The sequence below is a fragment of the Burkholderia territorii genome (genome assembly GCF_902833055.1).
GTDB lineage: Bacteria > Pseudomonadota > Gammaproteobacteria > Burkholderiales > Burkholderiaceae > Burkholderia > Burkholderia territorii.
The window spans coordinates 227,391-285,061 of sequence record NZ_CADFEJ010000005.1 but is presented as its reverse complement, the minus strand read 5'-3'; the positions used below and the strand labels follow the sequence as shown (position 1 = coordinate 285,061).

General features: G+C 66.9%; 42 protein-coding genes, 2 pseudogenes and 2 riboswitches (2 of these 46 cut by a window edge). Of the genes and pseudogenes, 32 read left to right on the top strand and 12 right to left on the bottom strand.

Annotated elements, in window-relative coordinates:
* Together HW466_RS13275 and HW466_RS13270 are read right to left on the bottom strand one after the other, a co-directional pair.
* Positions 1-512, bottom strand: partial view of an efflux transporter outer membrane subunit gene (locus tag HW466_RS13275; protein WP_174905579.1) — the start only. The gene continues 913 nt to the left of window position 1, outside the view; the window shows 512 of its 1,425 coding nt (coding positions 1-512); it begins with the start codon at positions 510-512; its stop codon lies off the left edge, out of view.
* Complete coding sequence (locus tag HW466_RS13270) at positions 509-1,537, bottom strand: HlyD family secretion protein (RefSeq protein WP_244138228.1); 1,029 nt, start codon at positions 1,535-1,537, stop codon at positions 509-511. Before HW466_RS13270 ends, HW466_RS13275 begins: the two co-directional genes overlap by 4 nt.
* Positions 1,538-1,620: 83 nt before the next feature.
* On the opposite strand from HW466_RS13270, the gene HW466_RS13265 reads away from it, so the two are divergent.
* On the top strand, positions 1,621-3,201 hold the full coding sequence (locus tag HW466_RS13265) for an MFS transporter (RefSeq protein WP_060129528.1): 1,581 nt from the start codon (positions 1,621-1,623) through the stop codon (positions 3,199-3,201).
* 125 nt (positions 3,202-3,326) lie between these two features.
* Here the strand turns inward: HW466_RS13265 and HW466_RS13260 are convergent, their stop codons facing one another.
* A complete protein-coding gene (locus tag HW466_RS13260) occupies positions 3,327-4,148 on the bottom strand; it encodes an alpha/beta fold hydrolase (protein ID WP_174905577.1) in 822 nt (273 codons plus the stop codon).
* A 571-nt stretch (positions 4,149-4,719) separates the two neighbouring features.
* On the opposite strand from HW466_RS13260, the gene HW466_RS13255 reads away from it, so the two are divergent.
* Positions 4,720-5,145: a DUF3331 domain-containing protein gene (locus HW466_RS13255; protein WP_060347722.1), complete on the top strand. Its 426-nt coding sequence runs from the start codon at positions 4,720-4,722 to the stop codon at positions 5,143-5,145.
* 20 nt (positions 5,146-5,165) lie between these two features.
* Here the strand turns inward: HW466_RS13255 and HW466_RS13250 are convergent, their stop codons facing one another.
* Positions 5,166-5,807 (bottom strand): HD domain-containing protein, encoded by a 642-nt coding sequence (locus tag HW466_RS13250; protein WP_151006115.1) that lies wholly within the window; start codon positions 5,805-5,807, stop codon positions 5,166-5,168.
* A 169-nt stretch (positions 5,808-5,976) separates the two neighbouring features.
* Here HW466_RS13250 and HW466_RS13245 point away from each other — a divergent pair, with 169 nt between their 5' ends.
* The 3 genes from HW466_RS13245 to HW466_RS13235 all read left to right on the top strand — a co-directional run bounded on the left by HW466_RS13245 (position 5,977) and on the right by HW466_RS13235 (position 9,741).
* A complete protein-coding gene (locus HW466_RS13245; RefSeq protein ID WP_151006116.1) occupies positions 5,977-6,213 on the top strand; it encodes a hypothetical protein in 237 nt (78 codons plus the stop codon).
* 91 nt (positions 6,214-6,304) lie between these two features.
* Positions 6,305-8,098 carry an ATP-binding protein gene (locus tag HW466_RS13240; protein WP_059507948.1) on the top strand — a complete coding sequence of 598 codons (1,794 nt, stop codon included), beginning with the start codon at positions 6,305-6,307 and terminating at the stop codon, positions 8,096-8,098.
* A gap of 179 nt (positions 8,099-8,277) precedes the next feature.
* Positions 8,278-9,741: a mechanosensitive ion channel family protein gene (locus HW466_RS13235; protein ID WP_151006001.1), complete on the top strand. Its 1,464-nt coding sequence runs from the start codon at positions 8,278-8,280 to the stop codon at positions 9,739-9,741.
* 28 nt (positions 9,742-9,769) lie between these two features.
* Here HW466_RS13235 and HW466_RS13230 read toward each other — a convergent pair whose 3' ends face one another.
* Together HW466_RS13230 and HW466_RS13225 are read right to left on the bottom strand one after the other, a co-directional pair.
* Positions 9,770-10,678 carry a LysR family transcriptional regulator gene (locus HW466_RS13230; protein ID WP_059948905.1) on the bottom strand — a complete coding sequence of 303 codons (909 nt, stop codon included), beginning with the start codon at positions 10,676-10,678 and terminating at the stop codon, positions 9,770-9,772.
* A 123-nt stretch (positions 10,679-10,801) separates the two neighbouring features.
* The gene (locus HW466_RS13225; RefSeq protein ID WP_151006000.1) at positions 10,802-11,083 is read right to left on the bottom strand and encodes a XapX domain-containing protein; all 282 of its coding nucleotides are present in this window, start codon (positions 11,081-11,083) and stop codon (positions 10,802-10,804) included.
* 309 nt (positions 11,084-11,392) lie between these two features.
* On the opposite strand from HW466_RS13225, the gene HW466_RS13220 reads away from it, so the two are divergent.
* The 5 genes and pseudogenes from HW466_RS13220 to HW466_RS13200 form a co-directional block, all read left to right on the top strand.
* Positions 11,393-12,079 carry a hydrolase gene (locus HW466_RS13220; RefSeq protein ID WP_059507951.1) on the top strand — a complete coding sequence of 229 codons (687 nt, stop codon included), beginning with the start codon at positions 11,393-11,395 and terminating at the stop codon, positions 12,077-12,079.
* Positions 12,080-12,249: 170 nt separating this feature from the next.
* Positions 12,250-12,417 carry a DUF1427 family protein gene (locus tag HW466_RS13215; RefSeq protein WP_059507952.1) on the top strand — a complete coding sequence of 56 codons (168 nt, stop codon included), beginning with the start codon at positions 12,250-12,252 and terminating at the stop codon, positions 12,415-12,417.
* An 18-nt stretch (positions 12,418-12,435) separates the two neighbouring features.
* Positions 12,436-14,325, top strand: a complete 1,890-nt coding sequence (locus HW466_RS13210) for an amidohydrolase (protein ID WP_174905576.1) — start codon at positions 12,436-12,438, stop codon at positions 14,323-14,325.
* Between the two features lies 1 nt (position 14,326).
* A complete protein-coding gene (locus tag HW466_RS13205) occupies positions 14,327-14,773 on the top strand; it encodes a DoxX family protein (RefSeq protein WP_151006684.1) in 447 nt (148 codons plus the stop codon).
* A 188-nt stretch (positions 14,774-14,961) separates the two neighbouring features.
* Positions 14,962-15,198, top strand: a pseudogene (locus tag HW466_RS13200) (LysR family transcriptional regulator); the annotation flags it as partial.
* Between the two features lie 151 nt (positions 15,199-15,349).
* On the opposite strand, the gene HW466_RS13195 reads toward HW466_RS13200, so the two are convergent.
* Together HW466_RS13195 and HW466_RS13190 are read right to left on the bottom strand one after the other, a co-directional pair.
* A complete protein-coding gene (locus HW466_RS13195; protein WP_060345938.1) occupies positions 15,350-16,390 on the bottom strand; it encodes an ABC transporter substrate-binding protein in 1,041 nt (346 codons plus the stop codon).
* A 136-nt stretch (positions 16,391-16,526) separates the two neighbouring features.
* Positions 16,527-16,648, bottom strand: a riboswitch (guanidine-I (ykkC/yxkD leader).
* 69 nt (positions 16,649-16,717) lie between these two features.
* Positions 16,718-16,921, bottom strand: a complete 204-nt coding sequence (locus HW466_RS13190) for a hypothetical protein (protein ID WP_059449287.1) — start codon at positions 16,919-16,921, stop codon at positions 16,718-16,720.
* A gap of 158 nt (positions 16,922-17,079) precedes the next feature.
* A riboswitch (guanidine-I (ykkC/yxkD leader) is annotated at positions 17,080-17,213 on the top strand.
* Positions 17,214-17,270: 57 nt separating this feature from the next.
* Between HW466_RS13190 and HW466_RS13185 the strand changes: the two genes are divergently transcribed.
* From HW466_RS13185 to HW466_RS13160, 6 genes are all read left to right on the top strand, one after another.
* Positions 17,271-18,032, top strand: a complete 762-nt coding sequence (locus HW466_RS13185; protein ID WP_151006508.1) for an urea amidolyase associated protein UAAP1 — start codon at positions 17,271-17,273, stop codon at positions 18,030-18,032.
* An 11-nt stretch (positions 18,033-18,043) separates the two neighbouring features.
* A complete protein-coding gene (locus HW466_RS13180) occupies positions 18,044-18,700 on the top strand; it encodes an urea amidolyase associated protein UAAP2 (RefSeq protein ID WP_151006507.1) in 657 nt (218 codons plus the stop codon).
* Between the two features lie 37 nt (positions 18,701-18,737).
* Positions 18,738-22,328 (top strand): urea carboxylase, encoded by a 3,591-nt coding sequence (gene uca / locus HW466_RS13175; protein WP_174905575.1) that lies wholly within the window; start codon positions 18,738-18,740, stop codon positions 22,326-22,328.
* Positions 22,325-24,220, top strand: coding sequence for an allophanate hydrolase (atzF, locus tag HW466_RS13170; RefSeq protein ID WP_174905574.1), 1,896 nt, complete (start codon positions 22,325-22,327; stop codon positions 24,218-24,220). Before uca ends, atzF begins: the two co-directional genes overlap by 4 nt.
* Positions 24,221-24,284: 64 nt before the next feature.
* Positions 24,285-25,259 carry an ABC transporter permease gene (locus tag HW466_RS13165; protein WP_059449282.1) on the top strand — a complete coding sequence of 325 codons (975 nt, stop codon included), beginning with the start codon at positions 24,285-24,287 and terminating at the stop codon, positions 25,257-25,259.
* A 45-nt stretch (positions 25,260-25,304) separates the two neighbouring features.
* Positions 25,305-26,213, top strand: coding sequence for an ABC transporter ATP-binding protein (locus HW466_RS13160; protein ID WP_060345933.1), 909 nt, complete (start codon positions 25,305-25,307; stop codon positions 26,211-26,213).
* Positions 26,214-26,239: 26 nt separating this feature from the next.
* Here the strand turns inward: HW466_RS13160 and HW466_RS31895 are convergent.
* Positions 26,240-26,395 (bottom strand): annotated as a pseudogene (locus HW466_RS31895) (GntR family transcriptional regulator); the annotation flags it as partial.
* Positions 26,396-26,745: 350 nt separating this feature from the next.
* Here HW466_RS31895 and HW466_RS13150 point away from each other — a divergent pair.
* The 8 genes from HW466_RS13150 (at position 26,746) to HW466_RS13115 (ending at position 34,983) form a co-directional block, all read left to right on the top strand.
* Positions 26,746-27,606 carry a transporter substrate-binding domain-containing protein gene (locus HW466_RS13150; RefSeq protein ID WP_059544830.1) on the top strand — a complete coding sequence of 287 codons (861 nt, stop codon included), beginning with the start codon at positions 26,746-26,748 and terminating at the stop codon, positions 27,604-27,606.
* A 108-nt stretch (positions 27,607-27,714) separates the two neighbouring features.
* The gene (locus HW466_RS13145; RefSeq protein WP_151004993.1) at positions 27,715-28,437 is read left to right on the top strand and encodes an ABC transporter permease; all 723 of its coding nucleotides are present in this window, start codon (positions 27,715-27,717) and stop codon (positions 28,435-28,437) included.
* Between the two features lie 12 nt (positions 28,438-28,449).
* Entirely contained in the window at positions 28,450-29,196 is a 747-nt protein-coding gene (locus tag HW466_RS13140) for an ABC transporter permease (protein WP_151004991.1), read from the top strand.
* A 35-nt stretch (positions 29,197-29,231) separates the two neighbouring features.
* Positions 29,232-30,023, top strand: coding sequence for an ABC transporter ATP-binding protein (locus HW466_RS13135; protein WP_059449277.1), 792 nt, complete (start codon positions 29,232-29,234; stop codon positions 30,021-30,023).
* A 7-nt stretch (positions 30,024-30,030) separates the two neighbouring features.
* Complete coding sequence (locus HW466_RS13130; protein WP_151004989.1) at positions 30,031-31,524, top strand: HAL/PAL/TAL family ammonia-lyase; 1,494 nt, start codon at positions 30,031-30,033, stop codon at positions 31,522-31,524.
* A gap of 49 nt (positions 31,525-31,573) precedes the next feature.
* A complete protein-coding gene (hutC, locus tag HW466_RS13125; RefSeq protein WP_059449275.1) occupies positions 31,574-32,329 on the top strand; it encodes a histidine utilization repressor in 756 nt (251 codons plus the stop codon).
* Between the two features lie 441 nt (positions 32,330-32,770).
* Positions 32,771-33,490, top strand: coding sequence for a response regulator transcription factor (locus HW466_RS13120; RefSeq protein WP_059449274.1), 720 nt, complete (start codon positions 32,771-32,773; stop codon positions 33,488-33,490).
* Complete coding sequence (locus tag HW466_RS13115) at positions 33,490-34,983, top strand: sensor histidine kinase (RefSeq protein WP_151004987.1); 1,494 nt, start codon at positions 33,490-33,492, stop codon at positions 34,981-34,983. The genes HW466_RS13120 and HW466_RS13115 overlap by 1 nt, the downstream gene beginning before the upstream one ends.
* A gap of 36 nt (positions 34,984-35,019) precedes the next feature.
* Here HW466_RS13115 and HW466_RS13110 read toward each other — a convergent pair whose 3' ends face one another.
* Positions 35,020-36,120 carry an AraC family transcriptional regulator gene (locus tag HW466_RS13110; RefSeq protein ID WP_060345929.1) on the bottom strand — a complete coding sequence of 367 codons (1,101 nt, stop codon included), beginning with the start codon at positions 36,118-36,120 and terminating at the stop codon, positions 35,020-35,022.
* 320 nt (positions 36,121-36,440) lie between these two features.
* Between HW466_RS13110 and HW466_RS13105 the strand changes: the two genes are divergently transcribed.
* The gene (locus tag HW466_RS13105; protein ID WP_059952832.1) at positions 36,441-38,075 is read left to right on the top strand and encodes an AMP-binding protein; all 1,635 of its coding nucleotides are present in this window, start codon (positions 36,441-36,443) and stop codon (positions 38,073-38,075) included.
* Positions 38,075-39,244, top strand: a complete 1,170-nt coding sequence (locus tag HW466_RS13100) for an AraC family transcriptional regulator (RefSeq protein ID WP_151006572.1) — start codon at positions 38,075-38,077, stop codon at positions 39,242-39,244. The genes HW466_RS13105 and HW466_RS13100 overlap by 1 nt, the downstream gene beginning before the upstream one ends.
* A 359-nt stretch (positions 39,245-39,603) precedes the next feature.
* Here HW466_RS13100 and pntB read toward each other — a convergent pair whose 3' ends face one another.
* Together pntB and HW466_RS13090 are read right to left on the bottom strand one after the other, a co-directional pair.
* Positions 39,604-41,019, bottom strand: a complete 1,416-nt coding sequence (gene pntB, locus HW466_RS13095) for a Re/Si-specific NAD(P)(+) transhydrogenase subunit beta (protein WP_059449268.1) — start codon at positions 41,017-41,019, stop codon at positions 39,604-39,606.
* 13 nt (positions 41,020-41,032) lie between these two features.
* The gene (locus HW466_RS13090; RefSeq protein ID WP_151003452.1) at positions 41,033-42,634 is read right to left on the bottom strand and encodes a Re/Si-specific NAD(P)(+) transhydrogenase subunit alpha; all 1,602 of its coding nucleotides are present in this window, start codon (positions 42,632-42,634) and stop codon (positions 41,033-41,035) included.
* A gap of 846 nt (positions 42,635-43,480) precedes the next feature.
* On the opposite strand from HW466_RS13090, the gene HW466_RS13085 reads away from it, so the two are divergent.
* The 6 genes from HW466_RS13085 to HW466_RS13060 all read left to right on the top strand — a co-directional run.
* A complete protein-coding gene (locus tag HW466_RS13085) occupies positions 43,481-45,271 on the top strand; it encodes an acyl-CoA dehydrogenase (protein ID WP_151003450.1) in 1,791 nt (596 codons plus the stop codon).
* A gap of 79 nt (positions 45,272-45,350) precedes the next feature.
* The gene (locus tag HW466_RS13080; RefSeq protein WP_420908221.1) at positions 45,351-46,979 is read left to right on the top strand and encodes an electron transfer flavoprotein-ubiquinone oxidoreductase; all 1,629 of its coding nucleotides are present in this window, start codon (positions 45,351-45,353) and stop codon (positions 46,977-46,979) included.
* Between the two features lie 43 nt (positions 46,980-47,022).
* A complete protein-coding gene (gene bktB / locus HW466_RS13075) occupies positions 47,023-48,216 on the top strand; it encodes a beta-ketothiolase BktB (protein WP_059505319.1) in 1,194 nt (397 codons plus the stop codon).
* A 38-nt stretch (positions 48,217-48,254) separates the two neighbouring features.
* Positions 48,255-49,106: a 3-hydroxybutyryl-CoA dehydrogenase gene (locus tag HW466_RS13070; protein ID WP_059869097.1), complete on the top strand. Its 852-nt coding sequence runs from the start codon at positions 48,255-48,257 to the stop codon at positions 49,104-49,106.
* 517 nt (positions 49,107-49,623) lie between these two features.
* Positions 49,624-57,387: a two-partner secretion domain-containing protein gene (locus tag HW466_RS13065; protein ID WP_239005996.1), complete on the top strand. Its 7,764-nt coding sequence runs from the start codon at positions 49,624-49,626 to the stop codon at positions 57,385-57,387.
* A protein-coding gene (locus HW466_RS13060; RefSeq protein ID WP_060135684.1) for a hypothetical protein crosses the window boundary here: on the top strand, positions 57,384-57,671 show its 5' portion. 276 nt of this gene lie beyond the right edge of the window; the window shows 288 of its 564 coding nt (coding positions 1-288); its start codon is at positions 57,384-57,386; the stop codon falls past the right edge of the window. Before HW466_RS13065 ends, HW466_RS13060 begins: the two co-directional genes overlap by 4 nt.

Below are 57,671 nucleotides of genomic sequence, written 5' to 3'. Positions count from 1 at the left end.
GCCGCGACCTCGGTCGCGACGCGCAGGCGTACCGCCGCGCGATCGGCGTCGGCCTGCAGCACGTTCTGCCGGCCGATCTCGGCGTCGCCGCGCAGGCGCCCCCACAGATCCACTTCATAGCTCGCGCTGAGCGGCACCGACCAGTTGTGCATCGTGCGTTTCGGTAACGCGTTGTCGACCGTGCCCGACACGCGCGAGCGGCTGAACGACGGCGCGACGCCGACCGTGGGCGCCAGCGCGGCTTCGCGCACGCCGAGCAGTGCCTGTGCCTGATCGACGCGCGCGGCGGCGGCGCGGATGTCGGGATTGCCGGCGAGCGCGGCATCGACGAGCGAGACGAGCGGCGGCGCGCCGAACCATGCGGGCCACTCGGCGAGCGAGGCGTCGGCTTCACGCACCGCATCCGCATGGCGAAACCGGTCGGCTCCGACCGCGACGGGCGCGATCGGCCGAGGCGCGATCGTGCATGCGCTCAGCAGGCCGGCGGCGAACAGGGCGGCGATGCGGATCATGGCCGCGAGCGCTCGCGCTGCAGCGCGACGACGACCGACAGCCCGGGCCGGATGCGCGGCTCGGTCGACGCGGGACCGTCGAGCAGGATCTTGACGGGCACCCGCTGCGTGACCTTCGTGAAGTTGCCGGTCGCATTGTCGGGCGGCAACAGCGCAAACTGCCCGCCGGTCGCCGGCGACAAGCTGTCGACGTGTCCGCTGAAGGTCCGGTCCGGCAGCGCGTCGAAACGCAATTGCACGACGTCGCCGGTGCGCACGTGCCGCAACTGCGTCTCGCGGAAATTCGCGACCACCCACGGGTGCGGTTCGACGAGCGTCAGCAGCGCCTGGCCCGGCGCGACGTGCTCGCCGGTCTCGACGGTTTTCTTGCCGACATAGCCGTCCGACGGCGCGACGACGGTCGTGTATTGCAATTGAAGCTCCGCGTCGCGCAGCTCGGCGTCGTTCTGGTTCGACACGGCGGCGGCCGCCTGCCATGCGGCCTGCGCGCCGCGCTGCTGCGCGTCGGCCGCTTCGACGCGCGCGCGGGCGGAGATGCGCGCCGCGTTGGCGGCATCGAATTCCTGCTGCGACAACCCGCGCGGCGTTTCGCGGGTCAGCTCGCGTGCCCGCGCATAATCGAGTTCGGCTTTCTCGGCGTCCGCGTGTGCCGACACACGCGCCGCTTCGGCCTGTTCGACCAGCGCCTTCGCGCGGCTCGCGTCGGCGTGTGCCTGCGCGACGCGCGCCCGCTGCAGCGCGACGCGCACGTCGAAGTCGCGCGGGTCGAGCAGTACGAGCGGCTCACCCGCGCGCACGAACCGGTTGTCGTCCACCAGCACGCGCTCGACGGTGCCGGCCACGCGCGGGGAGATCACGTGCAGGTGGCCCGTCACGTATGCGTCATCGGTGCCGCGCTCGTGCACATCGAATTCGTAGACGAGCAGCGCGACGAGCAGCAGCGCGCACCCGGCGATCAGGACGATCGGCCACTTGCGCGAGCGCGCGGCGGGCGGGGACGGTGTGTCCGGCGGGTTCGGGGTCACGGTCGGGATACTCCATCGAACAGACGGTTTTTCTCGCATCGCGCTATGCTTGCGCGAGCCTCAATTGCGGGAGCCGCTCGACGATGAACACCACGTTCGCCCCCGGTGGCGCGACACCGGGGCCGGCCCTCGCGCCGGCCGCCGACATACCGACGTTTCGCTCGATCGCCGCGATCGCATCCGTGCTGCTCGGCGCGATCATCGCGACGCTGACCTCGCGCATCACGTCGCTCGGGCTCGCCGACGTGCGTGGCGCGCTCGGCGTCGGGATCGACGAGGGCGCGTGGATCAACACGGCGTTCACCGCATCGCAGATGTTCGTCGGCCCGCTCGCGATCGCGGCGGCCTTCGTGTTCGGCACGCGGCGCGTGCTGCTGGCCGGCGCCTCGGTGTTTCTCGTCGTCGAAAGCGTGCTGCCGCTGTGCACGAACTTCGGCACGTTCATCGTGTTCCAGAGCCTCGCCGGCTTCGCGTCCGGCGTGTTCGTGCCGCTCACCGTCGGCTTCGTCGTGCGCACGTTGCCGCCGCGGCTCATTCCGTTCGGCATCGCCGCATATGCGATGAATCTCGAGATGTCGCTGAACCTGTCGGCGACGCTCGAAGGCTGGTACAGCGAACATCTGAGCTGGCGCTGGCTGTTCTGGCAGAACGCGCTGCTGACGGTGCCGTTCATCGTCTGCCTGCTGCTGTCGCTGTCGAACGAGCCGATCAAACGCTTCGCGTCCGGCATCGACACGCGCGGCATGCTGCTCGGCGCCGGCGGCTTCACGTGCCTGTGCATCGCGCTCGATCAGGGCGAACGGCTGTTCTGGTTCCAGTCGCCGTTGATCGTCGCGCTGCTGTGCATCGGGATCCTGATGGTTGCCGCATTCCTGATCCACGAGCTCACGTCGCGGCGCGCCGGGCTCGATCTCGGCTACCTCGCGCGGCCCAACGTCGCATGGCTGATCGTGCTCGTCGGCCTCGTGCGCTTCACCGTGCTCAACACGAGCTTCATCCCGTCGGTGTTTCTCGCGAGCACTTACGGGCTGCGCCCGCTGCAGATCGGCGATACGCTGCGCTGGATCGCGATTCCGCAACTGCTGTTCGCGCCGTGCGTCGCATGGCTGTTGCAGCGTGTCGATCCGCGCCGGTTGATCGTGGCCGGCTTCCTGACGGTGGCGGTTGCGTTCGCGCTCGGCGCGCGTCTCACGTCCGCCTGGGCCGAACCCGACTTCATCCCGTCGCAGCTGCTCCAGGCGCTGGGGCAGACGATGGCGCTCACGTCGGTCATCTTCTTCTTCGGCAAGCACGTGACGGCCGAGCATGCATTGACGTTCGGCGCCGTCGTGCAGACGACGCGCCTGCTGAGCGGGCAGCTCGGCACGACGTCGATCGCGGTGATCCAGCGCATCATGGAAGCTACCCATTCGAATCTCGTCGGTCTGCATGTCACGCTGTCGGATCCGCAAACGCTCGACCGCCTGCGGGCCGGCGCGGCGTCGCTCGTATCGCACGGCGCGACCTTCGCGACCGGCGAGCACGCGGCCTATGCGCTGCTCGACCGGGCGGTGCGCGTCCAGGCGACCACGCTCGCGCTGGCCGACAATTTCCGGGTCGCGATGGCGGTCGCGGTTGCGGGGGTGATGATCGGCATGCTGCTCAGGCCGGTGCGCGCGCCGTGAAAAGCCGGCCGCGTGCAGCGACGATCTTAGCGATCGCGCCCGCCGCAACGAAATGGCGCCGGCCTGAAAAATCCTGAATCTTCCTGAAGGGCGCGCCGGCGCAACGGCCCGGCGCGCCGCGGCGCTTACGCTTTCAGGAACGCGAGCAGTTCGGCATTGATCTGGTCGGCGTTGACAACGCACATCCCGTGCGAGCCGCCCGGAATCACCTTCAGCTGCGCGTGCTTCACGATTTTCGCGGACAAGCGCGCGGAATCGTCGATCGGCACGATCTGGTCGTCGTCGCCGTGCAGGATCAGCGTCGGGACGTCGATCTTCTTCAGGTCCTCGGTGTAGTCGACCTCGGAGAATTCCTTGACGCACAGATACTGGCCGTACACGCCGCCCATCATGCCCTGCGCCCAGAACGCGTCGATCGTGCCTTGCGACGTCTTCGCGTTCGGGCGATTGAAGCCGAAGAACGGCACGGCGAGATCCTTGTAGAACTGCGAACGGTTCTCGGCGACGTTCTTGCGGATGCCGTCGAATACGTCCATCGGCAGGCCGCCCGGATTGGACGCCGACTTCACCATCTGCGGCGGCACAGCGCCGATCAGCACGGCTTTCGCCACGCGCTTCGTGCCGTGGCGGCCGATGTAGTGCGCGACTTCGCCGCCGCCGGTGGAATGGCCGACGAGCGTGGCTTCACGCAGGTCCAGTGCATTCATCAGCGCCGCGAGATCGTCCGCATACGTGTCCATGTCGTTGCCTTGCGACGGCTGGCTCGAACGGCCGTGGCCGCGCCGGTCGTGCGCGATCACGCGGAAGCCGTGCTGCACGAGGAACAGCATCTGCGCATCCCACGCATCGGCGCACAGCGGCCAGCCGTGCGAGAACACGACCGGGCGGCCGCTGCCCCAGTCCTTGAAGTAAATCTGCGTACCGTCTTTCGTGGTGATCGTGTTCATCGCATGGGCTCCTTGATGTGTGGAAGCGGCGTGTTTGGGCGCGGCGGCGGCAGCGGCGGCCGGCAGCGTGGCGGCTGCCACGGCGGTCGCGCCGGCCAGCAACATGTCTCGGCGACGCACCGAGGGAACGGCGTCGATGTCTGCGGGACGCATGGGGAACTCCTTGAACGTGCGGTGGAACGGTGCCGCGGCTGGTTGGTTGGATTCGGATCTGCCCGCATGCGGCAATCGTGCCGGCAGCCGGCATGCGTTCACGTTCCGAGCCCGCGAGCGCGCAATGGAGCGAACGAATGCGCGGAGGAGCCTATCGCGCGGCCGCACGATCTGTACTGAAATCGCGCTGAATTGTCATGAAACCCGGGCTGCGGCGCGTGTCGCGCGACACAGGCAGGCGCCGGTCAGAAGAATTAAGCCCGGCATCAAGACTCTTTAGCGATGGCCCGCTATCTTCAACGTCAGGTCATCGCGTCGCGGGTCCGTGCCGGGTCGCGACGGCGAATGACGATCGACGATCGCGATGCGTCCGGGTGCGGTACGACCGGCCTGTCGCCACTTGCCTGGATACGCCGCCATGAATGCCTTCAATCGCTGGGAACACGTGATGACGCTGCTCGACCCGTCGCCCGCGGCGGTGCATGGAGCGTTGTCGCTGCTTCGCGACTCCGACGCCGCCCGCCGCCGCCATCGCGACGAGGCGCCGCCCGCTTCGAGCGGCGACGCGCGCCGCCGGTGTGCGATCGTCGCGGTCGAGCGACAGACCGATTCGTCGGTGTTGATATCGTGGAGCGACCCGACACGCTGCCGTTACGACGAGCAGCGCTGGATCAGCGCCAAGTCGCGCGCCCTCGGGCGCTGCGCGCTGACTGGCACGACGGTTCGTCCCGGCGACGCGATCTACAAGCCGCAATGGCGCGGCGCCAAGCGGCCCGCGAACTATCGGGAGGTGATCCTCGCGTCCGAGCTGGATCGGTTCATCGTCAGGCTGTCCCATGCATGATCGCGGCCGGCCGCTCGTGCTCAGTCCGCCCATGTCGACCCGAGCACCAGGCCGCAGAAATTCGTCCGACGATAGTCCGGATCGCATCGTTCGAGCACGTCGGCGCATACGTTGCCGAACGCCGTCTCGGGACGATGCGCGGTGCCGGCGGCGAGTGCCTCGAGGAACAGTTCCTTGAAACACGGGCCGCGCGGCCACGCGTTCACGATCTCGTCACGTTCGGTGCGGCTCACCTCGTCGAAATGCAGCGCGAAGAGATCCGTCTCGATGCCGGCGCCGAGCAGCGCGGTCAGCGGCGTCATGTAAGCGTGAATGCCGAAGCACGTGTGCAGCGCGATCGCGCGCCAGACTTCGTCCGCCGCTTGCGCGCCGATACCGTATCCGCCGAGGAATGCGCGGGCGACGTTCGCGCCGTCGATTTCATGGCGCCCGCGCGAGTGGCGGTGGCCTTCGGTCAATCCGATGTCGTGGAACAGCGCGGCGACATACAGGAGTTCGGCATCGAACGCGACGCCGCGGCGCCTGCCGATCACCGATGCAAAGGCGAACACGCGCATCGCATGCCGGAACAGGAGTTCAGGCTCGCCGGCCCGCGCGATCGCGGCTGCTTCCCGCGCGATCGCGCTGTCGGGAATCCGGATGCCGGCGATACGGTGGCCCATCGTTGTCCTCCTCGCCGCGCGACGGCGGTCGCTTGATGCCCATCGTCGCGCGCCGCGCGGCTGAATGTCTTGAGAGCGGCCTGAATCGTTCTGAACGGAAAAATCGACCGCCCGCCGCTCCGGAATCGGTTCCGTCGAAATGGCACGAGTCATTTTTCCCGAAATGCATATGCAATTCATTCAATTCGTCGCGGCAAATAATCGGGTTTCCAAAGCCGGCCGCGAATGGCGCGGTTTTATCGCACGAAACGAGTTCATTGATGAATCACAGTTTCGCGTGTTGACGATGCATCGAACGCGGCCCCGCGCGGCGCCGAGCCGGAATGAAAGCGAATGCCGGCCGGCCGCTCCGGTTCGTGGTTTTCATCGATTCAAAAAATTTGTTCATTGGGTTCTGATAATTTGAATCTTTACGCGACGCGAATGCCGTAGCATTGCCATGGCCGCGGTGTCATTTCTGACAGGGCATCGCCGAATGGAAACGATTAAAAATTCACATGATCCGGATTGGAACGCTTCACGTCTTTCTAGACAGACGTGAAATTCGCTCGAACGGCAAACTGCTGAGAATCGGCAGTCGTGCATTCGAAATTCTCGAACTCCTGATTCGGGCGAACGGCGCATTGGTGTCGAAGGACGAGATCATGCAGCGCGTGTGGCCGCACACGATCGTCGAGGAAAACAACCTTCAGGTGCATATCGCCGCGCTGCGCAAGGCGCTGGCCAACGACAGGAACCTGATCGTCACCGTGCCGGGGCGCGGCTACCGGCTGGTGGGCGGACAAACGGAGCGCGCGGCGCCGGTGCGTCCCGCGACGTCGCGGCTCGTGCAGGCGCCGACGGACCTCATCGGCCGGGAACAGACGGTTGCCGAGGTCCTGGCCGCGCTCGACGCCGCGCGCGTCGTGACGCTGGTCGGCGCGGGCGGCATCGGCAAGACGCGGGTGGCGCTCGAAGCGGCCATGCGTGCAGAAGCGAGCTTTCCGGATGGCGCAGCGTTCGTGTCGCTTGCCACGGTCGCGTGTCCGCAGTTCGTGCCCGACGCGCTGGCCAACGCGTTCGAGCTCGTTCAGCCGGCAGGATCGCTGACGCTCGAAGCGGTGCTCGCCAGCGTCGCACATCGGCGGATGTTGCTGGTGCTCGACAATTGCGAACATCTGCTCGACGCCGCCGCGCAGATCGCGACCGCGCTGACCGACGCGGATGCCGGCCTTCGCGTGCTCGCGACGAGCCGCGAGGCACTGCGCATCCAGGGCGAGCGCCTGTGTCCGGTCCCGCCGCTCGAGGTGCCCGGGGAAGGCGCGGATGAGCGCGAGATCGTCGGCGCGAGCGCGGTGCAACTGTTCTCGGCGCGCGCCCGCGCCGCCGATCCGCGCTTTCCGCTCGACGCGCGCAGCCTGTCGCTGATGGCGTCGGTCTGCCGGCGCCTGGACGGCCTGCCGCTCGCGATCGAACTGGCCGCCGCGCGTGCGGCCGTGCTCGGCATCGACGTGCTCGCCTCGCATCTCGACGATCATTTCCGGTTGCTGACCGGCGGTTTTCGCACGGCGTTGCCGCGTCATCAGACGCTGCAGGCGATGTATGACTGGAGCTACCGCCTGCTCGGCGACGCGGAACGTCTGCTGTTGCGCTGGCTCGGCGTGTTCCGCGACGGCTTCTCGATCGACGCCGTGCGGGAAGTCGTCGGCTCGAAGGGGCTGGCCGGCGCGGACCTGCTCGACACGATTGCCGGCCTCGTGTCGAAATCGTTGCTGAGTCTGGAGAGCGCACACGGCGCGCCGCGCTACCGGCTGCTGACGACGACGCGCGCGTATGCGCTTCAGCAGCTCGAAAACAACGGCGAATGCGCGGCCGCGGCGCGCGCGCATGCGAATTACTTCCATACGCTGTTCAGGCTGGCGCCCGGCGACGCCGACGGGCAGCTCGCCGAATCGCGGCTCGACGTGATCCGGCGCGAGCTCGGCAATCTGCGCGCGGCGCTCGACTGGGCGTTTTCGCCGAACGGCGATGCGCAGGTCGGCATCGCGCTGGCGGCGGTCGCGGTGCCGTGCCTGTTCGACCTGTCGCTCGTGGACGAATGTCGCGAACGGGCGCGCGTGGCGCTCGACGCGATGCGCGATGTCGACGACACGCCGGAGCGCGCCGACGCGCGCGTGCGGCTGCTGGCCGCGTATGCGGCCGCGCTCGCCCATACGTCGGGACCGACGCAGGTCGCGCACGACGCATGGTCGGCGGTGCACGCGCTCGGGTTCGAGGCGGGCGACGCCGAACTGCCGCCGCGCGACGCGTAGCGCCGTGTGCCGTGTACCGACGGCGCGTTCAGAACGTTTCAGACCGAATACAGGACCTGGCCGGCCGGCGCGTCTACATTGCATGCGCGGGGACGATCCGCTTATCGCTGTCGCGACGCCACTGATTGCCGGCGCAGGGTCCCCGCCCGTCGCGAAGCGCGCCTTCAGCCAATTTCAGCATGCCGAACCTGTCAGCCACGGTCGCTTACGGTGCGCCGATCGTTCTCGCCGACCTCGTCGCGTGGCGGCTGCTCGGCCATGGCCGTTCGAAGACGAAAGCGGCCTGGCGTTGCGCGTCGTTCGCCGCGTTGACCTATGCATTGTTCTCGACCGGCGTGAGCCCGCTCGCGGTGCCGCCGTCGCCCGACCGGTTCGACCGGCTCGCGATCCAGGCGATCGCCGTCGCGTGGTGGCTGCAGGGCGCGCTGGTATTCAGTCTGATGCTCGATCATCTGCTGCTGCCGCGTGCGTGGCGCAACCAGCGGCTGTTTCACGACATCGCCGCGGCCGCGGTTTTCGGTGCGGCGGCCGTTGCGGCACTGGGCTACGTCCTCGGGCTGCCGCTGAGCGGCGTGGTCGCGACGTCGGGCGCCGTGGCGGTCATCCTCGGCCTCGCGCTCCAGAACACGCTGAACGACGTGTTCTCCGGCCTGGTCCTGAATACGACACAGCCGTTTCGTCTCGGCGACACGGTGTCGATCGGCGAGCTCGAAGGCCGGATCGTCGAGAGCAACTGGCGCGCGACCAAGATGATCAACGGGCTCGGCAACCTCGTCGTCGTGCCGAACAGCGCGGCGGCCAAGGCGACGATCGTCAACCTCAGCGAACCCGTGAGCGTGCACGGTGTGACGCTGACGATCGAGATCGATCCCGGCGTGCGGCCCGCCGTGGTCGTCGATGCGCTCGACCGCGCCGCCGCCAGTTCGCTCGACGTGCTGGCGAGCCCCGCGCCGGTCTCGGTCGTCAAGGCGTTCAGGACCAACTCGATCGAATACGAGCTCGTCTGTTACGTCGACGCGCTGCAGAAGAAGGTCGAGGTCCGCAACCGCCTCTACGATCTCGCGCATCGGCATCTGGCCGCCGCCGATGTCGCGTTGCGCCCGCTCGCCGGGACCGTCGCGGCGCATCGTCCGGTTTCGCGGGGGCAGTGCCTGCTGCGGGCGGTCGATCTGTTCAGGCAACTCGATGACGCCGATCTGGCGGTGCTGGCCGATGCGCTGGCGTCACGCGTGTTCCACAAGGGCGAGGTGATCTACGCGTCGAATGCCGATGGGCGGCTGTTGACCATCATCGGCAGCGGCGTCGCGTCGGTGTTCGTGCCGGGCGCGGCCGGCGACATCGAAGTCCGGCGCATGGCGCCCGGCGACGCGATCGGCCAGTCCGTCGTGCTCGCCGGTACGCAGCTTCATGCGAGCGTCTACGCGGTGACCGCCGTGACGGCCTATCAATTGAGCAGCCGCGACCTGTCGCCGCTGATCGCGAAGAAGCCCGAGCTGGGGCGGCTGATGTGCGAATCGCTGACCGAGCACATCGCGACCGAGGAACGGATGATGATCCCGCCCGCCGCGAAGGCGCATGCGTCATTCAACCTGTTCGAGTGGCTCGAGAAGGAGATGAAGCGCCTGCACGCTTCGTTCGGTTGACGCGGCGCCGGGGGGCGCGACCGTGATGTCAGGCAAGCGCGGTGAACCTGTCGACGAGATCGGGGCGGTCGAGTTGCTCGACCCACCAGTGCAGCGCGCGTCCGGCTTCGTCGCCGCGCCACGCGATATAGCAATGGGTCGTGTCGCGCATGCCGGTCACCTGGCGCGCGACGAGCCTGCCTTGCGCGATCGCGCGTGCCGCGATGCAATCCGGGAGCGTGCCCACCGCGAGCCCTTCGCATTGCGCGGCCAGTTTCGCGGCGAGCGTCGGCACGGCGAGATAAGGCTGCCCGGCGTCGACCGCGACCGAGCGCGGTTGCAACTCGCGGGAGGTGTCGGAGATCACGGCGCCGCGATATTCGACGACCGACGCCATCGACAGCGGTTCGGGCAATGCCGCGAGCGGGTGGGTGGGCGCGACCGCGAACACGTGTTTCAGCGTGCCGATCGGCCGCGTCACGATGTCGGGCAGCTCCGGCGGCTCTCCCGCCGCGCCGACGACCAGATCGGCGCGGCGCGAAATCAACGCATCCCAGGTGCCGCCCAGCACTTCGGTGGACAGGCGCAGCCGCGTGTCCATCTCGAGATCGTAGAACGCATGCACATATGGCCACATCGCGTCGAACGGCAGGATTTCGTCGACGCAGATGCGGACCTCGGTTTCCCAGCCTTGCTGCGCGCGCTGCGCCTTGCGTTCGAGCTGCTCGGCGGCATGCAGCAGCCGGCGGCCTTCCTCGACGACGACACGACCCGCGTGCGTGAGCTTCGCCCGGCGGCCGCTGCGGTCGAACAACGCGACGTCGAGGTCGCTTTCGAGCTTTTGTACGAGGTAAGTCAGTGCGGACGGTACGCGGTGCAGCAACTCCGCGGCTTCGGCGAACGTACCGGTGCGGTCGATCGCATCCAGTGCTTCGAGCGCTTCGAAGGACAGCTTCATGGCGAATTCCACGGGGGAAGGGGCATCGGGCTGTCATGTTAGCGTCAAGCGGTGCCGAATCCAATACGCTCGGCGCGATTCGCCGCCCGATGCGTAGGGCGGCGCCCGGTCAACGCTTGCCGGTCACGTCGGCGTCGACTCGCGGCGTTTTGTAGCAGCGTCGGACACGTGGGCGCCGGGCAGCGCACCGAACATGTGTTGGCTGCACTTCGCTTCGTGCCACGCGGTGCCGAGCCGGATCCCGCCGATCATCCGCCGTGCGACGGGAAGGATCTGTTCGCCGGCGAGAATGCCGAGCAGTCCGACCAGCGCGACGGTCGGCGGTGCGGGCGACTGAACGCCGATCAGCGCGTAGACGATGCCGGCGAGAATGCCGGCGAACAGCGAGGCAATGTACGGTTTCATGGAATATGAATGGAATGACGACCGGGTAAACAATATGGATAACTACCGATATGGCGTCGATCCGAAAGTATCGATTCAGCGTATCAGGTCTGCACGTTCGCCACGAGTCCGTTCAATGAAATTCAGATCTTTTAAGCATGAATTTTGAGGGCCGTGATAATCAGAACGATTAATTGGCGTGATCGCGGGTTTGCGTATTGAATGATGCGGGCCGGCTGTCGAACCTCCCGACACAGCGCATCGAATGCCTCCCGGATGGGTCGGCGAGGCAAGCCTCAATTTTTATCCGCGTCAAAGGACATCACCGCCATGAGCAACCCGAAGCTTGAAGTACTCACTCCGCACAACAGCCAGCTGATCTTCATCGACCAGCAGCCGCAAATGGCGTTCGGCGTGCAGTCGATCGACCGCCAGACGCTGAAGAACAACGTCGTCGGGCTCGCGAAGGCCGCGAAGGTCTTCAACATCCCGACCACGATCACCACGGTCGAAAGCGAGAGCTTCTCCGGCTTCACCTATCCGGAACTGCTCGACGTGTTCCCGAACCAGAAGACGCTCGAACGCACGTCGATGAACTCGTGGGACGACCAGAAGGTGCGCGACGCGCTGGCCGCGAACGGCCGCAAGAAGGTGGTCGTATCGGGCCTGTGGACGGAAGTCTGCAATACGACGTTCGCGCTCTGCGCGATGCTCGAAGGCGGCTACGAGATCTACATGGTCGCCGACGCATCGGGCGGCACGACCCAGGCCGCGCACGACTTCGCGATGCAGCGCATGGTGCAGGCAGGCGTGGTGCCGGTCACGTGGCAGCAAGTGCTGCTCGAATGGCAGCGCGACTGGGCGCACCGCGAGACCTACGACGCCGTGATGGCGATCGCCAAGGAGCATTCGGGCGCGTACGGGATGGGCGTGGACTACGCGTACACGATGGTCCACAAGGCCGCGCAGCGTACCGCGACGCCGCACGAGTCGATCCCGGCCGTGCCGGCGAAGTAAGCACGGACAGTCGATGACTGTCGCTGCCGAAGCGGCGCGTTCGATCCGGACGCGCCGCTTCGGCGATGCGTCGACGCGGACGGCGAGCCGTGAGCGATTCACGATGCCGTCCGCGACGCGTTTGCCAGGACACAGGGCCTGCATTTCAACTTGTCCGGGAGATTGATCGTATGGAACCTTATCTGGTTTCCCTTGGTGCGGGCGTGCTGGTCGGAATCATCTACAGCGCAATCAAGGTCCGCTCGCCCGCGCCACCGCTGATCGCGCTGGTCGGGCTGCTCGGCATGGTGATCGGCGTGCAGGCCATCCCCACCCTCAAACAGCTTTTTGGCTTCTGATCGAAGCGAGGTGAAGCAATGACCGCAACCGGGACCCAACCGGATCTGATCCTCCATAACGGAAGATTCACGACCCTCGACCGCTCGAACCCCGTCGCAACCGCGGTGGCCATCGCGGCCGGCCGCTTCGTCGCGGTCGGCAGCGACGCGGACGTGATGCCGCTCGCGGGCCGCGCGACGAAGGTGGTCGACCTCGACGGCCGCGGCGTGCTGCCGGGCCTGATCGACAACCACTGCCACGTGATCCGTGGCGGCCTGAACTACAACATGGAGCTGCGCTGGGACGGCGTGCCTTCGCTCGCGGTCGCGATGGAGATGCTCAAGCGGCAGGTTGCCGTGACGCCCGCGCCGCAGTGGGTGCGCGTGGTCGGCGGCTTCACCGAACATCAGTTCGTCGAGAAGCGCCTGCCCACGATCGACGAGCTCAACGCAGCCGCGCCCGATACGCCGGTGTTCATCCTGCACCTGTACGATCGCGCGCTGCTGAACGCGGCCGCGCTGCGCGTGGTCGGCTATACGAAGGACACGCCCGAGCCGCCCGGCGGTACGATCCTGCGCGATGCGGCCGGCAACCCGACCGGCCTGCTGCTCGCGAACCCGAACGCGACGATCCTGTACGCGACGCTCGCGAAAGGGCCGAAGCTGCCGTTCGAGTATCAGTACAACTCGACGCGCCACTTCATGCGCGAGCTGAACCGGCTCGGCGTAACGGGCGTGATCGACGCGGGCGGCGGCTCGCAGAACTACCCGGACGATTACGAAGTGATCCGCAAGCTGCACGACGCGGGCGAGATGACGATCCGGATTGCGTACAACCTGTTCACGCAGAAGCCGAACGCCGAGAAGGAAGACTTCGTGAACTGGACGCAGAGCGTCAAGTATCACGACGGCACCGACTACTTCCGCAACAACGGTGCGGGCGAGATGCTGGTGTTTTCGGCGGCCGATTTCGAGGACTTCCGCGTCGCGCGCCCGGACTTGCCCGCGCAGATGGAGGATGATCTCGAAGGCGTCGTGCGCGTGCTCGCGCAGAACCGCTGGCCGTGGCGCATGCACGCGACCTACGACGAAACGATCAGCCGCGCGCTCGACGTGTTCGAGAAGGTCAACGAGGACATCCCGCTCGAAGGGCTGAACTGGTTCTTCGATCACGCGGAAACGATCTCCGAGCAATCGATGGACCGGATCGCCGCGCTCGGCGGCGGTGTCGCGGTGCAGCACCGGATGGCGTACCAGGGCGAATACTTCGTCGAGCGCTACGGCGCACAGGCGGCCGAAGCCACGCCGCCGGTCGCGAAAATGCTCGCCAAGGGCCTGAAGGTGTCGGCCGGCACCGACGCGACGCGCGTGGCGTCGTACAACCCGTGGGTGTCGCTCGCATGGCTGGTGACGGGCAAGACGGTGGGCGGCCTGCGGATGTACCCGCAGCGCAACCTGCTCGATCGCGAGACCGCGCTGCGCATGTGGACGGAGTACGTGACGTGGTTCTCGAACGAGGAAGGCAAGAAGGGGCGCATCGCGGTCGGGCAGCTCGCCGACCTGGTGGTTCCGGATCGCGACTTCTTCGCATGCGCGGAAGACGATATCGCGGGCACGACCGCGCTGCTGACGGTGGTCGGCGGCAAGATCGTGTGGGGCGCGGGCCCGTTTGCGTCGCACGATGCGCCGATTCCGCCGGCGATGCCGGACTGGTCGCCGGTGCGCGAGTACGGCGGCTACGGCGGCTGGGGCGCGACGCAGCGCAGCGACGCGCCGCTGCAACGGGCGGCGGCGGCCGCGATGTGCGGCTGCGCGAACGCCTGCAACGTGCACCAGCACGCGCATGCGAGCGCGTGGGGCAGCGCGTTGCCGACGTCGGACGCTAAGGGCTTCTGGGGCGCGTTCGGTTGCTCGTGCTGGGCGATCTGACATGTCGACGACAACCGGCCGGTACAGCCCCGGGTGGATCCGGGCGCTGCTTGCGCAACCGAGGGTCGGCGCGCTGGTGCGACTTGCACTCGTTTCCGCGTTTCTGATCGGCGGCATCAACAAGGCGACGCATTTCGACGACGCGGTGGCCGAGCAGGCGCATTTCGGGCTGCAGCCGGCCGCGCTGTGGGCTGCACTGGCGGTGGTGGTCGAGATCGCCGGCTCGCTCTGCGTGGTGTTTCGCCGCTTCACGTGGCTCGGGGCCGGCAGCCTCGGCATGCTGACGCTCGTCGCGATGCTGGTGGCGAACGACTTCTGGAACCAGACGGGCACCGCGCACTTCATGGCGCTCAACAGCTTCTTCGAGCATCTGGGCCTGATTGCGGCGCTGGCTCTTGTCACGATGCTGGGTGACGCACCGCGTGCGGAAGAGGATCGGCGCGCCTGACCACGCGACCGCATCGCACAACAGGAAAATCGTTCGATCATGGCGCCGCGCTCGCGGCGCCATGTCTTGCCGAAGAACGTGAATGGCGTCGTCGTTGCCGCCCGGCCCGGTGTCGGGCGCGCCGACGACGGCCTTGCTATTTCACCGGCGTGAGGACCGGCGCTCCCTTGTTCTTGATCAGGAACACGAAGATCCGCGACCATCTCGCGTCGAACGAACTCGTCGTCGCGCTGGCCAAGCATGTGCCGGACGACCGTGGCCACTACATCTGCTATCTGAGCCGGCAACACCTGCCGACGCGCATCCGGATCTTCGTCGATTTCATGACCGAGCAGATTCGCGCGCTCGATCTGAACTGCATGACGCGGTTCAATCCGGAGGCGCGGGCATTGATGTCGGTCGCATCGGCGGGGCTGGCGGCTTGATGCAACGCCACATGCGCTCTTCCGCGAGCCGGGTGCCGAGCGGCGGAATTCCCGTTGCCGTTCGGCACCGCCCGGATACACGAAGTCCTGCCATTGCCGTCGGCCACGACATGTCGAACGGCATCATGGGACGGCGCCGCCAGGCTCCTGGTCAGTGCAGCTCGCTGAAGCGCGGATCGATATACGCGTCGACGTCCTGCGACTGTTTGTACACGGCGTTGCGCACGTTGAACGCATTCGCGTTGCGGGTCGAGCCGTAGATCGAGTCGAGTCCGTCACCCTTGCGGAACGCCTGCTTCGCGGCCGCCGCGTCGAGCAGGTGAGTGCCTTTCAGCAACGGGAGATATTGCGCGGGCGTGAGGCCCACGCGGGCAGACATGATCTTCACCGCATCGGCCTGCGTCTTCGGGTCGTTGATATACGCGACGCAGCGATACCAGACCTTGACCACCTTCGCCCAGTCGGCTCGACGCGCAGCGAGGCTCGCCGGCGCGACCGTGATCGCATCGTAGATCAGCCCCGGCGCATCCGCCGACGTGAAAATCGCGCGTGCGCCGGGTGCGCGTTTCAACGCCTCGCCCGCGTTCGGCTGCCATGCGGCCACGGCGGCGATGTCGGCCGACGAACCGAGCACCTGCGGCAGTTCGTTGGTTTTCGCATTCACGAGCGTCACGTCGCCGTCCTTCAACCCGTGCTTCTGCAGCGCGGTCTCGAGCAGCAGGTGGTCGACGAGGCCGAGCTCGACGCCGACCTTCTTGCCTTTCAGGCCTTCGACGGTGCGCAGCGGCGGCTTCGCGACGATCATGTCGTTGCCCGCCGAATAGTCGGTCAGCAGGATCATGACGTTCTTCGCGCCGGCCGCGCCGGTGACGAGCGCATCGCCGTTGGTCGCCGCGACCGCGTCGAGCTTGCCGGCGGAAAACGCGTCGAGCGACGCCGAATAATCGAACCATTCGAAGTCGACGTCGACACCGGCTTCCTTGAACCAGCCCTTGTCGAGCGCGACCTGGAACGCGACCCAGCCCGGCCAGTCGCTGTAGCCGATTTTCAGCGGCGTTGCCGCGTGCGCGGCGGGCGCTGCCAGCAGCGCGGCAGCCGTGACGGCCGCGCCCAATGCGTGACGGATGGAACGGAATGAACGGAATGAACGGAGGGACGGCAGGCGGCGGAGCGCCGGGGCGGGACGGGTCATCGTTGTTCTCCAGGAGACCGGGATCGGGATCGTCGATTCGGACCGTGCCTGTGCGCGGTCCGGCCGCGTGGCCGGTTCCTGCGGATGCGGAACGAGAAGCGGCCACGGAGAGGCGCGACGGCCGTTGCCATCGCCAATCTCCCGGGCTTTTGTCCCGCCGTGTAGCGCACGCGCATCCGGTCTCGCGATCGGACGAACCCGCGCCGGGTTGCTCTCGGACCAGACGTTCGATGAACCGGAACCCTAGCACCCCTAAGATGCGACGCCGCCGCACCTCTCGGCGTCATGCCGAGCGAGAAGCGTGCCAATGGCACGCGGCAACGCGATTCAACGGCGGCGAACGGCGCGCTGAAGTTCGATGAAGCGGGCGGAGAACAGCGCGCTCAATGCGCGCCGGAGCAGGTCGAGCTTGTTCATGACGAGCCGGTAGCGAGTGATGGTGCATCCGTTCAGCAAAGCCCATGCCATTGCCGAACGTGCGGCACGGGTGTGCGCGACGCGCACTGCGCCGGTGCGCGATCGCGTGCGCATGGTGCGTCGTGCGCCCGCCGCGAGGGCAAGCGGCCGCCGCCCGGTCGCGCATGCCGCGCATCATCGAGCCGTCGTGGCGCGTCGCGCGGTCGTTGCGCGCGGGCTGGCACGCAACTCGCTTTATCGACGCCCGAGAGGTGCGAAGCAATTTGCATCATCTTCAGGATCGCTAGGGTTCCGGTCGTGCGGCGTTCGCGCCGTGCGATGACTGGTCCGAGAGCAATCCGGTCTTGCCTTCGCCTCGATTCGAGGAAGCGGTGAGGCTCCACGGAGGGATAAAAGCCCGGGAGGTCGCGATGTCGTTCGGTCGCCCTCTCACGCCTTTTGTCCAACCGATCACGGAGCCGCCATGTCGCCGAGCCCCCAAGCCGTTCCCGTCCTGACTCCACCGCCACACGTCGCGTGGGAAACGTTGATCCCCGCAGGAACCCACTGGTCGGGCATCCTGCGCCGCGGCCTCGCGCTGCGCATCGTCGACATCGAGGGCGGCGCGAACCTGTCCGCCGTCTTCCATCGCCAGGAAGACCCGCTCGAACGCTACAACATGGCCGACACGCTGAAGGCGCAGCACACCGCGCACCTCACGCGCGGCCATGCGCTGTACACGGACATGGGGCGCGTGATCGCGTCGATCACCGCCGACACGCTCGGCTGGCACGACCCGCTCGGCGGCGTCGGCGATGCGCGGTTGTTCGCGCACAAGTACGGCACGACGTCGTACCAGGCCGATCGCAACGCGATGATCCGCAACGGCCGCGACAGCCTCGTGCTCGAGCTCGCGAAATACGGACTGTCGGCACGCGATCTCGCCGCGAACGTCAACTTCTTCAGCAGGCTCGACACGCGCGACGACGGCGCGCTCGACTTCGTCCCCGGCCATTCGCCGGCGGGCAGCGCACTCGACCTGCGCTTCGAGATGAACACGCTCGCGGCGTTCTCGACCGCGCCGCATCCGCTCGATCCGCGTGCGGACTATGCACCGAAGCCCGTGCAGCTGATCGCGTACCGCGCGTATCCGGCGGACGGCGCCGCGCCCGAGGACGACCCGTGCCGCTGCGCATGCGCGGAGAACCTCCGCGGCTTCGCCAACACCGATCGCCTGTTTGCGTAAGGAGCCGGACCATGCCCATCATCGAAAGCCGTCTCGACCCGCGCGACGCGATCCACGACACCACGCTGAAAGCCGGCGACCCGTGGCTGCACGACCTGAAACGCGGACAGATCCTCCGCATCCTCGACCTGGAAGGCAACCAGGCGGTCGACACGTTGTTCTACCGATCCGACGACACCGAGGAGCGCTATAGCGCGCAGGACACGATTCGCGCGCAGCGCAACCTGTACCTGAGTGCGGGCAGCGTATTGCTGTCCAGCCGGGGCAACCCGATGGTGACGATCGTCGCCGACACCTGCGGCCGCCACGACACGCTCGGTGGCGCGTGCGCGGCCGAGAGCAACACCGTGCGCTATGCGCTCGACAAGCGTTACATGCACAACTGCCGCGACAGCTTCCTCAATGCGATCGCGCACTGCGCGTGCGGCGCGGGCACGCGGATCGGCAAGCGCGACCTCGTCGGCAACGTCAACTTCTTCATGAACGTGCCCGTCACGCCGCTCGGCGGGCTCACGTTCGAGGACGGCATTTCCGCGCCCGGCAAGTACGTCGAGATGCGCGCGGAGATGGACGTCACCGTGCTGATCTCGAACTGCCCGCAACTCAACAACCCGTGCAACGGCTACAACCCGACGCCCGTGCGCCTGACGATCTGGGAGGCGCAATGAACCACGCCCACGCTCACCGTCATTCGCGGGAGGCAACATGAGATTCGCCAAGGTCCTCGTCGCGAACCGCGGCGAAATCGCGTGCCGCGTGATCCGCACGCTCAAGCGTCTCGGCATCGCGTCGGTCGCGATTTATTCGGATGCCGATCGCGATGCGCGTCACGTGGCGCTCGCCGACGAAGCGGTGCGTGTCGGGCCCGCGCCGGCGGCCGACAGCTACCTGAACGTCGCGGCGATCCTCGCCGCCGCGCGCGAGACCGGCGCGCAGGCCGTCCATCCCGGCTACGGCTTCCTGTCCGAGCATGCCGGTTTCGCCGATGCATGCGAAGCGGCCGGCCTGCGCTTCATCGGGCCGCGCGGCGATCACATGCGTGCGTTCGGCCTCAAGCACACCGCGCGCGCGCTCGCCGCCGCGCAGGGCGTCGCGCTGCTGCCGGGCACGGGCCTGCTCGACGACGTGGCGACCGCACTCGCCGAAGCCGACGCAATCGGTTATCCCGTGATGCTGAAAAGCACCGCCGGCGGCGGCGGGATCGGCATGTCGTTATGCCGCGATGCCGCGCAGCTCGAGGCGGCGTTCGAATCGGTCGTGCGGCTCGGCAGCGCGAACTTCGCGCATGCGGGCGTCTATCTGGAGAAGTTCGTCGAACACGCGCGGCACATCGAAGTGCAGATCTTCGGCGACGGCCGGGGCGGCGCGATCGCGCTCGGCGAACGCGATTGCTCCGTGCAGCGCCGCAACCAGAAGGTGATCGAGGAAACGCCCGCGCCGGATTTGACCGACGCCGAGCGCGACGCGCTGCATGCGAGCGCGGTGCGGCTTGCCCAAGCGGTCGACTATGCGTCGGCCGGCACCGTCGAATTCGTGTTCGACGCGAACGCGCGGCAGTTCTATTTCCTCGAGGTGAACACGCGGTTGCAGGTCGAGCATTGCGTGACCGAAGCGGTGACGGGCGTCGATCTCGTGGAATGGATGATCCTGCAGGCCGAAGGCGACTTGCCGCCGCTCGACACGCTCGCCGTCGCACCGCGCGGCGCGAGCATCCAGGTGCGGCTCTATGCGGAGGATCCGCACAAGCAGTTCCAGCCGAGCGCGGGGCTGCTCACGCACGTCGCGTTTCCGGACGACGTGCGCGTCGACGGCTGGATCGAGGCGGGCACCGAGATCAGTGCGCATTACGATCCGCTGCTCGCGAAGCTGATCGTGCGCGGCGATACGCGGCGCGACGCGCTGGCCGCATTGCGGGCCGCGCTGGCGCGCACCGAGCTGTACGGGATCGAGACCAACCTCGACTACCTGCGCGCCGTCGTTGGTTCGGACACGTTCGCGCGCGGCGCGCAGACGACGGCCTTTCTGTCGCGCTTCGTGTTCGCGCCGCATACGATCGACGTGCTCGACGGCGGCGTGCAGACCACCGTGCAGCAGGCTCCCGGGCGCGTCGGCTACTGGAGCGTCGGCGTGCCGCCGTCCGGGCCGATGGACGATCGCGCGTTCGACCTTGCGAACGCGTTGCTCGACAACGCGCGCGACGCGGCGGGGCTGGAATTCACGATGGTCGGCGCGACGCTGCGCTTCAACACGGCGACGCTGTTCGTGCTCGGCGGCGCGCCGCTCGCGGCCACGCTCGACGGCGAGCCCGCACCGTTCTGGCAGGTGCTGCGCGCGCGGCCCGGCGCGGTGCTGAAGCTCGGCGGCGTGACGGGCGCGGGCGTGCGCGCATGCCTGGCCGTGAAGGGCGGGCTGCAGGTGCCCGACTATCTCGGCAGCAAGGCGACCTTCACGCTCGGCCAGTTCGGCGGCCACGCGGGGCGCGCGCTGCGCAAGGGTGACGTGCTGCATCTGCACGCGGACGCGGGGCGCGGCGACGCGGGCGCGAAGCTGGCCGAAGCCGACGTTCCCCTGCTGACACATGCATGGACGCTCGGCGTGCTCGACGGCCCGCACGGCGCGCCCGATTTCTTCACGCCCGACGACATCGCGATGCTCTACGGCACGCAGTGGACGGTCCATTACAACTCCAGCCGCACCGGCGTGCGGCTGATCGGCCCGAAGCCGCAATGGGCGCGCGTGGACGGCGGCGAGGCAGGCCTGCATCCGTCGAACATCCACGACAACGCGTATGCGATCGGTGCGGTCGATTTCACCGGCGACATGCCGGTGATCCTCGGCCCCGACGGTCCAAGCCTCGGTGGCTTCGTGTGCCCGGTGACGGTCGTGCGCGACGAGTTGTGGAAGCTCGGGCAGTTGCGCCCCGGCGATACCGTGCGGTTCGTGCGCGCCCGCGTGTCGCCCGTGCCGGCGGCCCCGGCGATCGCGCCGGCGGCATCCGCGGACGCGCCGGACGATTGCGTGCTGCATCGCGATCCGTCGGCCGGCGGCGGCATCGGCGTGGTGTACCGGCGCTCGGGCGATCGCAACGTGCTGATCGAATACGGGCCGCTCGTGCTCGACCTCAACCTGCGCTTTCGCGTGCACGCGCTGATGTGCTGGCTCGACGCGCACCGGCTGCCCGGCATGCTCGACCTGACGCCGGGAATTCGCTCGCTGCAGGTGCAGTTCGACGCGCGGACGCTGTCGCTCGCCACGCTGCTCGCGCATCTGCAGGCCGCCGAGCGCGAACTGCCGGACGTGGCCGACATGCGCGTGCCGAACCGCATCGTGCATCTGCCGCTGTCGTGGGACGACCCGTCGACGCGCGTCGCGATCGAGCGCTACATGCAGTCGGTGCGGCCCGATGCGCCGTGGTGCCCGAGCAATATCGAGTTCATCCGGCGCATCAACGGCCTGTCGAGCATCGACGACGTCAGGCGCATCGTGTTCGACGCGCGCTATCTGGTGATGGGACTCGGCGACGTCTACCTCGGTGCGCCGGTCGCGACGCCGATCGATCCGCGGCACCGGCTGGTGACTACGAAGTACAACCCCGCGCGCACCTGGACGCCGGAGAACGCGGTCGGCATCGGCGGCGCATATCTGTGCGTGTACGGAATGGAAGGGCCCGGCGGCTACCAGTTCGTCGGCCGGACCGTGCAGATGTGGAACCGCCACCGCACCACGCGCGAATTCGAGGCCGGCAAGCCGTGGCTGCTGCGCTTCTTCGACGAGATCCGCTTCTACGAAGTCAGCGAGGCGGAGCTGAGCGCGCTGCGCGCGGATTTCGTCGCGGGCCGTGCGGCGCTGAGGATCGAGGAATCCGTGTTCGATCTGGGCGCATACAACCGCTTTCTGCGCGACGAGGCGGATTCGATCGCGACGTTCAAGGCCGCGCAGCAAACCGCGTTCGAAGCCGAGCGCGAGCGATGGCGGGTGGCCGGGCACGCGGAATACGTCGGCGAGGCGGAGCCGGGCGACGCGCAGGCGGCACGCGCAGCGGGCGTGCTCGACGACACGCAGCGGGCGATTGCCGCGGACGTGTCGGGCAGCGTGTGGAAGGTGCTGGTCCGGGCCGGCGAGCGCGTGTCCGCAGGGCAGGTCGTCGCGATCGTCGAATCGATGAAGATGGAGGTGGCGGTGACGGCAACGGAAGACGGCACGATCGAGACGATCGATTGCGCGCCGGGCGCGGCGGTGGTGGCCGGGCAGCGGCTGATGGTAATGAAGGCGGGCGCCGCCGAGGAGGTCGCATGAGCACGACGGAGCGTTCCATCCTGCCCGGGCTGCGCTCGATTGCCGCGCTGCGCGCGCGCTATGTGGCGGGCGACCTGACGCCGCACGCGCTCGTCGGCGCGATCGCCGCGCATTTCGACGCCGGCGACCCGCATCATGCGTGGATCCGGCCGCTGACGCGCGCGGAGATGACACGGTATGCCGACGCGCTCGCCGGGCGTGACGTCGCGTCGTTGCCGCTTTACGGCGTGCCGTTCGCGATCAAGGACAACATCGACCTCGCCGGCATACCGACGACGGCGGCCTGCCCGGCGTATGCGTACACGCCGGCGCGCAGCGCGCCGGTGGTCGAGCGGCTCATCGCGGCCGGTGCGATTCCGGTCGGCAAGACCAATCTCGACCAGTTCGCGACCGGGCTGTCGGGACAGCGCTCGCCATACGGCGCGTGCCGCAACGCGCTCGATCCGCGCTATGCGTCGGGCGGGTCGAGTTCCGGGTCGGCGGTGGCGGTCGCACTCGGTGTCGCGACGTTCTCGCTCGGCACCGACACGGCCGGTTCAGGCCGCGTGCCGGCCGCGTTCCACGGCCTCGTCGGGCTCAAGCCCACCCGCGGTGTCGTGAGTACGCTCGGCGTCGTGCCGGCCTGTCGGTCGCTCGATTGCGTGTCGGTGTTCGCGCACTCGCCGGCGGATGCGCGGGCGGTGTTCGATGTCGCGCACGGCGTGACCGAAGGCGATCCGTACGGGCGCGCATGGCAGCCGCCCGCGGGCGCGGGCGCGCTGCGCGCGCCTCGGGTGCGACCGCTCGCGGAGGTTCGCTTCGGCGCGCCGCGTGCCGATCAGCTCGAATTCTTCGGTGACGAATCGTATCGCGCGGCATGGAGTGCGGCGCTCGAACGCCTGCGCGCGACCGGCGCGCAGGTCGTCGAGATCGATTTCAGCCCGTTCCTGGCCACCGCGCGGCTGCTGTACGACGGCCCGTGGGTCGCCGAGCGGCTCGCCGCGATCGGCGCATTCGCCGCGCGCGAGCCCGATGCGCTGCATCCGGTGATTCGGGAAATCGTCGGCGGCGCGTCGCGCTTCAGCGCCGCCGACGCGTTCGTCGCATTCGACCGGCTCGCGACGCTGCGCGTCGAGGCGGCGCGCGCATGGAGCGGGCTCGACGCGATCGTGATGCCGACCTCGGCGACGACCGCGACCGTCGACGCGCTCGAAGCCGATCCGATCGGCGTCAACTCGCGCTTCGGCTACTACACGAATTTCGTCAACCTGCTCGACCTGTCGGCGATCGCCGTGCCGGCCGGCAGGTGCGAAAGCGGGCGGCATGCGGGCCTGCCGTTCGGGATCACGTTCGTCGGCCGCGCGCACGACGATGCACGGCTGCTCGATCTCGCACAGGCGTGGGTCGACGGTGGCGACGGTGCCGACGCTACGGGCGCTGCGGGCGTTGGCGATGCCGGGACGCCAGCGCCGGCCGCATCGGCGTGCGGCGAATCATACGCTGTCGTGCGCGTGGCCGTCGTCGGCGCGCATCTGCGTGGCGAGCCGTTGAACGGGCAGCTCACGCAGCGCGGTGCGCGGTTCGTCGCCGCGACGACGACCGCCGCGGCCTATCGGCTTTACGCGCTGTCCGCGGCGGCCAGCGGCGGCGTCGCCAAGCCGGGCCTCGTGCGCGTGCCGGACGGCGGCGCGCCGATCGCGGTCGAGATATGGGAGATGCCCGTCGACGCATACGGCAGCTTCGTCGCCGGGATCGCGGCACCGCTCGGCATCGGCACGCTTTTGCTCGCGGACGGCTCGCGGGTGCAGGGCTTCATGTGTGAAAGCGCGGCGCTCGACGATGCGCGGGACATCACGCGCTTCGGCGGCTGGCGGGCTTACCGCGCGCAGGCCGCCAGCGGCGCATTGCAATGAACGCCCGGTCGCGCGTTGCTTCGGCACCCGCGTGACCGGCACCCGAAACGATACGGAGATTCCCATGTCAACGACCCGCAACACGACCGGCTGGCTCGCCGTGCGCCGCGAGCTGACCGCGCGCGGCAAATGGACGCTCGGCCTCGCGTCCTTCCTGCTGCCGTTCGCCGTCTGGTGCCTGATCAGCTATGTGCCCTTCGTCTGGCATCCGCAAATGCGCATCACGAATCCGGGAAGCGTCGACTATTTCCAGACCGGCATGCAGATCGACCGCGACGTGTTCGACGACGAGCTCGCGCATGCGCGCGCGACGCACGCGGCCGTACCCGAGGGCGTGCGGGCGAACCCGGTGTACCTCCCCGCGCCGCATCAGGTGCTGCGCGCGTTCTACACGGCGTTCACGACGCCGCCTGCATCGCGCGACGGCGTGTGGCTGCACGAGAGCCTGTGGCACAGCATCCGGATCATCTTCTGGGGCTTCGTGATCTCGTCGGCGATCGGCGTGCCGCTCGGCATCGTCTGCGGCACCTTCAGTGCGCTCGCGCGGCTGCAGGAGCCGTTCCTCGAGTTCTTCCGCTACCTGCCGGCACCGGCGTTCGGCGCGCTGATGGTCGCGATCCTCGGCATCTACGATGCACCGAAGGTCGCGATCATCGTGATCGGCACGCTGTTCCAGCAGGTGCTGATCATCGCGAACACGACGCGCAAGCTCGAGTACGGGCTGTTCGAGGCCGCGATGACGCTCGGCACGAAGAAACTGCAACTGCTCACGCACGTCGTGATTCCGGGCGTGCTGCCGGACCTGTATCGCGACCAGCGGATCCTGCTCGGCTGGGCATGGACCTACCTGATCGTCGCCGAACTCGTCGGCACGAGCTCGGGCATCACCTGGTACATCAGCCAGCAGGCGCGCTACCAGCATTTCGACAACGTATACGCGGCGATCCTGATGATCGGGATCATCGGCCTCGGCACCGACATCGTGCTCGGATTGCTCGGCCGCAAGCTGTTTCCGTGGGATCGCACGCTGAAGGCGTGACGCCCGTTGACGCGCATCCATCGACCGATTTCCGTAGAGGGCATCATGCAGAATCCGCACGCCGTTCCCGATTACCTGATTCAATCCGACGCGGTGCGCGAGCGCTTCGCGCGGCTCAAGGCCCGCGACGTGATACTCGACGTGCGTCATGTCGGCAAGCGATTCGCGACGCCGCAGGGCGAGTGCGTCGCGCTCGACGACATCAGTTTCCGCACGCACCGGCGCGAGTTCGTATGCGTGATCGGCCCGTCCGGCTGCGGCAAGTCGACGCTGATTCGCATCCTGGCCGGCCTCGACGCGCAGACGAGCGGCGAGGTGCTGCTGGACGGCAAGCCGGTGCAGGGGCCGGGCGCCGATCGCGGGATGGTGTTCCAGGGCTATACGCTGTTTCCGTGGCTCACCGTGAAGAAGAACGTGATGTTCGGACTCCGGATGAACGGCAGCAGCGGCAGCCAGGCCGAGCGCGAGGCGCTGCAATGGCTCGATCTGGTCGGGCTGACGCGGTTCGCCGATGTGTATCCGCATCAGTTGTCGGGCGGGATGAAGCAGCGCGTGGCGATTGCCCGCGCGCTCGCGAACCGTCCACGCATCCTGCTGATGGACGAGCCGTTCGGCGCGCTCGACGCGCAGACGCGTGCGCGGATGCAGACACACCTGCTCGATATCTGGCGCAATATCGACGTGACGATCCTGTTCATCACGCACGATCTCGACGAGGCGATCTTTCTCGCGGACCGGATTCTCGTGCTGAAGGCGAACCCGGGCGGCGTGCAGGAACTGATCGAGGTGCCGGTCCCGCGGCCGCGGGACTATTCGCAGGCCAATACGCCGGAATTCATCGCGACGAAGGCGCGGCTCGAGGCGCTGATCCATCCGAAGGAGGTGGCAGCGGACGACGAAGGCGTGAAGCCGCACATGATCCGGATGACCGACGTTTCGGACAATGTCGAATAGCGGGGGCGTCGGTTGCGACGCCGGCCGATCTCCAGCGCAATGAGCGCCTGTCGAACCGACGGGCGTAAAACGCCCGTTTGCCGAGCCGGATCCCGCTCGGGCGGCACGCGCCCGCCGTCGGCGATCCGTCCCTCTTCAATGCGCGAACCAAGCTTCGCCCGCCAATCGCCCGAAAAGCGCATTGCACGGCAACGGCCGGAATGAATGCACGCCCTGACCGGTGAAGCGTGATCACTTGGCCGCTGTTTGCCTGTGAGCGCCACATTCGCCGCGCTTATGCCGTACGATCGAATCTAGGATTTGTCTAGTCATCCTTGCGATCCGACTACCCGACGTGCACCAACTGCGTGCCTGAATTCCCCGCAACGACGCACACGAGAGCCCTGTAGTTAGGGGATTTCCCGCGTTTTCGCGGTTTTTTTTGATCATCGCTTGTCTCGCCGTTTTTCTTCTTGCATGCTTGTATAGACAAATTCCTGAGGCGGCTTGCTGCACCGAAGGGATGACGCACTTCAACGCAAGGAGAACTCTCGTGAACGGAAAGCGCATCAAGTGGGCAATCAGGACGATCGGCGTCATCGCGGCGGCAGCGGCTACGCTTGCCGCGCCGGTGCAGGCAAAGGAATGGAAGACGGTGACGGTGGCGCTCGAAGGCGGCTACGCACCGTGGAACCTCACGCTGCCGGGCGGCAAGCTGGGCGGCTTCGAACCCGAGCTGCTCGCCAACGTGTGCGAGCGGATCAAGGTGCAGTGCAACATGGTCGCGCAGGACTGGGACGGGATGATTCCCGGCCTGCAGGCCGGCAAGTTCGATGTCCTGATGGATGCGATTTCCATCACGCCCGAGCGCGAAAAGATCCTGCTGTTCTCGCGTCCGTATGCGGCGACGCCCGCGACGTTCGCCGTCACCGATACCAAGATCCTGCCGAAGGCCGCGCCCGGCGCGCCGATGGTCAAGCTCACGGGTGACGCGAACGCGGACAAGCCCACCGTCGACGCGCTGCGCAAGCAGCTCAAGGGCAAGACGATCGGTATCCAGTCGGGCACCGTCTATACGAAATTCATCAACGACAGCTTCAAGGACATCGCGTCGATTCGCGTGTACAAGACCTCGCCCGAGCGCGATCTCGACCTCGTCGCCGGGCGCATCGATGCGTCGTTCGACGACGTCACGTACTACGCGGCGAACAACGCGAAGAAGGAAAACGCGTCGATCGTGCTCGCGGGGCCGAAGCTCGGCGGGCCGATCTGGGGGCCGGGCGAAGGCCTTGCGTTCCGCAAGCAGGACGCCGATCTGAAGACGAAGTTCGACACGGCGATCGGCGCGGCACTCGCGGACGGCACGGTGAAGAAGCTTGCCGACAAGTGGTTCAAGACCGACGTGACGCCGTAAGCGCGCAGTCCGCCGCCGCCGCCGTGTCGACGATTCAGCGATTCAGCGATTCGAGCGACCCGCGGCGGCCGGCACCCAGATTCACTCAACGCTTGCCGGGAGGCACGCATGGCGATTCTTGAAATGCTCGGCTTAGGGGCCGAAGGCTGGGGCGGTGTACTGCTGCTCGCCGCGCTGATGACCGTCGCGCTGACGCTTGCCGCGCTCGCGGTCGGCGCCGTGATCGGCGCGGCGATCGCGGCGGCGAAGCTGTCGCGTCACCGCAGCGCCCGCCTGCTCGGCGACCTCTACACGACGGTGTTTCGCGGCGTGCCCGAACTGCTCGTCATCTATCTGTTCTACTTCGGCGGCTCGACGCTCGTGACGACCGTCGGCCAGTGGTTCGGCGCGGAAGGCTTCATCGGCGTGCCGCCGTTCGTGATCGGCGCGCTCGCGGTCGGCATGATCTCGAGCGCCTATCAGGCCGAGGTGTATCGCGCGGCCGTGCTCGCCGTGTCGAAGGGCGAGCTGGAGGCGGCCCGCTCGATCGGCATGCCGCGCGCCATGGTGCTGCGCCGCATCCTGATTCCGCAGGTGCTGCGCTTCGCGCTGCCCGGTATCGGCAACGTGTGGCAACTGAGCCTGAAGGATTCGGCGCTGATCTCGGTCACCGGTCTCGCCGAGCTGCTGCGCACGAGCCAGATCGCCGCCAATTCGACCCACCAGTACTTCGTGTTCTTCGTCGCCGGCGGCGTGTTGTATCTGCTGATGACGGGCGTGTCGAACCGTGTGTTCAATCGGGCCGAAGCGATCGTCGGCCGGTCGTTCCGCCGCAATTTTGCGCGCAACTGACGGAGAACGTGCATGTCCATCGATTTCGCCTTTCTCTTCGATACGCTGCGCCAGCTGCTCGCCGCCGTGCCGACCACGCTCGGCCTGTTCTTCGCGTCGCTCGTGCTCGGCGGCCTGCTGTCGCTCGTGATCGTCACGATGCGCCTGTCGCCGCGCTGGCTGCCGAACCGCTTCGCGCGCGCCTACATCCTCGTGTTTCGCGGCTCGCCGCTGCTGATCCAGATGTTCCTCGTGTATTACGGGCTCGGCCAGTTCGGCGTGATCCGCGAGAGCTTCATGTGGCCGCTGCTGCGCGAGCCATATGTGTGCGCGGTGCTGTCGCTCGCGCTGTGCACGGCAGGCTACACGGCCGAAATCCTGCGCGGCGGCTTGATGGCCGTGCCGGTCGGGCAGATCGAGGCCGGTTATTCGATCGGGCTGTCGGGCTTCGCGCTGCTGCGGCGCGTGATCGGTCCGATCGCGCTGCGCCAGTGCCTGCCCGCTTACTCGACCGAGGCCGTGCTGCTCGTCAAGTCGACCGCGCTGGCGAGCCTCGTCACGGTGTGGGAAGTGACGGGCGTCGCGCAGCAGATCATCCAGCAAACCTATCGGACGACCGAAGTCTTCGTCTGCGCCGCGCTCATCTATCTGGCGCTGAACTTCATCGTCGTGCGCCTGCTCGGCGCGCTCGAATGGCGGCTCTCCGGGCACCTGCGTGCGCCCAAGCCGTCCGGTGCGCCCGTCGCGGCGACGCGCAATCCCCGGCGCGTCGCATCCTGAATCCCGAGCGCCTCCATCCTTTCCAGGAGAATCCGATGAACACCGCTGCACCCGTCGCGCTGTCGGTCAAGAACATCCACAAGTCGTTCGGCGCGCATCACGTGCTGAAGGGCATTTCGCTCGATGCGCACGAGGGCGACGTCATCTCGATCCTCGGCGCGAGCGGGTCAGGCAAGAGCACGTTCCTGCGCTGCCTGAACCTGCTCGAGACGCCCGACGACGGCTCCGTCGCGCTTGCCGGGGAAACGCTCGCGATGAAGCGCGCGCGCGACGGCAAGCTGCATCCGAGCGACCGGCGCCAGGTCGACCGGATTCGCTCGCAGCTCGGCATGGTCTTTCAGAACTTCAACCTGTGGTCGCACATGACGGTGCTCGACAACCTCGTCGAGGGGCCGCTGCGCGTGCAGAAGCGCAGCCGCGCGGAAGCGGTCGAGGAGGCCGAGGCGCTGCTGGCGCGCGTCGGCCTCGCCGACAAGCGCGGCTACTATCCGGCGCACCTGTCGGGCGGCCAGCAGCAGCGCGTCGCGATCGCCCGCGCGCTGGCGATGCATCCGAAGGTGATGCTGTTCGACGAACCGACGTCCGCGCTCGACCCGGAGCTGGTCGGCGAGGTGCTGCGCGTGATGCGTTCGCTCGCGGAAGAAGGGCGCACCATGCTGGTCGTCACGCATGAAATGGGCTTCGCGCGGCACGTGTCGAATCGCGTGATGTTCCTGCATCAGGGCGAAGTCGACTCCGACGGCACGCCCGACGACCTGTTCGGCGGCCAGTGCTCCGAGCGTTTCCGGCAATTCGTGTCGAGCCACCATGACCGTACCGCGAACTGAGGCTGCCATGACCGTATTCCGTGCGGCACGGCCGCTCGACTGGCGACAGGTTGCAGCAGTGGCGGCAGGCGAGCCGCTGGCACTGGCCGACGATGCACGCGCGCGTGTCGTCGCGGCACGCGAACTCGTCGACGAGATCGTCGCGCGCGGGATTCGCGCATACGGCGTCAATACCGGCGTGGGCGCGTTGTGCGACGTGATCGTGTCGCCGGCGCAGCAGAGCACGCTGTCGCGCAACATCCTGATGAGCCATGCGGTCGGTGTCGGCGCGCCGCTCGGCGCGGCCGAAACGCGCGCGATCATCGCGGCCGCGATCAACAACTACGCGCACGGGCATTCGGGCGTGCGCGCCGACGTCGTCGATCAACTCGTCGCGCTGCTCGAGCACGATTGCCTGCCGGAGGTGCCGGCGCACGGCTCGGTTGGCTACCTGACCCACATGGCGCACGTCGCGCTCGTCTGCATCGGGCACGGCCATGCACGCCACCGCGGCGAACGCATCGGCGGCGCCGAGGCGCTGCGTCGCATCTGCCGCGAACCGCTCGTGCTCGGCGCGAAAGAAGGGCTGAGCCTGGTGAACGGCACGCCGTGCGTGACGGGCCTCGCCGCGCTCGCGCTGGCGCGCGCGCAACGGCTGCTCGACTGGGCCGACTGGATCGCGGCGACGAGCTTCGAGAATCTCGGCGGACAACTCGCGGCGTTCGACCCGGCGTCGCTCGCGTTGCGGATTTCGCCCGGTATCGCGCACGTCGGCGCGCGCTTGCGGACGATGCTTGCCGACAGCCCGATGCTTGCGGCGGCGAACGGCCGGCATACGCAGGATCCGCTCAGCCTGCGCACGATTCCGCACGTGCATGGCGCGGCCCGCGACGTGTTCGCGGCGACCGCGGAAGTCGTCGATCGCGAGCTCGCGTCCGTGACCGACAATCCGATCGTCGCCGGTACGCGCGACGCGCCGGCCGTTCATTCGCAGGCGCATGCGGTCGGCGCGGGCATCGCGCTGGCGATGGACAGCCTCGCGGCCGCGATGGCGCAAGTGGCGGCCATCGCCGAGCGGCGGCTGGACCGTCTGGTCAATCCGCTCGTGAGCGGGCTGCCGGCGTTTCTCGCGGCACCGGGCGGCACGTGTTCGGGATTCATGATCGCGCAGTACACGGCGGTCGCGCTGGTCGCGCAGAACCAGCGGCTCGCGGCACCGGCGAGCCTCGACGGCGGCATTACGTCCGGGCTGCAGGAGGATCATCTGTGTCACGCGACGCCCGCCGCGCTGAAGGCGCTCGACATCATCGAGAATGCGACGCGCGTGCTCGCGATCGAGCTGCTTGCCGCCGCGCAGGCGTACGATCTGCAGGCGAACGGCGCGGCGCCCGCGCCGTCGACCGAGGCGCTGTGGCGCCATGTGCGCGAACGCGTGCCGGCCTACCACGACGACCGGCCGCTTGCGGACGACATCGCGATCGCGACCGGCATCGTCGCCGGCGAACCGCCGTCGTTGCGGTAGCGTCGGGCGGCACTGGCGGATCATCCAACAATCATTCGGTCGAGGGTGCATGAACGAAACGGAACGACACTCTTCCGCACGACCGGCGAGGGCATCGGGCGATGCCGTGCCGGCGCGCGCACTGCCGGCCTATCAACAGATCAAGCGCTACGTCGTCGAGCGGATCGCGAAGGGCGACTGGAAGCCGGGCGGCGCGATCCCGACCGAGGCCGAGCTGGTCAAGGAATTCGGCGTGGCCCGGATGACGGTGTCGCGCGCGCTGCGGGAACTGACGGCCGAGCGCGTGCTGACCCGCATCCAGGGCGCCGGCACCTTCGTCGAGCGCCGCCATTACGAATCGACGGTGCTCGAGATCCGCAACATCGCGGACGAGATCGCCGAACGCGGGCATCGGCACAGCGCGCGCGTGCTGCTGATCGAGCGCAGCGTCGACCCGGACGCGATCGACGCGCTCGGGCTGCGTTCCGGGCCCGTGTTTCATTCGCGCATCGTGCATTTCGAGGAAGACGAGCCGATCCAGTTCGAGGATCGCTACGTCAATCCGGCGTTGTTTCCGGCCTATCTGGAGCAGGATTTCACGATCGAGACACCGAACCATTACATGGTGCGGCTGGCCCCGATCCAGCGCGCGGAATTCCGGATCTACGCGGAGAAACCCAATGCGCAGGTGCGCCGGCATCTCGTGATGGAAATCGGCGAACCGTGTCTCGTGCTGAAGCGCCGCACGTGGGTCGGCGAGCACGTCGCCACGTCGGTCCGGCTGTGGCATCCGGCGTCGCGGTTTCATCTGGCGGGGAAGATGTAGGCGGCCGGGCTGGCGACCTTCATGATCCGGCGATTGCGCGCGGGCCGCTCGTGCGCCCGCATAGCTGTCACACGGAACGCGTCTGCGGGCGCGGCGAGAGGCGGACGCGCAGGATCCTGAAGCCGCGCCCGGATTCGCGAATTCCAGCACGGCGGTCGCACGACGCCGCCCCGCAGACGCGCGGCGCGTGCGCGCTCGGGCGCATTGCGAATGGCCGGGGCCGGATCGGCATGGGTTGCCGGGATCGCCGGGCCGACGGCCTGGATCCAAACTTAAACGATTTGTGATCCCTCTGCGCCGCAAAATTTTGCACAATGGCGACAGCGCGGCGTTGCTGCCGCGAATCGCCCCGGCAGGCCGGCCTTCCGGTCGAGACGGGGCAACCGGAACGACTCCTCGAAACCAGCCGAGACCGCCACCGACGTGCCGCCGCCGACCGCCATGGACCACCCCAAACGCATCCTGATCGTCGAGGACGATGCCGACATCGCCGACGTGCTGAGCCTGCACCTGCGCGACGAGCGCTACGAAGTGGTCCACAGCGCGGACGGCACGCAAGGGCTGCGCCTGCTCGAACAGGGCAACTGGGATGCGCTGATCCTCGACCTGATGCTGCCCGGCGTCGACGGCCTGGAAATCTGCCGGCGCGCGCGCGCGATGGCGCGCTACACGCCGATCATCATCACGAGCGCGCGCTCGAGCGAGGTGCACCGGATCCTCGGCCTCGAGCTCGGTGCCGACGACTACCTCGCGAAGCCGTTCTCGGTGCTCGAGCTCGTCGCGCGGGTCAAGGCGCTGTTGCGGCGCGTCGATGCACTCGCGCGCGATTCGCGGATCGATGCGGGCACGCTCGACGTGGCCGGGCTGTCGATCGACCCGATCGCGCGGGAAGCGGCCGTCGATGGCGCGCGCATCGACCTCACGCCGCGCGAGTTCGACCTGCTGTATTTCTTCGCGCGGCATCCGGGCAAGGTGTTCTCGCGGATGGACCTGCTCAACGCCGTGTGGGGCTACCAGCACGAAGGTTACGAACACACCGTGAACACCCACATCAACCGGCTGCGCGCAAAGATCGAGGCCGATCCGGCCGAACCGGTGCGCATCCTCACCGTGTGGGGACGCGGCTACAAGCTCGCCGCGCCGGATCAGCGGGACACGTGATGAAGCTGACCCTCACCCAGCGGCTGTCGCTCGCGTTCTCGATCCTGCTGCTCGCATGCTCGGGCGCGTCGGCGTGGCTGCAGATCCGCGCGAACGACATGCGCGAGAAGGAAGTCGTGCAGGGCCTGTCGCGCGATCTCGCCGCGCATATCGCGAGCAGCGCGCCGCTGATGGACGCGAACGGGCTGCGCCCGGATGCCGTGCGCACGTTGTTCGGCCAGCTGATGGGCGTGAACCCGAGCGTCGAGGTCTACCTGCTCGACAACGCCGGGCGTATCCGCGGAGACGATGCGCCGCCGGGCCACGTGAAGCGCGACCGCGTCGATCTCGCGCCGGTGCAGCGCTTCATCGCGGGCGAGCCGCTGCCGATCCTCGGCGACGATCCCCGCAGCCCCGACGCACGCAAGGTGTTCAGCGCCGCGCCGCTGCAGCGTGCGGGACAGCCGCCGTCCGGCTACATCTACGTGGTGCTGCTCGGGGAAGCGCACGACCGGCTGGCCGCGCGCGTCGACGCGGGCAACGTGCTGCGCACGACGCTGTGGTCGATGGCGCTGGTCGCGCTGCTCGGCCTGCTCGCCGGCCTGACCGCGTTCAGTTTCATCACGCGCCCGCTGCGCCGGCTCACCGACGCGATGCGCCGCTTCGACGCAAACGCCGAGCCCGACACGCAGCCGCCGGTGCCGCGTTCGCCGCCGGGGCGGCGCGGCGACGACATCGCGGTGCTCGAGTCCGCGTTCGCGCAGATGGCCGACCGGATCGGCGACCAGTGGCGCGCGCTGACGCGCCAGGACCAGCAGCGGCGCGAGCTGATCACGAACATCTCGCACGACCTGCGCACGCCGCTGACGTCGCTGCACGGCTATCTGGAGACGCTGTCGCTGAAGTCCGACGCGCTCGCAGAGTCCGAGCGCCGCCGCTACCTGTCGATCGCGCTTGCGCAGAGCACGAAGGTTGGCCGGCTTGCGCAGGCGCTGTTCGAACTCGCGCGGCTCGAATCGGGCGGCGTGCAGGCCGAGCGCGAGCCGTTCTCGCTCGTCGATCTCGTGCAGGACGTATTCGAGAAGTTCGAACTCGCGGCGCAGTCGCGCGGCGTCACGCTGCATGCGCGGATCCCGCCGCGCGTGCCGGTCGTGTCGGCCGATCTCGGGATGATCGAGCGCGTGCTCACCAATCTGCTCGACAACGCGTTGCGGCACACGCCGCAGCATGGCGAGGTCGAAGTGACGCTGACACCACGGGACGATCGCGTGGTGGTGACCGTGTCGGATACCGGCGAAGGCATTCCCCCCGCACGGCGCGAAGGGCTGTTCCAGCGGCCGCAGCGGCCGACGAGCGGCGGTGCGGCGACGCGCGGCGGGCTCGGGCTCCTGATCGTGCACCGGATGCTGGCGCTCAATGGCAGCGCGATCCGGCTCGTCGATCGCGACGGGCGCGGTGCGGTGTTCGAGTTCGCGCTGGCGGTCGCGCAGCCGGCGGCCGGCGACGCGCACTGAAACCGGCAACGCGGCCCGCTCGGCGACGCGCGGCGCTTATCCGCCGCGCTTGCGCCGCACGTCGCTCGGCGTCGTGCCGGTCCAGCGCTTGAACGCGTGACGGAATCCCACTGCGTCGCTGAAGCCGAGCGTGAGTGCGATGTCCTCGGTGCTGAGCGTGGTGGTGGACAGGTAGTCGATCGCGAGCGCCTTGCGCACGCTCGTCAGCAACTCGCTGTACGACGTGCCTTCTGCATCGAGCTTGCGGCGCAGCGTGCGCGACGTCATGCACAGGGTGTCGGCGATCGCGTCGATGTCCGGAAACTGTCCGGGCGTGCGCGTGAGCTCCTGATAGACGCGCCGCGTGACACCCGCCTGGCTGCGCAATTCGTCGAGCAGCCGCGCGCAGTGCGACGATACCTGCGCGGCCGTGATCGGGTTCGCGAGCTGCGGCGCGCGGGTGAGCCATGCGGCCGGGTAGCTCAACACATGGTGCGGTTGATCGAACGCGATCGGGCATTCGAGCGCATCGGACAATAGCGCCGCATGCGGCGGTCGCGGTTGCGCGAACTGCGCGCGGGCCGGCACGCACCACGCGCCCATCACGTCCTTGATGATCGTCACGTGCAGCGCGAACTGCATGTCGATCAGGAAGCGGTAGAGCGGCAGGTCCGGTTCCGGCAGCGCGGTTTCGTGCGGATCGGGAAACAGCCACGACGCGGTGTCGCCCTGTTCGACCCAGCGGATCGCGAGCATTCCGTTCGCGAGCTGGTGATACTTGACGGCCGAATCGAACGCATGCGCGAGCGATTCCGAACACAGCATCGCGTAGCCGTACATGCCGTAGCTCGACGCATGCAGCCGGCGGCCGACGCGCACGCCGAGATCGGTGCCGTCGTAGCGGCCGATCGCGTTGCGCGCGGCGTGCAGGAATTGCAGTTGCGACGTGAGGGTGAACGGGTCGGTGACGGCGTCCGGCGACAGGCCGGTGCCGTCGAGCACGTCGGCCGGGTCGAGGCCGAGTTCCCCGGCCACACCGACGAGCACGGCCAGCTTGGCCGGCGAGAAGCGCTTCTCGCGCAGCGCGTGGGCGAGCGGGGCGTCCGGCAGCGGGGCCGCGCCGAGGGCCGTCGGGGTCAAGAGCGCACTGCGCGGCATGGCTGGTTCTGCGTCCGATTCGATACCGTTCCGGGTTCGCGATTCTGCGCCGGAACGCGCGGGCGCACCATAGGGTTCACCCCGATGCGAGCAGGCCTGCATGGCCCGGCAACGGCCAATCGACGCGCGGGCGTTCCGCGTGGATGGCGGCGCGCCGCGCGCCGGCGTGTCCGTTTCGATCATCTTTTCGACCGCCGGGATCATTTTCAAAGCATCGTTGGCAGGCGATAGTCGCCGATCAGGCGACGGCCCAGACGCATCCGGTGCACGGGCCGCCGTGCGAACGGCGCTGCCCGGCGCCGTCCCCCGAGGAGCAGGACATGACGAAGAGACACTGGATCGGGTCGTACGGCTCGATCCCCGCCGAGATCGATGCCGATCGCCATCCTTCCGTAACCGCGCTGCTGGACGAAGCGATGCGCCGCTTCGCCGATCGCCCCGCGTTCCGCGCGTTCGGCCGCACGCTGACCTACGCTGACGTCGACCGCCGGTCGGCCGCGCTCGCCGCGTATCTGCAGCGGGTCGTGGGCGTGCGCAAGGGCGACCGCGTGGCCGTGATGCTGCCCAACGTGCTCGCGTTTCCGGTCGTGTTCGTCGCTGTTGCGCGGATCGGCGCGATCCAGGTCAACGTGAATCCGTTGTACACCGCGCACGAGCTCGAGCATCAGCTCAACGACGCCGGTGCCGAAGTCGCCGTGGTGTGCGGCGGATCGATGGGCACGTTCGCCGACGTGGTCGGCAAGACGCGCATGCGCACCGTGCTGAGTGTCGGGCGCGGCGATCTCGGCGTGGTCGATGCGCCGGCCGGCGCGTGCGACGCGCTGCCGCCGGGCTCGATTCCGCTCGCGGACGCGATCGCCGCCGGCGAATCGCTCGCGTTCGAGCCGGTCGCGCTCGGCGGCGCCGACCTGCTGCTGCTGCAGTACACCGGCGGCACGACCGGGCTGTCGAAGGGGGCCGCGCTGTCGCACCGCAACCTCGTCGCGAACATCGAGCAGTTCGCGGCGATCGTGCCGGCCGCGCGTCAGCCGGGCGAGGAGGTCGTCGTCACAGCGATCCCGCTGTATCACATCTTTGCGCTGACGGTGAACTTCCTGTCCTATTTCGCGATCGGCGCGGAGAACTGGCTCGTCGCGAACCCGCGCGACATGGACGGCTTCATCGACGTGCTGAAGGCCGCGCGGCCATCCGTGTTCGTCGGCGTCAATACGCTGTATGCGGGGCTCGCGAGCCATCCGAGGCTGAAGGAAGTGGACTGGTCGCGGCTGAAGCTGTCGGCGGGCGGCGGCGCGGCGGTGATCGACGTGATCTCCGCGCGCTGGCAGGCGGTGACGGGCAACTTCATCCGCGAAGGGTACGGGCTGTCGGAGACGTCGCCGGTGGTCACGTTCAACCCGCAGTCGGTCGATGCGTTCACCGGCACGACGGGCGTGCCGCTGCCGTCGACCGACGTGAAGCTGCTGGACGACCAGGATCGCGAGGTCGAGATCGGCGAAGCGGGCGAGATCTGCGTGAAGGGCCCGCAGGTGATGGGCGGCTACTGGCGCAAACCGGACGCGAATGCCGCCGCATTCACCGCGGACTGCTACTTCCGCACCGGCGACATCGGCGTGTTCGACGCGGCCGGCTTCCTGAAGATCGTCGATCGCAAGAAGGACATGATCATCGTGTCGGGCTTCAACGTGTATCCGAACGAGGTGGAAGCCGCTGCCACGTCGCTGCCGGGCGTGGCCGAATGCGCGTGCATCGGCGTGCCGGACGAGCGCACCGGCGAGGCGGTCAAGCTGTTCGTGGTGCTCGCGCCGGACGCGGTCGTGACGGAAGCGGAGATCGTCGCGCATTGCCGCGCGAATCTCGCGGCCTACAAGGTGCCGAAGCTGATCCGCCTGGTCGACCGGCTGCCGAAGTCGACGGTCGGCAAGATCCTGCGCCGGGAACTCAGCCGCGCGGACTGATGGCGCCGAAGCGCCGCGCGCCCGACGGCGCGCGAGCCGGTGCGCCGAAAGCTCCGAAGGCCCCGAAGGCCCGGCCCGGGCCGCTCAAGTACAATGCGAGCGGTTCGACCGACGGGGACGCGATGACCGGTTCAGACTCACCTTCCGCCCAGCCCGGGCGTGCGCTGCCGTCGCCGAGCGCGACGGTGCCGATCTCGCTCGTCAATGGCTTCCTCGCGAGTGCGGGCGCGCAGCGCGACGTGGTCGAGCGCTACCTGCGCGGGGCCGGCATTTCGCTCGAGCTGCTCGGCGAGCCGCATGCGCGCGTGACGGAAGAGCAGTTCTCGACGCTGTACCGCACGCTCGCGATCGACCTCGACGACGAGATGCCCGGCATCTTCTCGCGCCCGCTGCGCGGCGGCACGCTGAAATACCTGTGCCTGAGCCTGCTCGATGCGCGCAACCTCGAAACGGCGCTGCATCGTTTCGGCCAGTTCTTCCATATCCTGCTCGACGACTTCTTCGTCGAATCGAAGCGCGACGGCTTGGTCGCGCAGGTGCTGCTGCGGCCGAACCCGGCTATCGGCCCGATCGGCGCGCTCGGCCAGGAGTTGATGCTCAAGCTTGTGCACGGCGTGTGTTCGTGGCTGATCGGGCAGAAGATCCCGCTGTTGCAGATCGAGTTCGCGTGCCCGCGTCCGCGCCATGCGGTCGAGCATCTGTACTTCTTTACCGGCTCCGTGCAGTTCGACTGCGAACGCACGTTGATGCGCTTCAGCGCCGACTACCTCGACGCCCCGATCCGGCAGAGCAAGCGCAACCTGCGCAAGTTCCTCGCGCGCGCGCCCGGCGACTGGATCTTCGAATCGTTCAGCGAACAGCTCGTATGCCATCGCGTGCGGCAATTCCTGTCGGAGGCGCTGCCCAACCTGCCGGTGATCGACCAGGCGGCCGAGCATCTGCATTGTTCGGTGCGCACGCTGAGCCGTCATCTCGCGTCGGAAGGCACGACGTTCCAGGCGCTCAAGGACGAACTGCGGCGCGACATCGCGATCCAGCGGCTCACCGACACGCTCGACACGATCGCGGCGATCGGTGCCGATATCGGCTTCGACGATCCGAGCGCGTTCCATCGCGCGTTCCGCCACTGGACGGGCAGCACGCCGGGCACTTACCGGCGGCGCACGTAGCGCGTCGCGCGGTGCATTCGAACCCGCTCCCATAACCGGCATCCTTCGTGCGATCCCATGGATGGCTCCCTGTCGTCGCGCAGCGCATTGCGTGGACAGCGCGCGGCCCTGCGCCGCGTATCGGGCGCGCGCGGCAGCAACGCACAGAGGCATTCGCCGAGGTCGAACGGCACGACCGGCTAGCCCGGTGCAATCAGGAAGCGGTCACCGCTTCAGTTGCCCGGTTTCGATCAGTTGCTGAAAGAAGTCGTTCATCGACTCGGCGAGCGGCCGGTAGCGTATCCCGAGTTCCGTCGGGAGAGGCAGGCGCCGCGCGGCGCCGGAGCGGAGCGCTGCCCGCTCCGCGCGCGCGGCCGTACTCAGGCTTTCAGAGCGCCGAAGATTTCATTCAGCATCGACTTCGCGTCGCCGAACAACATGCGATTGTTGTCCTTGTAGAACAGCGGATTGTCGACGCCCGCATAGCCCGAGGCCATGCTGCGCTTCATCACGATCGACGTCTTCGCCTTCCACACTTCGAGCACCGGCATGCCGGCGATCGGGCTCGACGGGTCATCCTGCGCGGCCGGGTTCACGATGTCGTTCGCGCCGATCACCATCGACACGTCGGCCTCGGGGAAGTCGCCGTTGATCTCGTCCATTTCGAGCACGATGTCGTACGGCACCTTCGCTTCGGCCAGCAGCACGTTCATGTGCCCCGGCATGCGGCCCGCAACCGGGTGGATCGCGAAACGCACGTCGACGCCCTTCTCGCGCAGCAGCTTCGTCAGCTCGAACACCGTGTGCTGCGCCTGTGCGACCGCCATCCCGTAGCCAGGCACGATGATCACGCGCTTCGCCTCGCGCAGCAGCTCCGCCGTCTCCGCCGCGCTGACCGCGACCGCCTCGCCGGCCGGCTGTGCCGCGCCGCCGCCGGCTGCCGCCGGTGCGCCCGCGCCGCTGCCGAAACCGCCGGCGATCACGCTGATGAAGTTGCGGTTCATCGCGCGACACATGATGTACGACAGAATCGCACCGGACGAGCCCACCAGCGCGCCGATCACGATCAGCAGGTCGTTGCCGAGCATGAAGCCGGTGGCCGCCGCCGCCCACCCCGAGTAGCTGTTGAGCATCGAGACCACGACCGGCATGTCCGCGCCGCCGATCGCCATCACCATGTGCACGCCGAACAGCAGCGAGATCACGGTCATCACGATGAGCGGCAGCATGCCGTCCTGGATGGTTTCCGCATGCAGGAACGCACGGCCGTAGTAGATCACGATCAGCAGCGCGGCCAGGTTCAGCCAGTGCCGCGCCGGCAGCAGCAGCGGCTTGCCGCCGATCTTGCCGGACAGCTTGCCGAACGCGATGATCGAGCCCGCGAAGGTCACCGCACCGATCAGGATCCCGACATAAATCTCGACCTCGTGGATGGCCTTCTCCGCGCCCGTGAACTGCAGCGACGTGTCGATGTAGCTCGCGAAGCCGACGAGGCACGCCGCGAGGCCGACCAGGCTGTGCATCAGCGCGACCAGCTCCGGCATCTGCGTCATCTGCACCTTCTTCGCGGCGTACAGGCCGACGGCACCGCCGACGACGAGCGCCGCGATCACGTACGGAATGCCCGCGGCCGACACGCGCGGACCGGCGACGGTCGCCAGCACGGCGATCAGCATGCCGATCATGCCGAGCAGGTTGCCGCGGCGTGCGGTTTCGGGATTGGCGAGGCCGCCCAGGCTGAGGATGAACAGGATCGCGGCGCCGATATAGGAGACGGTAGTCAGGTTGGAAGTCATCGTTGTCGTCCCCTTATTTGCGGAACATCGCCAGCATGCGGCGCGTGACCGCGAAGCCGCCGAACATGTTGACGGCCGTGAGCGTGAGCGCGCCCACCGCCAGGCCGAGGATCAGCCCGGACGGACGGTCGCCGGCATTGGCCAGCTCGCCCAGCGGCGGCGCGACCTGCACGAGTGCGCCGATCGCGATGATCGACGAGATCGCGTTGGTCACGCTCATCAGCGGCGTGTGCAGCGACGGCGTGACGTTCCAGATCACCATGTAGCCGACGAAGCACGCGAGCACGAACACCGTGAAGTGCGACAGGAAGCTCGACGGCGCGAACTGGCCGACCAGCAGGAAGGCCAGCGCGCCGATCGCGAACACGATCGTGAGCGCCTTGGCCGACATCGGCTCGCCGCCATGGCCGTGGCCCTTGGACTTCGCCGGTGCGGACGCCGCGGGCGCGGCCGCGGCCGGCTTGGGCGCGACGGCCGGCTGCTTGATCGGCGGCGGCGGCCAGGTGACGTTGCCTTCCTTGATCACGGTGAGGCCGCGGATCGCATCGTCGTCGAAGTCGACGTTGATGGTGCCGTCCTTCGCCTTGCACAGCTCCTCGATCACGCGCAGCAGGTTGGTTGCATACAGCGTGGACGACTGCCGCGACAGGCGCGATGCGAGATCGGTATAGCCGACGATCGTCACACCGTGGCGCACGACCGCTTCGCCGGGCACCGTGAGCTCGCAGTTGCCGCCCTGTTCGGCGGCCATGTCGACGATCACGCTGCCGGGCTTCATCGACTGCACCATGTCGGCCGTGATGAGTTTCGGCGCGGGCTTGCCGGGAATCAGCGCGGTGGTGATGATGATGTCGGCGTCCTTGGCCTGCTGCGCGTACATCGCGCGCTGCGCTTGCTGGAAGCCTTCGCTCATCACCTTCGCATAGCCGCCGCCGCCCGAGCCTTCCTCTTCGTAGTCGACCTTGACGAATTCGCCGCCCAGCGACTTGACCTGATCGGCCACCTCGGCGCGCGTGTCGTTCGCGCGCACGATCGCGCCGAGACTCGCGGCCGTGCCGATCGCGGCGAGACCGGCCACGCCGGCGCCGGCAATGAACACCTTGGCCGGCGGGATCTTGCCGGCCGCCGTGACCTGGCCGTTCAGGAAGCGGCCGAACGCATGCGCGGCCTCGATCACCGCGCGATAGCCGCTGATGCCGGCCATCGACGTGAGCGCGTCCATCTTCTGCGCGCGCGACAGCGTGCGCGGCAGCGAATCGATCGCCAGCACCGTGGCGCGCTTCGCGGCCAGCTGCTGCATCAGCTCGGGGTTCTGCGCGGGCCACACGAAGCCGATCAGCGTGCCGCCCTCGCGCATCAGCGCGACTTCGTCGGCGCTCGGCGGGCGCACCTTGAACACGATGTCGCTGCCGGACCAGAGCTCGGCGGCGGTCGCGACCACCGTTGCGCCGGCTGCGCGGTACGCATCATCGTCAAAGTTCGCGCCGGCCCCGGCGCCGCTTTGGACGGCCACCGTAAAACCCAGCTTGATCAGTTTCTCGACCACTTCGGGGACGGTCGCCACGCGCCGTTCCTGAGTGGCTGTCTCCAGAGGAATCCCAATCTGTAATGTCATAGTAGGAAAGATGGGTGATGGATCGGTGATGGCCATCGCGAATCACGTGGGCCGGTGCGTCAAGGTACCAGAATCATGTGCGTGTTTAGTGGCGTGTGCGAGGGTGTGCGTCGCAAATAGAACGATCGTTCGCTGAATGCGGATAGAGTATGCCGCATAACGATGGCGCTATCGAGTGCACAAATATATCGATCGCGTGTTCCGATGTTCTGTTGCGTTTTATCCACGCGCGGCGGATATCGCGTCGGCCGAACGGATGTTGACGACGCGATTGAGCGGCCGCTGCCACGCTGCCACGCTGCGACGCTGCCGCGCGGCGGGACGACACGGGCGTCCCATGACCGGCTTCCCGTGCGGCTTCCGATGGCCCGCTGCCCACTGGCGGTTCCAACCGGCCGGCAGGTCAATGGCGCGCTGCTTGCCGCGCGGTTTCCGCTCCCGCGCTTGCCTGGCATGATGTGACGAAAGTCTACGCAGAAACGCGCGGGCGCGGACGGCGAAAAAGGGCGGCCGATTTGGCGCCGGACGCCATGCCAATCGGTGACGCATTTCTTCGGCATGCCCGGAATCGAACACCGCACAGCCGCCCGGCGCAGCCCGCCGGCACGCCGATTGCGCGTCGCCGGTGGCGAAGCCGGTCGTCGACTACGCCCGTCCCGGGCGCATGTTTTTGTCATCGCCGCGCGCATCGCGTGGCCGGTTTTGTCACCATGTGGGCCGGATATGACAATGGAAAACCGGCGGCGCGGCATTACGATGGCTTACGACGTCGCCCGGCGCTGGCCGTTTTTGCCGCAGCCGCCCGGGCCGCGCGCCTCATTCACCGCCTGATTTGGAACATCGACCATGAGCTATAACGCCCCTGTCAAGGACATGCTGTTCGTGCTGAAGGAACTCGCGGGCATCGACACCGTCGCGCAGTTGCCGGGCTTCGAGGACGCCGGCTACGACACCGCGCAGGCCGTGCTCGACGAATCCGCGAAATTCTGCGGTGAAGTGCTGGCGCCGCTGAACGTCGAGGGCGACCGCAATCCGAGCAGCTGGAAGGACGGCGTCGTGACGGCGACGCCCGGCTTCGGCGCCGCGTTCCGCCAGTTCGTCGAAGGCGGCTGGCAAGGGTTGCAGCACCCGGCCGAATACGACGGTCAAGGATTGCCGAAGCTGATCGCGACGCCGTGCATCGAGATGCTGAACGCGTCGAACCTGTCGTTCGCGCTGTGCCCGCTGCTCACCGACGGCGCGATCGAGGCGCTGCTGACGGCCGGCACCGACGAACAGCAGCAACGTTACGTGCCGAAGCTGATCTCGGGCGAATGGACCGGCACGATGAACCTGACCGAGCCGCAGGCCGGCTCGGACCTGGCACTGGTGCGCTCGCGCGCGGAGCCGCAGGGCGACGGCACGTACAAGGTGTTCGGCACGAAGATCTTCATCACGTGGGGCGAGCACGACATGGCGGACAACATCGTCCACCTGGTGCTCGCGCGCACGCCGAACGCGCCGGAAGGCGTGAAGGGCATCTCGCTGTTCATCGTGCCGAAGTTCCTCGTCAACGACGACGGTTCGCTCGGCGCACGCAACGACGTGCACTGCGTGTCGATCGAGCACAAGCTCGGGATCAAGGCGAGCCCGACCGCGGTGCTGCAATACGGCGACCACGGCGGCGCGATCGGCTATCTGGTCGGCGAGGAGAATCGCGGCCTCGAATACATGTTCATCATGATGAACGCCGCGCGCTTCGGCGTCGGGATGCAGGGCATCGGCGTGGCCGATCGCGCATACCAGAAGGCCGCGGCGTTCGCGAAGGAGCGCGTGCAGAGCCGCCCGGTCGACGGTTCGGCGAAGCAGTCCGTGACGATCATCCATCACCCGGACGTGCGCCGCATGCTCGGCACGATGCGTGCGCTGACCGAAGGCGCGCGGGCGCTGGCCTACGTGGCAGCCGCGCACAGCGACATTGCCCACCGCCATTCGGACGAGGCGACGCGGGCGCGTCATCAGGCAATCTACGAATATCTGGTGCCGGTCGTGAAGGGCTGGAGCACGGAGATGGTGAACGACGTCGCGAGCCTCGGCGTGCAGGTGCACGGCGGGATGGGCTTCATCGAGGAAACCGGCGCCGCGCAGTATTACCGCGATGCGCGGATCCTCGCGATCTACGAAGGCACGACCGCGATCCAGGCGAACGACCTGGTCGGCCGCAAGACGATGCGCGACGGCGGTGCGGTGGCGAAGGCGCTGATCGCGGAGATCGGAGACACCGTCGCGGCGCTCGGCAAGGTGGACGGCGCGGCGGCCGCATCGATGAAGGCGCAGTTGGAAAAGGGTGCGCGCGCGCTGTCGACGGTGGTCGACTACGTGCTCGCGAACGTGAAGCAGGACCCGAACGCGGTGTTCGCCGGCAGCGTGCCGTATCTGAAGCTGGCGGGCGTGGTGCTGTGCGGGTGGCAGATGGCGCGCGCGCTGCTGGCGGCGCATGCGAACCGCGCGAGCGACACGGCGTTCTTCGATGCGAAGATCGCGATCGCGCAATGCTATGCGGAACACGTCCTCGTGCAGGCCGGCGCGCTCGAAGCGTCGATCGTCGGCGCGAAGGGCAACGAGAGCGTGCTCGCGTTGACGGAAGACCAGTTCTGACCATCGCGGTCGGGGCGCAGGAGGAGACAGGATTTTGACCACACAGGACTTGCTCGCGCAATACGGCCCGCGCGAATCGATGGAATACGACGTCGTGATCGTGGGCGGCGGCCCGGCCGGGCTGTCGGCCGCGATCCGGCTCAAGCAGCTGGCCGCCGAGAAAGGCACCGAGATCGGCGTGTGCGTGCTCGAGAAGGGTTCCGAGATCGGCGCGCACATCCTGTCGGGCGCGGTGATGGACCCGCGCGCGATCACCGAGCTGTTCCCCGACTGGAAGGAACGCGGCGCGCCGCTGAACGTCGAGGTGACGGAAGACCGCTTCCTGTTCCTGTCCGAGAAAAGCGCCGTCACGACGCCGAACTGGGCGCTGCCGGACAACTTCAAGAACCACGGCAACTACGTGATCTCGCTGGGCAACGTCACGCGCTGGCTGGGCCAGCAGGCCGAGGCACTGGGCGTGGAGATCTTCCCGGGCTTCCCTGCCGCGGAAATTCTCTACAACGACGACGGCTCGGTGAAGGGCGTCGCCACCGGCAACATGGGCGTGGGCAAGGACGGTGAGCCGACCGAGAACTTCCAGCTCGGCATGGAGCTGCACGCGAAGTACACGCTGTTCGCCGAAGGCTGCCGCGGCCATCTGGGCCGCCAGCTGATCTCGAAGTTCAAGCTCGACGCGAACGCCGATCCTCAGGCGTACGGGATCGGCATCAAGGAGCTGTGGGAAATCGATCCGGCCAAGCACAAGCCGGGCCTCGTGATCCACACGGCCGGCTGGCCGCTGAAGTCCGACACCTACGGCGGCTCGTTCCTGTACCACATGGACAACAACCAGGTCGTGGTCGGCTTCGTGGTGGGCCTCGGTTACACAAATCCTTACCTGTCGCCGTTCGAGGAATTCCAGCGCTACAAGACGCACCCGTCGATCCGCGCGTTCCTCGAAGGCGGCAAGCGCGTGTCGTACGGCGCGCGCGCGATCACGGCCGGCGGCCTGTTGTCGCTGCCGAAGACGGTGTTCCCGGGCGGCGCGCTGATCGGCGACGACGCGGGCTTCCTGAACGCGTCGCGTATCAAGGGCAGCCACGCGGCGATCAAGACGGGCATGCTGGCGGCGGACGCGGCGTTCGACGCGCTGCAGGCCGGCCGCCAGTCGGACGAGCTCAACGCGTACCCGGACGCCTTCAAGCAGTCGTGGCTGCACACGGAGCTGTACCGCGCGCGCAACTTCAAGCAGTGGATGGCCAAGGGCCTGTACCTGGGCACGCTGATGGTCGGGCTCGAGCAGAAGGTGATGGGCGGCAACGTGCCGTGGACGCTGCATCACAAGCACGCGGATCACGAGATGCTGAAGCCGGCGTCACAGTGCGAGCCGATCGAGTATCCGAAGCCGGACGGCAAGCTGACGTTCGACCGGCTGTCGTCGGTGTTCATCTCGAACACGAACCACGAGGAGAACCAGCCGGCGCACCTGACGCTGAAGGATGCGAGCGTGCCGGTGAACGTGAACCTGCGCACGTACGCGGGGCCGGAGGCGCGGTTCTGCCCGGCGGCGGTGTACGAGTTCGTGAAGAACGACGACGGCAGCGACCGGCTCGTGATCAACGCGCAGAACTGCGTGCACTGCAAGACCTGCGACATCAAGGACCCGACGCAGAACATCGTGTGGGTCACGCCCGAAGGCGGCGGCGGGCCGAATTACCCGAACATGTAACGCATCCCCGCGCCCGCGGGCGCGAACGAACCGGAGTGAGACGATGAGCAATGCAGCGAAGGAAGTCGTGGTGGTGAGCGGTGTCCGTACCGCGATCGGCGATTTCGGCGGGAGCCTGAAGGATTTTTCGCCGACCGATCTCGGTGCCAAGGTCGTGAGCGAAGTGCTGTCGCGCGCGAACGTGCCGGGCGACGCGGTCGGGCATGTCGTGTTCGGCCACGTCGTGAACACCGAACCGAAGGACATGTATCTCGCGCGCGTCGCGGCGATCAACGGCGGTGTTGCGCAGCACACGCCGGCGCTGACCGTGAACCGGCTGTGCGGCTCGGGTCTGCAGGCGATCGTGTCGGCCGCGCAGACGATCATGCTCGGCGATGCCGACGTCGCGATCGGCGGCGGCTCCGAGAGCATGAGCCGCGCGCCGTACAGCGTGCCGTCCGCGCGCTTCGGCCAGCGCATGGGCGATGCGAAGCTCGTCGACATGATGCTCGGCGCGCTGCACGATCCGTTCCAGACCATCCACATGGGCGTGACCGCCGAGAACGTCGCGAAGAAATACGGCATTTCGCGTGATGCGCAGGATGCGCTCGCGCTCGAATCGCATCGTCGCGCGGCGCGCGCGATCGCGGAAGGCCGCTTCAAGGATCAGATCCTGCCGATCTCGATTCGCACGAAGAAGGGCGAGGTCGCGTTCGATACCGACGAGCATGTGCGCCACGACGCGGGCCCGGACGATTTCACGAAGCTGAAGCCGGTGTTCGTGAAGGAGGACGGCACGGTGACGGCCGGCAACGCGTCGGGTATCAACGATGCCGCTGCCGCGGTGCTGATGATGAGCGCGGACGCCGCCCGCGCGCAGGGCGTGAAGCCGCTCGCGCGTCTGGTCGCGTATGCGCATGCGGGTGTCGATCCGGCGTACATGGGCATCGGCCCGGTGCCGGCCACGCAGAAGGCGCTCGAGCGCGCGGGCCTGAAGATCACCGATCTCGACGTGATCGAGGCGAACGAAGCGTTCGCCGCACAGGCATGCGCGGTCACGCAGGAGCTCGGCCTCGATCCGGCCAAGGTCAACCCGAACGGCTCCGGCATTTCGCTCGGTCACCCGATCGGTGCGACGGGTGCGTTGATCACGGTCAAGGCGCTGTACGAGCTGAAGCGCATCGGCGGGCGTTATGCGCTCGTGACGATGTGTATCGGCGGCGGCCAGGGCATTGCGGCGATCTTCGAGAACATCTGATAATCGACCGCTCAGCACCCGAACACACAGGAATCGTCATGGCCATCGAAACCGTCGGCGTCGTGGGCGCCGGAACCATGGGCAACGGCATTGCGCAGACCGCCGCCGTTGCAGGACTGAACGTCGTGATGATCGACGTCAGCGATGCGGCGCTCGACAAGGGCGTCGCTGCACTGAAGGGCAGCCTCGAGCGCCTCGTGTCGAAGGAGAAGCTCACCGCCGCCGCACGTGACGCCGCGCTTGCGCGCATCACGACGTCGACCGATTACGCGAAGCTCGCCGCAGTCGACATCGTGATCGAGGCCGCCACCGAAAACGTCGAGCTGAAGAGCCGCATCCTGAAGCAGATCGAGTCGGTCGCGCGGCCCGATGCGATCATCGCGACCAATACGTCGTCGATCTCCATCACCGCGCTCGCGGCGCTGCTCGCCGATCCGTCGCGCTTCGTCGGCATGCACTTCTTCAACCCGGTACCGCTGATGCCGCTCGTCGAGATCATCCGCGGGCTGCAGACGAGCGACGCGACCGCGTCCGCGGTGCGTGCGCTGACCGAGCGTTTCGACAAGTCGCCGATCGGCGTGCGCAACGCGCCGGGTTTCGTCGTGAACCGGATCCTCGTGCCGATGATCAACGAAGCGTTCTTCGTGCTGGCCGAAGGCATTGCGTCGGCCGAGGAGATCGACGCGGGGATGAAGCTAGGCGCGAACCATCCGATCGGGCCGCTCGCGCTGGCCGACCTCGTCGGGCTCGACGTGTGTCTCGCGGTGATGGACGTGTTCCTGAAGGACTTCGGCGACACGAAGTACCGCGCGTGCCCGCTGCTGCGCGAGATGGTGTCGGCAGGGCGGCTGGGGCGCAAGACGGGGCGGGGGGTGTACGACTACAGCTGACGTCCCGCAGGCACGTCGGATTTTCAACGCGGATGACAAGCCGCGCCGGATGTCGTGTCCGGTGTCGGATTGTCATCCGCGTTTTTATTTGAAGCGCGTGGGCGACGTGTCCGTGCCTCGAAGCCGGTACTTTCCGCGTCGCCTTGTCGCCTGTTCACCTGCTGTGTCGATAGAAAAACTCGCGGATTAAGTCACGCGCGTAGATTATCAGGCACCACTCGCGGTCGTTTCGTTTTGAATTGCCGATAAACCGAGATGAATGATGCCTTATCGTGATTTGTCGGTCGTGCCGCACCTGTTGTCTTTCCGTTCGGATTTGACGGTTGTCGTAGGGGAACGACGACCAATATGTAGAAGCGACTGCGAAGCAGGCGATCTACTTAATAAAAGTTATAAATCAAATAGAAAGCAATATGTAATTGTCGGTGATGCGCTCATTGCATGCCGTGACAATTCTTGACCATCTCGCGATTTCGTTTGTGCAATTATCTGCTGCAAATACCAAGAGAGACCAATCATGCGCCGCGTCATGCGCGAAATCGAGAAACGGCACGTTCAACGGGAAACGGCCAGATCGGGGATTATCTTCGACCGCAGTTCGCTGACTGGCGAAGCAGCGGCGCTTTGGGTCAAGGCGACCGCCTGGATCATGACGGTCGTGATGTATTTCAGCCCGGCCGTGCTGCTGATGGATCAGACCGCGCACGCCGCGCCGATCGTCGATCCGCGCGCGCCGATTTCATTCCAGCCGTCCGTCACGCAGACCAGCACGGGTGTGCCCGCGATCAACATCCCCGGCGCCAATGCAAACGGCATCAGCGTCGGGCAATACCAGTCGTTCGACATCGATTCGCGCGGCCTGGTGCTCAATAACAGTACCGTGGCGGGCACGCCGCTGCTTGGCGGCACGCTGGGCGCCAACCCGAACCTGAATGGCCGGCCTGCAACGACCATCATCAATCAGGTCACGTCCAACAGCATCGCGACGCTGAACGGGCCGCTCGAAGTGTTCGGCTCGCCGGCGGCCGTCATTGTTGCGGCGCCGGGCGGCATTGCCGTGAACGGGATGGCGCTGACGAATGTACCGGGCCTGACGTTGACGACCGGCACGCCGCAGTTTCTTACCGGCGTCGGTGGCACCTCGACCGATTTTGCTCATGCCGGGGCGGTTGCATACGACGTTCGGTCGGGAAACATTTCGATCAATGGTCCGGCTGGAGTCAATGGCCCCGGTGCGGGTATCGAAGGTACCGTCGGCAATATCGACCTCATTGGCCAGAGCGTGACTCTCGCGGCTCCGTTGCGCGCGGATCAGCGTGTGAACGTCGTGACCGGCAATCAGCTCGTTACGCCGACGGCCAGCGATCCAGCCGGCACCACGTATGGCACGGCGGCGAACGGCGCGACGAATACGGCTTCCGCCATTGGCAAGGCGATTGCCATCGATGCGAATCAGTATGGTTCGGTGACGAGCGGTACCGTCTACATCGTCTCGACCGCGGCCGGCATGGGCGTGAACACGCAAGGCCCGTTGTCGGCAACGGCGGGCAATGTGGTCGTCAACGCGAACGGCGACGTATCGGTCGGTCAAACGTTTGCCAATCAGAATGTCAATCTGACAAGCGCGGGCAACACCACTATCGGTGGTACTGGCCTCGCAAACCAGAATTACACGGTCAACGCGAACGGCGATATCAATGCGCCGGGCTCGGTGTCGGCCGGGCAGAACGTGACGATGACCGCAGGCGGCAATCTGAACGCTGCGTCCGTTGCCGCCAATGGCGCGGCCAATCTCACTGCCGGGCAGTCGATGACGATCGGCTCGCTGACGGCGCACGACATTGCGCTGCAGACGACGAATGGCGATCTCACGGTCGGAGGGTTGAGCGCGCCGGGAACGGTGTCGGCACGGGCTGGACGCGATTTGACCGTCAATGGTGCGGTGCAGGGCGGTAGCACGGTCGCGCTGACGGGCGCGCGCAATGCGACCGTGAATGGGCAGGTTTCAGGCGTGGGCGACACCACGATTGCTGCGCAGACGGGTTCGGCCAGCGTGTCGGGCAGTGTTACCAGCGGCAATAACCTCAGCGTAACCTCGGACGGCAATACAAATATTCAAGGCACGGCTACTTCGGTCGGCGATACCACGCTGGCCGCTAACGGTGGATCGCTGACGACGACGGGAAGCGTGGCGGCACTCGGCGCGCTGACTGCAACGGGTCAGCAGGGCGTCAGCCTGGGCGGGATGGTCTTTAGCGGACGCAATGCGTCGATTAGCGCGAGCACCGGAAGCGTTGCGGTGGCCGGCGCTGTGTCGACACCCGGTGCGTTGAACATCAACGCCGGAGAGGATGCGACGATCGCAGGCACGGTCCAGAGCGGTCAGAGCACGACGATCGCCGCCGCGCGCGACGCGAACCTGAACGGCGGCCTGTCCGTCAACAACACGGGCAACGCGAGTGTGACGGCGGGGCGCGACATCAGCGGCACGGGTGCGATCAGCGTCGCGAACGATACGACGCTTGCCGCCGGCAACAACGTCAGCATCTCTAGCCCGATCCAGACCGGCAGCAACTTAAGCGTCACCGCAGGCCAGAATCTGTCGGTCGGTTCGACTACCGCGGTCGGCAACAGCACGTTGACCGCGACGAACGGCAGCGCGACGCTGACCGACAATGCCCTGTCGGGCGGGACGACGACAATCAAGGCCGGTACCGACGTGAACACGCAGCGTAGCGTCGAGAGCCTCGGCGACCTGTCGGTCAACGCTAAATTCGGTAGTTTCACCGCGAGCAGCCATGTTTCGACCGCCGGCAGCGCCAACTTCAACGCCGGTCAGGCCATTACTTTGAACGGCCCTACGACCGTCTCGAAGAACGCAAGCCTGACGGCGGCCAACATCACCACGCAAAACGTTGCCGTCGGCGGCAATCTGACCGCGACCGCGTCGGACAACCTCGACACGTCTGCGGGCCAGCTCACCCAGCCCTTCAGCGCCACCGCGCCGGCGCTGTCGGTGGGCGGCAACGCGACGCTGTCCGGTGCGAACGTGACGACCGCGAACGCGGTGGTCGGCGGCACGACGCAGATTACCGGCACGCAAAGCCTGACGACGGGCGGCACGGCGGCGTTCAAGGGCGACGCGACGTTGGCCGGTGGCAAGGTGTCGAACGTCGGCACGCAGATGAGCGCAGGCAATCTGAATGTGACCGGCGGTTCGGTGTCAAACACGGGAAGCCTGTCATCGCTGCAAACCGCAACGGTGAATGCCGCCGACGTGACCAACAGCGGGACGGTGTATGGGCCGACCGTGAACGTGATGGCCAGCAACAGTGTCACGAACTCAGGCGCGCTGATGGCGACGAACGCCCTGAATTTGTCGACTACGACGCTGAGCAACCGCGGCGGTACGATTTTCGCGGGCGATGTTCAGAACCCGGCAGCTGCGACGGGCGACATCAATATCACCGTGAACGGGGGCACCGGCGCCTTCGATGGTACGTCGGGAAGCATCTTGGCGCACCGCAATGTCACGTTCAGCGCCCCGAACCTGAGCTTCGATCCGCTTGCCACCTCGAGCGGGACGATGCTGGCCGGTCAAACGCTGACGCTCAATACTTTGTCGTTCGCGAACACCGGCACCTGGAATCTGGGTACGACTAACGTCGCCGGCCAGACAATGGTCATCAACTCGGCGAACATCAGCAACACCGGCTCGATCGTGAGCGCGGGCGACATCGCGCTGAACGGCACGACGACGAACGCCGGTTCGATCAACGGCCACAACGTGTCGACATCGGGCAGCTTCACGAATCAGAAGGGCGCGACGTTGCACGCGAACGTCGACGCGCATCTGGACGGCGCGGTAGTCAATCTGGGCACCGTCGAAGCGGCGAACGACCTTCACCTGACGGGCGCCAGTTACGACAACTCGAATGGCACGACGCAGGCAGGCCATGACATCACGGCCAACCTGAGCGGCGCGCTCACCAACGTCGTCGGTACCTTCACCGCCGGCAACGACATGACGATCCAGGCCGCGAGCGTCAACAACAACGCGGTTTCACCGAATGCTGGGAGCGCAGGCAACAGCACCACGACGATCGTCTCCGATCCGGCGCTGCTCAGCACGATTCTGCTCGGCAGCGAGACCGTCTTCACGGTACGCGACTATGGCGGCAGCGGCGGGGTGCAGACTGTCGAGAGCTGGCCCGGCGCGCAAGGCCCGTTGACCGACCTGAACCCGAATTTTACGAACGGCACGATCACGCTGCTGCCGGCGCAGGATTTCCAGAGCGATCCGCAGGGTGCGTACTCGTACTACCCGGATTCCGGCAACATCTACGTCGTCGACAACGCGGCAGCGCACCAGGGCTCGGGCCTCACCCAGGGCACGCCGATCGTGCTGAACCTGCCGACCATTTCGTTGACCGTATCCGGCTCGCAGGCTGTCACGAATCCGAGCCTGATGGCCGCGGGTCACGATCTCAATCTGACCGCGAACACCTTGTCGAACGAAAGCAGCACGATCACCGCCGGCCATGACATCAACCTGAACGTCCAGTCGCTTGACAACGGGCCGGCGCCTTCCACCACGCTCGGGAAATCGGTCGAGCAGGTGAACCAGCAAGAACTGAACACACTGATCTCACAGCTGCAAAAGCTCGGTGCGATCACGATCCCGGGTTCAGGACTGCTCTATCACACGTCGGACGGCTATGCGCTCGCGCCGGACAACATCTTCACGGTCAATAGCTCGGTTGTCGCGCCGAGCAGGGTCAGCACCGTTACGCAGGCGCCGCCGTCGCCGGGCACGATCGCCGCAGGCAACAACGTGACGGTGTCGGGTGGAAATCTGATCAACGGCGGAACGATCGCGGGCCAGACCGATGTGACGATCAACGCGGCGAGCTTCACGAACCAGGGCCGCAGCACGTCGAGCCTCGTAACAAATGCCGGATGCGCGGCGGGTGTGTCGGATGCCGACTGCAACCACGGCTTCTCGACCTTCAACCCGAACCCGTACACGAGTCAGGTCTTTACGCCGGGTACGCCGAGCTACGCGACGGTGTCCGCGGGGCGCAATCTGGTGATTGCCAGCAACACGACGAGCAACAGTCTCGGGCAGCTCGTCGCAGGCCAGGACGTGACGATCGGCGGTGCCGGCACGACTTCCGGCAACGCCACGCAGTCGTCGAGTGTCACGAACACGTCGGGCACGATTCAATCGGGCCGCGATATCACGATTGTGACGAACGCGCTGACCAACGCGATCGCCGATCCCGTCAAGGCGCACGAGAACTACGGTGCGCAGTCAACCTACGGCTGTTCGATGACGGGCGCCACACCGGACTGCGAGGCGATGGTCGATAACCAGTCGGGCCCGCCGTCCATCATCAACGCGGGACGCAATCTGGGCGTCACGGCCGGCTCGATGCTAAACACCGGCAGCGTCGTGACTGCTGGCCAAGCTGCGACGATCAACCTGTTGTCGACCAATGCGCTGACGAATCAGGACCAGGTGCTCAACGCATACTGGCATTCGCATTCGAACGAGGTCATCAATGGCTCGTACGTCTGGCACGACAACTATGGCTGCACGGATCTGGCGAGCTGTCAGCAAATCTGGGGCAGTGCATGGACGGGCACGAATGAGCCCCTGAGCCCGCCGTCGCCGGTCGGCACGATCTACGGCCTGATTCAAGCGCCGACGCTGACGGTGCAGTCGCAAGGAAACGTAGTCAACAGCGGCAACATCATCGGTAACACGATCGCGATGTCGGGCCTGCACCTGGTGAACGGCTACACGGGCAACGTGTATACGCCGCCGGGTGTCGCGCCGACGCAGGTCGTCGCGCTTGCGCCGTTGGGCATACCCGCACAGGCCGCGACGGCGCAGGGCGTCGCGGGCCAAGCGGCCACCGCCGCCGCGCAGGCGTCAAACGTCAACGGCCGGGCAACTGGCCCGATCCAGAGCGGCATTCAAGGTGCCAAGGTCGGGACGCCGGGTGCGCCGAGTGGCGCTTCGGTGCAGACGATTGCAGGATCGCCGTCGTCAGTGGCCTACCTGATCAACAACCCGGCCGCGCAGGTCGTCGGCGGGATCGGGCCGTCGTATCTCATCAGCCAACTGCCGAGCAACCTTCAGCCGGGCAGCGTGCCGTTCTACTACGACCCGTTCGACGAGAACCAGGCACTTCAAACGGCAGCGCTCCAGCGTCTTGGCAAGGCCAGCTTCATCGACGGCTTGTCGTATGACAACAAGTATCAGACCACGGTCGTCGATCAGGAAAAGTTCGCGCTTTACGCGAACGCGATCGACTACGCGAAGGCGCATGATCTGAAGGTCGGCGTGGCGTTGTCGGACGAGCAACTGGCGAAGCTCGATAAGCCGATGCTCTGGTACGTCGAGCAAGCGGTGCCGCAGCCGGGTTGTACGGCCACGGGGGGGGCGGTGTGTCCCACGGTCGACGCGCTGATGCCGCAAGTGTACTTGCCGCAGGGTTATGCGGCAATGAGTACCGACGGGGTGATCAGCGGCCACGACGTGACGCTGGCGTTCCACGACGCAAGCCGTCCGGACGACATCACGAACACTGGTTCGATCACGGCGACCGGTACGCTGTCGACGCCGGGCGCGCGCATCACGAACCTCGAGCGTTCGATTGACATCGGTTCGTACTACGCGGATGCCGGCGACGACGGCTACACGCGCACGACTGGCACCGTCCTGCAGCAGGGCGGCTTCATCAGCGCCGCGAACTTCGCGAACAACGCCGCGATGATCGACAACATCGGCGGCCAGATCCAGAAGCTGGGCGCCGATGGCTCGATCGATCAGGCAGGCACAGCGGCTGAGCTCGCGCAGCTCAAGTCGCAGCTTGGCGGAAATTTCCAGCAGAGCACGGTCAGCAACCACCTGAATAGCGAGTATCAGTCCGATGGCCACAACGGTGGCGTCGCGATGGTGTTCCAGGCGGCTATGGCAGTGGCGTTTTCGTACGTCCTCGGCCCGATCGGTGGCGCGTTGGCGACGTCGATCATGCAGCAGGAGATCGCCAATGGTGGTGTGAGTCTGGCAGCACTCGGCAAGGCGGTAGGCACTGCGTATCTGACACAGTTTGCTGACTCGGCGCTGAACCTGAACGGTTTCAACAACCTCGGGAACGGAGCGGTCGCAGCTGACACGACTGTCACACTGACAAACCTCGGCAATACCGCGGCGACGATCGCTGAACGTGCCGTGGTGAACGGTGCGATCACTACGGCGATCAACGGCGGTAGCTATGGGACCGCCATGTTGACGAGTGCAGTCAATGACGTCGCGGCGGTAGCCAACAACGCGATCGGACTGTCCTCGACGAACTCCGACTCACTCCTGGCGAAGGATACGCTGGGCTTTGTGCTGGCGCACGCGGTAGTCGGTTGTGCCTCGGGTGCCGCATTAGGGCAGGGCTGTGGCGGCGGTGCTATCGGTGCGGCTACGAGCGCGGTGCTTGGTTCGATTCTGGTGGATCAGGCCGGTGGCGTGCAGAATCTGCGCCCCGATCAAATCGCAGCGATCGTCACCGCAACGACGTTGCTGGGCGGGCTCGCAGCGAATGCCGCTGGGCAGAACGGTGTTGCCGGCGCGAACGCAGCAACCAGCGAGGCGATCAACAATGCGACGAATCCGGAAGATATTGCCCATGGCAAGGACCTGATCCCGCTTGAAGGCGGTCTGGGTAACGGTGTCGGCGGCTTGAATGGTGGCGGTGCTGGCGGATCGATGACGACGAGCGAGGCCGCGGCAGCATTCGAGAAGGGAGTTGTCGAGTCCGTAGAAGGCACTTTCGCGAGAATCGAAAACCTCGGGCAGGCTATCAGCGACAGGATCAGCTCGTTCACTCAGCGCTACCTTTCAAGTTCAGGAGGACGCTGGGGCAGTGCAGCGACTCGACAGCTAAACTATGACGTAGGGCAGACCTTGAAAGGCTATGGATATGAAGTTTCTGAAGGCGGCGGGATTGCGTCCGAAGAATACATTGCCGGAACCGGACCCGGTACAAGAGGCGGTACGTTTGTTGACATTACGGCAAAGCCGATCAATGGAAATGGCCCAATCGTGCGAATTCAGACTGTGACAACCCAACCGGATGGTATAACACCAACCCAATCGGAAGCTGCCGCCGCGGCGAGAATACAAAGCAATTCGCCCCCGGGTGATAGGCTGATTCTGATTCCCAAGGGAGCGTCTCCGGATCAGATTAAGCAAGCGATTAAGAACGGAATCGGACAATGAAGCGAATTCACTTCTTTGCAACAAAAAACGATACCTTATCGGTAACCGACGAGGTCGAGCGCAAGCTGGAATTGAAGTACATATTGACACATCACACTGTCTACCAAAAGTATGACGACGCGCCTATTTATGAAACCGCTCGGAATATTCCTGAAATCGGCTCGGCGGCCGGCAGCCAGACCACGCGATGCGAAAATTACCTTGTGGTTGAGAGGAATGTGCCCGTCTCGCCAGTCACTGAATTCTTTGGAGAGCTACTGCCCGAAGGCGGAAAATGGTACACA

Bases quoted from the DNA above. Each gene is read 5' to 3' on its own strand.
- HW466_RS13265 (WP_060129528.1), top strand. From the start codon at position 1,621: ATGAACACCACGTTCGCCCCCGGTGGCGCGACACCGGGGCCGGCCCTC.
- HW466_RS13260 (WP_174905577.1), bottom strand. From the start codon at position 4,148: ATGAACACGATCACCACGAAAGACGGTACGCAGATTTACTTCAAGGAC.
- HW466_RS13255 (WP_060347722.1), top strand. From the start codon at position 4,720: ATGAATGCCTTCAATCGCTGGGAACACGTGATGACGCTGCTCGACCCG.
- HW466_RS13250 (WP_151006115.1), bottom strand. From the start codon at position 5,807: ATGGGCCACCGTATCGCCGGCATCCGGATTCCCGACAGCGCGATCGCG.
- HW466_RS13245 (WP_151006116.1), top strand. From the start codon at position 5,977: ATGCAATTCATTCAATTCGTCGCGGCAAATAATCGGGTTTCCAAAGCC.
- HW466_RS13240 (WP_059507948.1), top strand. From the start codon at position 6,305: ATGATCCGGATTGGAACGCTTCACGTCTTTCTAGACAGACGTGAAATT.
- HW466_RS13235 (WP_151006001.1), top strand. From the start codon at position 8,278: ATGCCGAACCTGTCAGCCACGGTCGCTTACGGTGCGCCGATCGTTCTC.
- HW466_RS13230 (WP_059948905.1), bottom strand. From the start codon at position 10,678: ATGAAGCTGTCCTTCGAAGCGCTCGAAGCACTGGATGCGATCGACCGC.
- HW466_RS13225 (WP_151006000.1), bottom strand. From the start codon at position 11,083: ATGAAACCGTACATTGCCTCGCTGTTCGCCGGCATTCTCGCCGGCATC.
- HW466_RS13220 (WP_059507951.1), top strand. From the start codon at position 11,393: ATGAGCAACCCGAAGCTTGAAGTACTCACTCCGCACAACAGCCAGCTG.
- HW466_RS13215 (WP_059507952.1), top strand. From the start codon at position 12,250: ATGGAACCTTATCTGGTTTCCCTTGGTGCGGGCGTGCTGGTCGGAATC.
- HW466_RS13210 (WP_174905576.1), top strand. From the start codon at position 12,436: ATGACCGCAACCGGGACCCAACCGGATCTGATCCTCCATAACGGAAGA.
- HW466_RS13205 (WP_151006684.1), top strand. From the start codon at position 14,327: ATGTCGACGACAACCGGCCGGTACAGCCCCGGGTGGATCCGGGCGCTG.
- HW466_RS13195 (WP_060345938.1), bottom strand. From the start codon at position 16,390: ATGACCCGTCCCGCCCCGGCGCTCCGCCGCCTGCCGTCCCTCCGTTCA.
- HW466_RS13190 (WP_059449287.1), bottom strand. From the start codon at position 16,921: ATGCGCACGCGATCGCGCACCGGCGCAGTGCGCGTCGCGCACACCCGT.
- HW466_RS13185 (WP_151006508.1), top strand. From the start codon at position 17,271: ATGTCGCCGAGCCCCCAAGCCGTTCCCGTCCTGACTCCACCGCCACAC.
- HW466_RS13180 (WP_151006507.1), top strand. From the start codon at position 18,044: ATGCCCATCATCGAAAGCCGTCTCGACCCGCGCGACGCGATCCACGAC.
- uca (WP_174905575.1), top strand. From the start codon at position 18,738: ATGAGATTCGCCAAGGTCCTCGTCGCGAACCGCGGCGAAATCGCGTGC.
- atzF (WP_174905574.1), top strand. From the start codon at position 22,325: ATGAGCACGACGGAGCGTTCCATCCTGCCCGGGCTGCGCTCGATTGCC.
- HW466_RS13165 (WP_059449282.1), top strand. From the start codon at position 24,285: ATGTCAACGACCCGCAACACGACCGGCTGGCTCGCCGTGCGCCGCGAG.
- HW466_RS13160 (WP_060345933.1), top strand. From the start codon at position 25,305: ATGCAGAATCCGCACGCCGTTCCCGATTACCTGATTCAATCCGACGCG.
- HW466_RS13145 (WP_151004993.1), top strand. From the start codon at position 27,715: ATGGCGATTCTTGAAATGCTCGGCTTAGGGGCCGAAGGCTGGGGCGGT.
- HW466_RS13140 (WP_151004991.1), top strand. From the start codon at position 28,450: ATGTCCATCGATTTCGCCTTTCTCTTCGATACGCTGCGCCAGCTGCTC.
- HW466_RS13135 (WP_059449277.1), top strand. From the start codon at position 29,232: ATGAACACCGCTGCACCCGTCGCGCTGTCGGTCAAGAACATCCACAAG.
- HW466_RS13130 (WP_151004989.1), top strand. From the start codon at position 30,031: ATGACCGTATTCCGTGCGGCACGGCCGCTCGACTGGCGACAGGTTGCA.
- hutC (WP_059449275.1), top strand. From the start codon at position 31,574: ATGAACGAAACGGAACGACACTCTTCCGCACGACCGGCGAGGGCATCG.
- HW466_RS13120 (WP_059449274.1), top strand. From the start codon at position 32,771: ATGGACCACCCCAAACGCATCCTGATCGTCGAGGACGATGCCGACATC.
- HW466_RS13115 (WP_151004987.1), top strand. From the start codon at position 33,490: ATGAAGCTGACCCTCACCCAGCGGCTGTCGCTCGCGTTCTCGATCCTG.
- HW466_RS13110 (WP_060345929.1), bottom strand. From the start codon at position 36,120: ATGCCGCGCAGTGCGCTCTTGACCCCGACGGCCCTCGGCGCGGCCCCG.
- HW466_RS13105 (WP_059952832.1), top strand. From the start codon at position 36,441: ATGACGAAGAGACACTGGATCGGGTCGTACGGCTCGATCCCCGCCGAG.
- HW466_RS13100 (WP_151006572.1), top strand. From the start codon at position 38,075: ATGGCGCCGAAGCGCCGCGCGCCCGACGGCGCGCGAGCCGGTGCGCCG.
- pntB (WP_059449268.1), bottom strand. From the start codon at position 41,019: ATGACTTCCAACCTGACTACCGTCTCCTATATCGGCGCCGCGATCCTG.
- HW466_RS13090 (WP_151003452.1), bottom strand. From the start codon at position 42,634: ATGACATTACAGATTGGGATTCCTCTGGAGACAGCCACTCAGGAACGG.
- HW466_RS13085 (WP_151003450.1), top strand. From the start codon at position 43,481: ATGAGCTATAACGCCCCTGTCAAGGACATGCTGTTCGTGCTGAAGGAA.
- HW466_RS13080 (WP_420908221.1), top strand. From the start codon at position 45,351: ATGGAATACGACGTCGTGATCGTGGGCGGCGGCCCGGCCGGGCTGTCG.
- bktB (WP_059505319.1), top strand. From the start codon at position 47,023: ATGAGCAATGCAGCGAAGGAAGTCGTGGTGGTGAGCGGTGTCCGTACC.
- HW466_RS13070 (WP_059869097.1), top strand. From the start codon at position 48,255: ATGGCCATCGAAACCGTCGGCGTCGTGGGCGCCGGAACCATGGGCAAC.
- HW466_RS13065 (WP_239005996.1), top strand. From the start codon at position 49,624: ATGCGCCGCGTCATGCGCGAAATCGAGAAACGGCACGTTCAACGGGAA.